We start from the raw sequence: 57,671 nt of genomic DNA on the forward strand, positions 1-57,671 counted from the left end.
GTTCACCACGCAGACATCGATTCGGCCGAATTCATCAACGGCGGCCTGCATCAGCGCCGCCACCTGTGCTTCGTCACCGACGTCCGTTGGGAGGCAGATCACGCGGGCCCCGCGCTCACGGCACTCGTTCCCTACTTCCTGCAGGTTGTCGTTCCCGCGCGCAGCGAGAACCAGGTGGGCGCCCTCTTTCGCGAAACCCCGCGCAGTGGCCCGGCCAATCCCGCTGCTGGCGCCGGTGATGACGACGACGGCGCCACTGAGGTCAGCGGACACGGTCGAAAACGCGCAGAAGGCTGTCGGTCACCACGCCTTGCGCAACATGGGACACGAGGCCCCGCGCGTGTGCCTGCCAAGGGTATTTGTTTGGCCCCGATGCCAGCCCGAGACTCGGCGCCAGAATTTCATCCATTAGCACGAACAGGCCCAATCCGTAGAGGGACCCATTGCCCGCACGCAGCGCCGGGACCCCATGGCGGGCTACACAGTAGAGCGCGGCGGGAAGCACTCCGAGAGCGTAGTGCACCAGCATGCCTGGAGCGCTGGGCTGCTGGGTGGGCAGGTTGGCGCCGGTGAGCTGAGCGATTTTCCTCACCGCTGCATGTGCCACGTCCCTGTTGCCGATCCGTGCGAGGTGCTCGCGTTTGAGCGCCGTCGAATTCTCACGGTTGTACATGAACCAGCCGAGCTTATCCATCACCCATACGCCGGCAGCCCCAGCCACCGCTCCGCGCATCATTTCACCGGACGTGTTTTTCTGTCGCTTCACTTCGAGCCTCCGCGGGTTGATAAGCAGGCTTATCACTCCAGTATGTTGGCCACGAGGATGGAAGGGAAGCTTCCAGGATGGCAGCCGCTACCGCCGTCAGCGTCTGCGAACAGTGAAGAACTCCTTCAACAGGGCAGCACACTCGTCCTCAAGGACGCCGGGGAACACCTCAGTCCAGTGGTTCAGGCGGCGTTCACGCAGAACGTCGAAGACCGACCCGGCTGCGCCGGCCTTCTCATCCCATGCCCCGAAGACAACCCGGGGGATCCGCGCGAGAACGCTGGCTCCCGCACACATCGAGCACGGCTCCAGAGTCACCACGAGCGTGCAGCCGTCCAGCCGCCATGCCCCGAGGACAGCGGCTGCCCGGCGAATCGCGAGTACCTCGGCGTGGGCGGTGGGATCACCGGTCGCCTCGCGTTCGTTCCAGCCGGTGGCCAGTACCGTGCCGTCCGGACCAACGACGACGGCGCCAATCGGCACATCCGCCGTCTCACCTGTGCGCCGGGCCGCCTGCAGCGCCAACTCCATCCACGCGGCGTGATCCCGCTGTGCGGGGGCAGAATGGGCGGGCATGTGCCAATGATACTTTTGAGCAATGCGCGTTCTGGTTGTCGACCATCCCCTGGTGTCCCACAAACTGACGGTCCTTAGGGACAAGAACACTTCGTCACCGGTTTTCCGGCTGCTTACGGAGGAGCTGGTGACCCTGCTCGCCTATGAGGCAACCCGGGATGTGCGTGTTGAACCGGTGCAGATCGAGACACCGGTGACTACCGCCGTCGGAACCGGTCTGGTCAAACCTACGCCGCTCGTGGTTCCGATTCTGCGCGCCGGACTGGGCATGCTCGAGGGGATGACGCGCCTGGTGCCCACCGCGGAAGTGGGCTTCCTTGGTATGGCCCGCAACGAGGAAACCCTCGAAGCTATCACCTACGCCGAGCGGCTGCCGGATGACCTGACCGGCCGTCAGGTGTTCGTTCTTGACCCGATGCTTGCCACGGGAGGCACCCTCCGTGAAGCAATCAAGTTCCTGTTCCGTCGCGGCGCAGCCGATGTAACCTGCATCTGCCTTCTTGCTGCGCCCGAGGGACTGGAGGCCCTCAAGCAGGAACTGGAGGGCGCCAACGTCACCATAGTTCTGGCATCGATTGACGAGAAGCTGAACGAGAACGCCTACATCGTCCCCGGCCTGGGGGATGCGGGGGACCGCCTGTACGGCGTCGTGGGCTAGGCCACCCCTGTCCACCATTCGGGCAACGGGGTGAGACCCTGCAATGCAACCGGTTCACTTCTTGGACCATTTGTTTCCTGCGTGAGGAAGTGAACCCGATTCGTCCACGAATGTGGGGTGTCGGCGCGCCGCCGTTGACGAATTGTCTACTTCAGCCGCGGTCCAGAATGCGGACGCTTTACCATTGTTACTTGTGCGTAGCGGATTGTTACGTGCAATAATTCGGATTGTGAACACCAACTCAGCAGCATCTGCAGCCGCAGCATATTCCTCGGGCATCATGTCCGCGCAGGGATCGCGCTGTTGTCGAATGTGCGCGTAACCGCTTACCCCACACTGTTACGCATTTTCTAGCCCAACGGCGGGCTCCACAGAAGCTCCATCTCGACCGGGCACACCCCTGCATTCGAGCCGTGATGACGGCGATTCACCATGAGGTTGTTTAGACATGACCCTTTCTTCCGGATACGTCCACATTTCCCTCCGCAACGCCCAGAACCGGGCCAGCGCTCAACGGCAGGCCTACGGTCAGCGCCCAGGTCTTCCGGCCTACAGTCAGCCGGCTGCTGCCGCATATGCTCCGGCTTACGGACAGCTGCAGCCCGTACCATCATCTGCTGACAATGCGCAGCCCATCACCGCACCTCTCCCGGTGGTCGCTCCCAACGGGATTCCCGGACCGCAGCCGGTTACCGGTGACACAACCGCACGCGGATTCGTGCTCTACGTTGCGCTGGATGAGGATACCGCCGCTGAGCATGACACCACGCTGAGCAAGCTTGCGCAGGACGTGAGGGCATATGTCCGCACCCTTGTCCCCGGCGCACAGAGCCACGCCGCTGTCGCCCTCGCTCCGGCAGACGCTGTCGGCACTGATATCGACGTTGTCCGGCAGGCGCTGGGAGACCCGACGGTGAATCGCCGTCCACGCACCGACCAGCAGCCCACGCCGCCGCCGGCCCCACGCCCCACCGGCGTACTGATCGACCTTTCGCGGCGCGAAGTGCACCTGGACGGGGACATCCTGAACCTGACGTTCAAGGAATTCGAACTCCTCAACTACCTGGTCGAGAATGCGTCGCGGACTGTTGGGCGCGAGGAACTCCTCTGCGGACTGTGGCGCAATGCCGACGAGGTACCGAATGAGCGCACCATCGATGTGCATATCCGCCGCCTGCGCTCGAAGCTCGGTCGGCTGGCCAACACCGTACGCACAGTTCGGGGACAGGGTTACCGCTTCTACGAGCACCCCGAGGTTGTTGTCTGGGCCGCTCCGGAGTACTCGATCTAATCTGCCGCTTCGCACGAAGTAGGGTGAGGGGATGTCCTCGCACCATCTGAAGCGCCTGATGCTCATGCGCCATGCCAAGTCTGACTGGCATGGCGATGTGGCCGACCATGAGCGTCCCCTGAGTGCCCGCGGGCATCGGGATGCGCCCCTGATCGGGCGCTGGATGGTGGATAACGACGCCCTTCCTGACCTCATCATCACGTCAACGGCACTGCGCGCGCGCCAGACCTGCATCTGGATATGCCAGGAACTGGGGGAGAAGGCACCGACACCCAGGCTCGAGCCGAAACTCTATGCGGCGAGCGCTACCGAAATGCTGGCCGTCATCAACCACGTACCGGAAACGGCGACAAGCGTCCTGGTTATTGCGCACCTGCCCGGCATCCAGAACCTCGCCATGCGGCTCGCGTCAGTCGACTCGGACGAGGACTCCGTCGTCGACCTTGCCACCCACTACCCGACGGCGGGACTCACCGTCCTTGACCATGCCGGCCACTGGGCGGAGCTGGACGGTCGTGATGCCGACGTGACCGATTTCGTAGTCCGCCGCGCCTAAAGCCCGTACTTCTCCAGCAGGCGCAGCCACACCTCACTGATCGTTGGATAGGCGGGCACCGCGTGCCAGAGGCGGTCCAGCGGCACCTCCCCGGTGATTGCGATGGTCGCAGCATGCAGCAGCTCGGCGACGTCGGATCCGGCGAAGGTCATGCCCACCAGTACGTTCCGGTCCTCGTCGACGACCATCTGCGCCCAGCCCTCATACCCGTCGGCGTGGAGCGAGGATCCGGCGACCGCAAGATCCAGCGACGTCTCGCTGACGTTCAGCCCGTCCGTCCTCGCAGCCTCAAGGGTTCTGCCGACCATGGCTATTTCCGGATCGGTGAAGACGACCTGGGGAACTGCGTAGGCGTCCGCGGTTGCTGCGAAGGGGCTCCATGGTTCCGGCTCTCGCTTCAGTGAGCCGTTGGCCCGCGCGACGATGGCGTCGCCGGTCATCCGCGCCTCGTACTTCCCCTGATGCGTGAGGAGAACCTTCCCGGCGGCATCGCCGACAGCGTAAAGCCACGGATGGCTCCTGACCTGCCCGGAATCGTCCGTATCGATCCCCTTGGGCTCCAGCCCGATTTGCTCGATGCCCAGATCTGCCAGTGCCGGATGGCGGCCCGTGGAAACCAGCAGCTTCTCCGACTTCACAACGGCACCGCCCGCCAGGCTCACCCGGAACCGGGCAGCATCGTAGGCAACGGAGTCAGTGCCGGTGTGCAGATGGAGGGTGACGCCGTCGCGCTCCAGTCCCTGCTGCACCAGGCGTGTTGCAGGTTCCGGATAATTACCGAGCAGCCCGCTCCGCGCCACCAGGGTGACCGTTGAACCGAGCCGGGCGTACGCCTGCGCCAGCTCGGTTCCCGCGACGCCGCCTCCCAATACGGTGAGGCTCTCCGGAATCTCCTTGGCGGACGTGGCTTCACGTGTGCCCCAGTAGTTCAGGCCGTTAAGCCCGTCGATGGGTGGGATGAACTGGGTGGATCCGGTCGCGAGCACGACGGCGTGGCGGGCAACCAGGGTGGTGGCGCCGTCGTCGGTGGTTACCTCGACCTGACGCTCGCCGGTCAGGCGCGCACGTCCGCGGATCAGCATGATGCCGGTGTTGTTGATCCAGTCGGCCTGCGATGAATCGTCCCAGTGGGACGTGAACTCGTTGCGTCGGGAGAGCACTTGTTGTGCGTCGAGCGTGCCGGTGACGGCCTCGCGTGAACCGGCCACAGCACGTGCAGCCTGCAGGGCGGATCCGGGCCGCAGCAGTGCCTTGGACGGCATGCACGCCCAGTAGGAACACTCTCCGCCCACAAGTTCGGCCTCCACGAGCACGGCGGAGAGCCCACCCCGGACTATGCGGGCGGCAGCGTTTTCGCCGACCGCGCCTGCTCCAATAACGACGACGTCGGTGGTTCGCTCAGCGCTCATGGTCCTGAGCTTTCCACCCGACCCGCGGCTGGGCAAGCAGTTGGCTTGAGTCTGTTCAGGAAGGTTAACGCAGAACCGCCCCGGTTGCCCGGGGCGGTTGGTCTGGTGCGCGCGAAGGGATTCGAACCCCCAACCTTCTGATCCGTAGTCAGATGCTCTATCCGTTGAGCTACGCACGCAATTCAAAAGCCGATTTTAGTGACTTCTTCATGGCCGTTTGGCCGTAGATAACTTTACAGCCATTCTGAACCTAATGCTAATTGGCGTTGATGGGCGTTTTCTACCCGCAGGTAGTATAGACCGGTCTATGTGACCTTCGTCACACCAGGTGTTACGGTGCTCCATCAAATTCCGCAGAAACTCGCGGATCACCACGAATCCGGGCGGAAGTAAAAGCGAGCGGTCGCGGAAGTTGCCCGGGACCCCACCCCTAGCATCAATACACACCATCCACCCAACGAAGGGAAGAGAAATGGGCGATTTTGCGCGACAGCCGCTGCTCGCGGACCGAGCGACTGACCGGGATGCAGCAACATCCGCACCGACAACCCACCAGGGACTGCTGGCCTGGGTTGAGGAAACTGCCGCGCTGACCCAGCCGGATCGGGTGTATTGGGTCAACGGATCCGAAGAGGAGAACAACCAACTCACCGACGAGCTGGTCTCCGCAGGTACGTTCACACGCCTCAACCCTGAGATCTTCCCCAATTCTTTTGCGGCGTTCTCCGACCCGGCCGATGTTGCCCGCGTCGAAGAGCAGACGTTCATCTGCTCCCGTGACGAGCGTGCCGCAGGGTTCACCAACAACTGGATGGACCCGGACGCGATGAAGGAGAAGCTTCGCGGCCTGTTCGCCGGTTCCATGCGCGGCCGGACCATGTACGTGATCCCGTTCGTCATGGGCCACCTTGACGCCTCGAGCCCTAAATTCGGCGTGGAGATCACTGACAGCGCGTACGTCGTCACGTCCATGCGCATCATGGCAACCATCGGCACAAGGGTCCTCGACCGGTTGACGGAGCTCGACGCCGAATTCGTTCCAGCCTTGCATTCCCTCGGTGCGCCGCTCGAACCCGGGCAGCAGGACGTCCCGTGGCCGTGCAACGACGAGAAGTGGATCGTGCACTTCCCTGAGGAACGCTCCATCTGGTCCTTCGGCTCCGGATACGGCGGAAACGCGCTGCTCGGCAAGAAATGCTACGCGCTGCGCATCGCCTCCGTGATGGCCCGCGACGAGGGCTGGCTGGCGGAGCACATGCTCATCCTGAAGCTCACCTCGCCGCAGAACAAGACCTACTACGTCTCCGCAGCTTTCCCTTCCGCTTGCGGCAAGACGAACCTAGCCCTCCTTGACCCGACCATTGAGGGGTGGAAAGTCGAAACACTCGGCGACGACATCACCTGGATGCGCTTCGGTGAAGAAGGCGAACTCCGCGCGATCAATCCCGAAGCAGGTCTGTTCGGCGTAGCGCCCGGCACCGGTTGGGGAACCAACCCCAATGCCATGCGCGCTATCGCCAAGGGGAACTCAATCTTCACCAATGTGGCACTGACCGACGACGGCGGTGTCTGGTGGGAGGGCATGACCGAGGAAGTGCCTGCGCACCTGACGGACTGGAAGGGTGAGGAGTGGACGCCTTCCTCGGGCGCAACTGCCGCGCACCCCAACGCCCGGTTCTGCACGCCGATTGACCAGATTGACATGCTCGCCGAGGAGTTCAATGATCCGGAGGGTGTTGAGCTGTCGGCCATCCTGTTCGGCGGCCGGCGCAAGACCACGGTCCCGCTGGTCACCGAGTCGCGAGACTGGACCAACGGAATCTTCATGGGCTCCACACTGTCGTCGGAGACTACGGCCGCCGCTGCCGGCGCGGTCGGCAGGGTCCGCCGCGACCCGATGGCTATGCTTCCCTTTATCGGGTACGACGCCGGTGATTACCTGAGCCACTGGCTGAAGGTCAGCGGGAAGGCGAACCAGGCCCGATTGCCGAAGATCTTCCTGGTGAACTGGTTCCGCCGCACGGCGGACGGCGGTTTCGCGTGGCCGGGCTTCGGCGACAACTCCCGCGTACTCAAGTGGATCATTGAGCGGCTCGAAGGCGAAGCCGATGCAGTCGAAACGCCGATCGGGTACGTGCCCGCGCCGGATTCCCTCGACCTGACCGGTCTGGACCTCAGGCCTGCTGACGTCGAGCAGGCGGTTCGCGTCGACAGGGAGGAATGGGCAGCGGAACTCGAAGGAATCGAGCAGTGGTACCAGCAGTTCGGCGATTCGCTGCCGGACGAGCTTTCCAGTGAGCTGCAGCGGCTCAAGGCGCGATTCGCCGTTTAGCGGACGCGTGCTGAGTGACTTGTGTGGCCGGTTCTGCGATGAACGCGGAGCCGGCCACACTGCATTCTCCGGACCGGCTGCTACTGGCGGATCTGCTCGAGTACAGCGGCAGTGAGGGTTTCGAGGGTCTGGGGGTCTTCGGCTTCGGCGTTCAGCCTCAGGAACGGTTCGGTGTTGGATGCACGGAGGTTGAACCACCAGGAGCCGTCCTCGGCAGTGAACGTGAGACCGTCCAATTCATCCACCGTGACGCCGTCGTTTTCGAATTCCTGCCGCACCCGCGCGGTGGCGGAACCGACGTCATCGAGCCGGCTATTGATCTCACCGGACGCGAAGTAGGGCTCGTATTCCCGGCCGAGTTCTGACAGCGGCTGATCCTGCTCGCCGAGCGCGGCGAGTACATGCATTGCCGCCAGCATTCCAGTGTCAGCATTCCAGAATTCACGGAAGTAGTAGTGGGCCGAGTGCTCTCCGCCGAAGACTGCGCCTTCCTCTGCCATGACGGCCTTGATGAATGAGTGGCCAACCCGGGTGCGCACCGGCTGCGCGCCCTCGGCCCGGACGAGTTCAGGCACGGCGCGCGAGGTGATGAGGTTGTGGATGATGACCGGTTTCCGCTCCCCGGCCGCCTGCGCCCGGCGGATCTCCCGCCTCGCGACCATGCCGGTGATGGCGCTGGGCGATACCGGGTTGCCCTGCTCGTCGATGACGAAGCACCGGTCGGCGTCGCCGTCGAACGCCAGGCCTATGTCCGCCCCGTTGCTGACTACAGCCCGCTGCAGGTCGCGCAGGTTCTCCGGCTCGAGCGGGTTCGCGGGGTGGTTGGGGAAGGTGCCATCAAGCTCGAAGTAGAGCGGAACGATGTCCAGCGGAAGCGCGTCCAGGTACTCGGCGCCCAGTACTGCGGGAGTGGTGAGCCCGGCCATGCCGTTGCCTGCATCCACGACCACCTTCAACGGACGGCTCCCAGAGAGGTCCACGAGTGAACGCAGGTACTCGGCGTAGTCCTTCAGGACGTCCCGCGAGGACGTGGAGCCTCGCCGGTCGGCCACGGGAATGGTGCCTTCCGCCAGATACCGTTCGGCCAGTTCCTGCACTTCGGCGAGGCCCGTCTCCGAAGACACCGGAACCGCGCCGGGACGGGACATCTTCATGCCGTTGTACTGAGCAGGATTGTGGCTGGCGGTGAAGGTGACGCCCGCTGCGTTATAGGTTCCGCTGGCGTAGTAGAGCTCGTCGGTAGAAATCAGGCCAAGGAACACGACATCCGCACCGCGGGTGGTCGCTCCCTCAGCGAACGCCTCGGAGAACTCGGGGGAGGAGGGGCGCATGTCTCCACCCACCAGAACCGTTTTCCCGGAGAGCTGCAGCACATCGACGAAAGCCGCGCCGACCGCCCGGACGGACTCCACGGTGATGGTCTCACCAACGATCCCTCGTACGTCGTAGGCCTTGAACGATGCGGAAAGGTCGATGGTTGTGTTCACGCTGGAAAGTCTAACTGCTCAGGCCGGTCCTTCCATGGGCGGGGGAGTAATGGATGACGGCGGATCTCCACACTGCGCAAACGGGCGGCGAATGCGTCAGGAGCAACTGCCATACTGGGGCGCATGGCTGAAACAACCACCCTCCACCAGCAGGCACTTTCGATTCTTGAAACGCTCGTGGGGCGTAAGGACGCCGCCTTCCACGAGGGACAGTTCGAGGCTATCGAGGCGCTGGTCAACGGCGGCCGCCGCGCCCTGGTGGTCCAGCGCACAGGGTGGGGAAAGTCAGCGGTGTACTTCGTTGCGAGCCTTCTGCTGCGTGCTGCAGGCGCTGGGCCAACCCTCATCGTGTCCCCGTTGCTCGCCCTCATGCGGGACCAGGTTGCGGCGGCTGAACGGGCGGGCGTGCGAGCCGCGGCTATCAATTCGGCGAACCAGACGGAGTGGCAGGAGATCACTGCCCTGCTTGACGCCGACCAGCTCGATGTTCTGCTTGTATCCCCCGAACGGCTCAACAACCCGGCCTTCCGGGAGAATCAGCTGCCCGAACTTGTCCGACGCACAGGGCTGCTGGTGATCGACGAGGCCCACTGCATCTCTGACTGGGGCCACGATTTCCGGCCCGATTACCGCCGCCTCCGCGATCTCATTACTACGTTGCCGCAGGGCGTCCCTGTGCTCGCGACAACGGCTACCGCGAACTCGCGGGTGGTGAAGGACGTTGAGGATCAACTCGGCACAGACGGCACTGCCGTCTATACGCTGCGCGGCGAGCTTGCCCGCAAGTCGCTGCGGCTCGGTGTGCTCCGCCTTCCCAGCCCACGTTCCAGGCTCGCATGGTTGCTGACTCACCTCGGAGATCTTCCCGGGAGCGGAATCATCTATACCCTCACAGTCTCCGCGGCGGAAGACACGGCACGCCTTCTGCGTGAAAGCGGGCACGCGGTGCTGGCCTATACAGGGCGTACCGACCCGGCAGACCGGGAATCGGCAGAGAAGGCCCTGAAGAACAACGAGGTCAAGGCACTGGTCGCCACCAGCGCGCTCGGTATGGGCTTCGACAAGCCGGACCTCGGCTTCGTGGTTCACCTCGGCGCGCCATCTTCCCCGGTTGCCTACTACCAGCAGGTGGGAAGGGCCGGCCGTGGGACCCCTAATGCTGATGTGCTTCTGCTTCCCGGGAACGAGGACCGGGAGATCTGGGAATACTTCGCCACGTCGTCGATGCCCGCTGAAGACAAAGCCCAGCGCATCCTCGAAGAGCTGGCCGGTGGCGCGGTTCTTTCCACACCGGCATTGGAAACCCGGGTGGACGTGAGGCGCTCGCCGCTCGAACTCCTTCTGAAGGTGCTTGATGTGGACGGCGCCGTGCAAAAGGTCACAGGAGGCTGGCAGGCCACCGGAAAACCCTGGACCTATGATCGCGAGCGCTACGCGCGGATATCCAAGGCCCGTGTACAGGAACAGAACTCAATGCTCGATTACGAGAACACCGGCGGCTGCCGCATGGAGTTCCTCGCCGCAGCACTGGATGATCCTGCTGCGGCGCCGTGCGGCAGATGCGACAACTGCGCAGGGCCGTGGTACTCGGATGAGGTGTCCCACGACGCGTCCGAAAGCGCCGGCAGCGCACTCGGGCGGGTCGGCGTTCTCGTTGAACCCAGAGGGCAGTGGCCTTCCGGGATGGACAAGCTCAGCGTCCCGGTCAAGGGGCGCATCGCTGGAGACCGGCAGGTTTCCGCCGGGCGCGCGCTCGCACGTATGACGGACCTCGGCTGGGGAAACCGGGTGCGTGAACTCCTCGCGGACTCATCCCAGGACGCACCCCTGGATCCGGCTACCCTGCAGGCCTGTGTTCGTGTGTTGTCCGAGTGGCAATGGGACGCCCGGCCGGTCGGGGTCGTCGGCATGCCATCACGACGGCGGCCCCTTCTCATCCGTTCGCTCGCCGAGGGACTGGCTGGTGTCGGCCGCATTCCGTACCTCGGGACCCTGCAGTTGCCCCAGGGGTGGCCGAGCGGGAGCTCCGGCGGCAACAGTGCGTTCCGTCTTGCCTCGGTGTGGGACAGGTTCGCGGTGCCTGAAGAAGGCCGTGCCTGGTTCGGGGCAAACCCGGGGCCGGTACTGCTCGTCGATGACTTCGCAGACAGCCGCTGGAGCCTCACGGTAGCCGGACGGGCGCTCCGCCAGGCCGGTGCCAAGGAAGTACTTCCCTTTGTGCTGGCGCTGAAGGCCTGACGTGCAGGCCTGGTGGAGCCTGAACCGGCCGTAGACATCCGGCTGACGACAAAAGGAAAGGCGCCCCGGTAACCAAACCGGGGCGCCTTTTCACAACGCGGAGACGGGGGGATTTGAACCCCCGGTAGGCTTTAGGCCCACACTTCATTAGCAGTGAAGCCCATTCGGCCGCTCTGGCACGTCTCCAGCAGCTATTACTAGCCACCCAAGACTACCCAGAACCTCCGGGCAAGAGCAAAATAAGCCCGCCCTACAGCTGGCCGGTGAGTGCCTTCCACAGGAATTCGTAGGACATGGCGTGCATGCGCGCCGCCTGGCGGTTATCCGATGCACCGGCATGGCCACCTTCAAGCGCTTCGTGGAACCACACGTTGTCGACCCCAAGCGCCTTCATCCGCGCCGCCATCTTGCGTGCCTGGACGGGGCCGACACGGTCGTCACTGGTCGCGGTCCAGATCAGCGTCTTCGGATAGGCCACACCTTCCTGCAACCGGTGGTACGGCGAGAACGTCCGGACGTATTCCCACTGCTCCGGCTTGTCCGGATCACCGTACTCGGCGATCCACGAATACCCGGCGGAGAGCTTGGTGTACCGCTTCATATCCAGCAGCGGTACGCCGCACGAGATTGCCCCGAACAGATGAGGATACTGCGTCAGCATGTTGCCTACCAGCAGCCCGCCGTTGCTCCTGCCCGTGCAGCCAAGCAGCTCCGGGCGCGTAATGTCGCGGTCCACCAGATCCTGCGCTATGGCCGCGAAATCCTCGTACGCCCGATGCCGGTTGGCATGCAGCGCTGCCTGATGCCAGGCAGGTCCGTATTCGCCACCACCCCGGATATTGGCGAGCACATACACTCCGGGGCGGCCATCAGCGGTCCGGCGCTCCAGCCAGCCCCTGCCGGTGACCCCGCTGTACACCGGCGTCATTGCGTGCTCGAATCCGCCGTACCCGGAGAGCAGGGTCGGGTTGCCGCCGTCGAGCACCAGCTCTTTCGACGCCACCTGGAAGTAGGGCACCCGGGTGCCGTCACTGGAGACCGCAAAGTGCTGTTCGACGGTGAAGGACGACTCGTCAAAGTACGACGGCGACGCCTTCACTTCCTCATGCACCCCACCAATGGTGCCCCGCACCACCGTGGTCGGTGTGAGGAAGCCGGTCGCGATGAGCCAGTAGTCGTTGCCAGCGTCATCGTCCTCGTCATCCACCGCGTAAGCATCCACTGAGTGCAGGGGCGGGCAGGCGTCCAGCAGCTCAGCCGACCAGGAGTCGGCCGGGTTGAGCACGCGGATCTCCGAGGAGACGTCCTTGAGAAGGTTGAGCAGAAGGTAATCGCGCGTCCAGCTCCAGGACTGCAGGGCGGTGTGCGCATCCGGCTCGAACAGTGGAGTCAGCGCGCGGTTTCCGGCGAGGAAATCCTCCAACAGCGCAGCCTGGAGCGAACCGCCGCGGTAGGTCACGCCATCGAGTTCGAAATCGGTTCGGGGACGGAGCAACAGCCATTCCCTGTGCAGCGACACGTTGACGTCGTCGGGGACGTCGATGCGCACCCACTCGTTCTCGCGGCGCAGATAGGTTCGGCTGGAGTAGAAGTCGACAATGTGCGAAGCGACGTCGCGTTCGAAACCCGGCGTCTGGTCATGCATGACGGCAGCCATCATCGAGTTTTCGGGAATCTCGAAGTACAGCTGCGCAACTTCCAGCGGCTCACCGCGGCGCAGGGTCCGCACCGTCCGCGGATAGGAGCTCGTGGTCATGGACCCCGGCCCGAAGTCGGTGCCGACATGCAGTGCATCCGGCCCGGCCCAACTGATTCTGCTCTTCGCCACCGGGATGTCGAAGCCGCCCTCCGCAAAGGAGCGGTCAACGACGTCGTACTCGCGGTAGCGCTGTGCGTCGCCGCCATCGGGGGAGAGGGCGATCAGCGCACGCCGATATGGCTCGCCGGCAGGTGGGCGAAGGAGGAGCGCGCCGCCCCATACCCACTCCTGGCCCTCCGCTGCCGCCAGGGCATCGACGTCGAGAAGGACGTCCCACTCCGGGGCATCGGTCAGGTAGCTGTCCCAGGTGGTCCGCCGCCACAGCCCTTTGGGGTGATCCTTGTCGCGCCAGAAGTTGTAGTAGTGCTCGCCGCGCTTGCCCACCATGGGAATGCGATCCGTGGAGTCGAGCACCTCAAGCAGACGCTGTTCCCCGGCCAGGAACGCCTCGTTGACGAGGACCCCCTCAGTGACCGCGTTCTGGTCGCGCACCCACTCCAGGGGTTTGTCCCCGTGTATGTCCTCAAGCCAAAGGAACTCGTCGTCGATTATCGGGTCATGCCGCTGTGTGGTGGACGTCATACCGTTATCTTAGGCAACCTGCCGGCCGGGCGTCTTTCTTGCCCCCTACACAAGGGTCTGCCCATCGAAGGGACAAACTGATTAGATGAGGCTATGCATCTTGCGGATACCCACGACCTGATCCGTGTGCAGGGCGCCCGGGAAAACAACCTGAAGGACATCAGCGTCGAGATTCCAAAGCGGCGCTTGACTGTGTTCACCGGGGTTTCAGGTTCGGGCAAAAGTTCCCTCGTCTTCGCCACAATCGCAGCGGAATCCCAGCGGATGATCAATGAAACGTACAGTGCCTTCGTACAGGGGTTCATGCCGACGCTCGCGCGGCCCGACGTCGACCTGCTTGAAGGGATCACCACGGCGATCATCGTTGACCAGGAGCGAATGGGCGCCAACCCGCGCTCCACCGTTGGTACGGCCACCGATGCCAACGCGATGCTCCGCATCCTCTTCAGCCGGCTCGGATCGCCCTACGTCGGTCCACCCACCGCGTACTCCTTCAACGTCCCGACCCGCAAGGCCAGCGGCGTCATGTCCACTGACAAGGGCGGCCGCGTGGAGAAGAGCGTGGTCAGCGAGGCTGTCTATCTGGGGGGTATGTGTCCGAGGTGCGAGGGTATGGGCAACGTCAGCGACATCGACCGCTCCGCCCTGTACGACGAGACCAAATCACTCTCCGACGGCGCACTGACTGTGCCCGGATATTCGATGGACGGGTGGTACGGCAGGCTGTTCGAGGGCATGAGCCTGCCGATGGACAGACCCATCGCGAAGTTCACCAAGAAGCAGCTCGACACGATGCTCTATGCGGAGCCGACGAAGATCAAGGTCGAGGGCATAAACCTCACGTTCGAAGGCATCATCCCCAAGATCCAGAAGTCGATGCTGTCCAAGGACCCGGAAGCCATGCAACCGCATGTGCGGCGATTCGTGGAGCGCGCGGTGACCTTCCAGACCTGCCCGGACTGTAAGGGGACAAGGCTCACGAAGGAGTCGCTGTCCTCGAAGATCGCGGGAAAGAACATCGCCGAGGTCTGCGCCATGCAGATCAGCGACCTCGCGTACTGGCTGCGGGACCTCAAGGAGCCGTCGGTGGCTCCGCTGCTCAAGGGCCTGCAGCACCTCCTGGACTCCTTCGCGGAAATCGGTTTGGGTTACCTTTCACTTGACCGGCCCGCAGGTACGCTTTCCGGCGGTGAGGCGCAGCGAACCAAGATGATCCGGCATCTCGGCTCCTCTCTTACCGACGTGACGTATGTCTTCGACGAACCCAGCATCGGTCTCCATCCCCACGATATCGAGCGCATGAATAAACTGCTGCTGCAGTTGCGGGACAAGGGCAACACCGTGCTCGTCGTGGAACACAAACCTGAAACGATCACCATCGCCGACCACGTCATCGACCTCGGACCGGGAGCCGGCACCGGAGGCGGAACGGTCTGCTTCGAGGGAACCGTGGAAGGGCTGCGGAAGAGCGACACTATCACCGGCCGTCACCTCGACGACCGTGCGAAGCTCAAGGAGGCTGTACGTCCTTCCCGGAAGTCTCTGGAAGTGCGGGGAGCATCGATGCACAATCTCCAGAACGTCGACGTCGACATCCCGCTCGGGGTGCTGTGCGTCGTCACCGGTGTGGCCGGGTCCGGCAAGAGCTCACTTATCCACGGATCCGTTGCACAGCGCGACGGCGTTGTGGTCATCGACCAGGCTGCCATCCGCGGCTCACGGCGAAGCAACCCTGCCACCTATACCGGGCTGCTCGAGCCGATCCGCAAGGCCTTCGCCAAGGAAAACGGCGTCAAACCCGCCCTCTTCAGTTCCAACTCCGAGGGCGCTTGTCCCACCTGCAACGGTGCCGGTGTCATGTACACGGACCTTGGTGTCATGGCAACCATGGAATCCACCTGTGAGGACTGTGAAGGCAAGCGGTTCCAGGCCGCCGTGCTCGAGTACACGCTCAGCGGGAAGAACATCTCCGAGGTTCTCGCCATGCCGGTGTCCGAAGCGACGGCGTTCTTCGGTGACGGTGATGCGCGCACCCCGGCCGCCTACAAGATTCTGGAGCGTATGGCCGACGTAGGTCTGGGTTACCTCAGCCTCGGCCAGCCGCTCACCACACTGTCGGGAGGCGAGCGGCAACGCCTCAAGCTCGCCACGCAGATGGGGGAGAAGGGTGACATCTACGTCCTCGACGAGCCGACCACCGGCCTGCACCTCGCCGACGTGGAGCAGTTGCTCGGACTGCTGGACCGACTGGTGGACTCCGGTAAATCGGTTCTGGTTATTGAGCACCACCAGGCAGTGATGGCCCACGCTGACTGGATCATCGACCTCGGTCCGGGGGCCGGGCACGACGGCGGCAGTATCGTTTTCGAGGGAACGCCGGTAGAGCTCGTGGACGGGCACAAGCGTGACCGTCCCACCCTGACGGGTGAGCATCTGGCAGCTTATGTGGGCGGCAGCTGAGCGCGCTCCGCTGTGCGGACTTCGCTGAACGGGACCGCCCTGCGCGGCCGATAACCTAGATGGATGGAAGCGACGCGGACAGTACAGGTAGCCATCATCGGCGCTGGTCCGCGCGGCACTTCCGTCCTTGAACGCCTCGCTGCGAACTGGGCTGCCCGCCCCAAGGCACACCGGCCACGTACCACGGTGCACTTGATCGACCCCTATAACCCCGGTTCGGGGCACGTGTGGCGTACTGACCAGTCGCGGCATTTCCTCATGAACACCCCGGCGCTCTTTCCCACCGTGGTTCCCGTCGGAGAGGCTGCCGCGGAGCGCGCGCAGTCGCTTGTTCCCTGGTCCTTTGACGACTGGCGGCAGATGATGACCGCGGTACCGGATGACCGGCTCGGTGATGAGGACTGGAAAGAGCTTGAGTCGCTCAGCTCCGCGGACTTCGCCAGCCGGCCGCTGTACGGCCGCTACCTCGAATGGGTTTACGCGTCGCTCACCGAGCGCTTTGGTGACGGTTTTTCCGTCGTCGAGCACCGCGCCGAGGCACAGCACGTCGAGTCATTGTCAGAGGGCTTCCGGGTCGAGCTCGGCGACGGGGGCATGGTGATGAGTGACGCCGTCGTGCTTGCACTGGGCCATCTCCCCGCGCAACTGAATCCGGAGCAGGAAGCGCTGCGTGACGGCGCAGCCCGCTTCGGGCTGCAGTACTGGCCGCCGAATGTGCCGGCTGACGCTGACTGGAACCGGCTTCCGGCGCGCAAGCCCGTGTTGGTGCGCGGGCTTGGCCTGAACTTCTTCGACATCATCACCCACCTAACCGAAGGTCGGGGCGGGACGTTTGTTCCCAGCGGCGAACCGGCCGGCCGGGCGCTGACATACCGGCCTTCGGGGAGGGAGCCGCTGGTCATCGCGGGGTCCCGGCGGGGTACGCCGTACCGGGCGAAGGCCAAACTGGACAGTTACGTTCCGCGTAGCGTCCGCCTCCGCTACTGCACTCTGGAGCGGGCCTGCAGTTTCGCGGCGAACGGGATCCAGCCCGGTTTCGACCACGACCTCTGGCCGCTGCTGCACCGTGACGCCATCTGGGCCTACTACAGCACGCTCGCCAGCACATCGGGATTGGCGGATACCTTCCTTACATCGCTCCAGGACGTGCTCGAGGACTCAGACACTGCATGGCCCGGCCGGCTGGAGCAACTCCTCGACGCGGCGGTACCCGTCGCCGATCGGCTGGATCTCGAAGCGCTCGCCCGGCCGTTCGGACGGCACCGGTTTGCCTCAGCGGAGGAATACAACCGGGCCGTGCTGCACTATCTCGAAGAGGATGCCGCCGGGTCCGACCGCGGCGAAGATGATCCCCTCAAGATGGCTATCGGTGCCATGAACGCGGGACGTACAGTGATCAAACAGGTCGTCTCCGACGGTGGTATCACGCAGGCGTCATGGACCGCGGAACTACGGGGCTGGTTCGAGCCGCTCGTCGAGGGCCTTGCGAGTGGTCCGCCCGCCCTGCGGATTGAGCAGCTTGCCGCACTGGCACGCGCCGGCGTCGTGCGTTTCGCCGGTCCGGCGCCGCGGTACGAGCTGAACAAGGAGCTCGGAAGGTTCGCTGTGTCCTCCCCATGGGTGGTGGGAACCAAGTACGACGCCGGCGTGCTCGTCGAGGCGATGATGCCGGCCAACCGGGTGGATCAGAACCGTTCGGTCCTGCTCCGCCGGCTGCTCGAGGATGGGCTGGTGCGTGCGCGAACCACAATGTCCGAGGGTGGCGTGCCGGAGGTTTCCCCCGGCCTCGACGTTACCAAGCCGCCGTACCGGGCGGTGGGTGCGAACGGTTTGGCGCACGAAAATCTCTTCGTCCTGGGTTTGCAGCTCACCTCTGTCCAGTGGGGGACCGCGATCGCCGCCGAGGCGGGCGCCTCCCTTGACGCAGGAAGCCGGACCCTACGCGACGCTGACGACATCGCACGGGCGATCCTCTCCTGACGTTCCGCTGGTCACCCTGGCGACTTGGCCGGCGGGCTGGCCCGCAACCGGCGCACGAGAAAAGAAAAGCGCCCCTTCCGCTGATTGGGGAGGAGCGCTTTTCTCTGTTCGAGAGTTTTTACATAAGCCGCCGTTGCGTTCTAGCCGCGGCGAGCGTCCGCGAGGCACTTTCGGTACTCGGCCATTGCCTGCCCGAAGCTGTTCGGCTTCTCGGCATTGGATCCACGCTCGGGCTTGACCGGGGCGACGCACTCGGTTCCGGCGGCCGCTTCTACGGTGACTGGAACATTCACCGTAGTGCCGGATTCCTTCGCAACCAGGACGATCTTTCCCGCCCCCGGCGTTGCCTCGGGAACTGCAACGGTGACCTCAGCTGCGCCGTCGGTGACGGACATGGTGCCTAGTTCGGTGACGTTTCCGGCGCCGTCAATGAAACTCGCCGACAAGCTGGTGTTTGCCGGGCTGCCCAGCGAGGACAGGTTCAGGTTTGCAACACTGAAGGTGACGGAGTCGCCCGCCTTGACTGTGGTCGGTGCATCCTTCACGATCACTCCCCGACGGTCGAAGCTCGGCGACAGGGGGCTGTTCTGCCCGATGTAGCTGATCCAGGCGTCGCGGTCCACGAGCCCTGAGTCGCGGACGTCGGTGCCCTGCTGGAAGACAGTGAAGTTGTCACCGCCCTGAGCCAGGAAGCTGACCGTCCCGACCCGGTACTCCTTGGCAGGGTCCAGGGGCGCGCCGTCGATGGTGACCGACGTGATGCGGGAGCCCGCTGCGAGATCCGGGTTGTAGGTGTAGGAAACGTTGTCCGACAGCCCGAGGGCCAGGAAGGATCTGGAAGCACTTTCGGGCTGCCACTGCTGCTCCAGCATGGTCTTGAACTGCCCGCCGGTCAGTGTGACAGTCCAAAGATTGTTGACGAACGGCAGGACCGCGTTCGCTTCCGCGTAGGTGATGACGCCGTCCTCGCCGTAGTAGAGCTCGTTGCGGAGCCCACCCGGATTGATGACGCCGATGTCCGCTCCACCCCGCTCATCAGATGAAAGCGATGCACGCAGAGAATCGGCGACCAGGTTACCGAGCGTCGACTCGGAACTGCGGTCGTCTCGGGCGCCGTCGGCGAAAGCGGTGGTGATGTCGGCGGTCACGGAGCCAACCGGGCGGCTGCCGATAACCTTCGCTTCAGCGAGCGCGGCATCCACTATCGACTTCACTTCGGCGATCCGGGGGTACGTGGCTACCAGAGTTGCCGGATCGGTGGCCGTGCGCGCGATGTTCTGCGCGGTATACGACTCAACATCGCCCGTGGCGTTGTCCACGGTGAGCGTGATCTGACCGATGAACTCACCGTAGGAGCCGGTCTGGACGATCGGACGGGTTTCACCCTCAACGCCTGGTACCGGGGCATCCCACGCGTACTGCTTGTGCGTGTGACCCGTGTAGATGGCATCCACCAGCGGCGAGGTGCCGGTGACAATGTTCGCGAACGCTCCGCCGGCGGCGATTTCCTCTTCGATCGAGGAACCGCTGGCGCCGTCTCCGGCTCCTTCGTGGTATCCGGCGATGATGACGTCAGCGAGTTCCTGGTCCTCGATCCTCTGGGCAATACGGTTCACGGCCTCGACCGGATCACCGAAATCAAGATCCGAGATCCCACCCGGGCTCACCAGTGACGGTGTTTCCTGGGTGACGGCACCGATGACAGCGACATCGATCCCACCCACGTTGACGATCTCGTACTCCTGAAGGGCGGGAGTTGTGGTGCCTTTCTGATACACGTTGGCGCCAAGGTAGGGGAACTCTGCGGCGTCGGCTACACGGCCGATCAGATCAGCGAAACCACCGTCGAACTCGTGGTTGCCTACAGCCGAAGCCCTGAGGTCGAGCGCGTTGAGGACGTCGATCGTAGGCTGATCGTTCGCGACTGAGGAGGCGAAGAGCGAAGCTCCGATGTTGTCTCCGGCGGAGAGGAACAGGGAGTTCTCCTCGCCGTACTGGGCGCGCAGTTCCTCGATGGTTCCAGCGAACTTCACGGTGTTCGAATCGATTCGGCCGTGGAAGTCATTGATGCCCATGAGGTTGAGCTCAGTTGTGCTGTCAGCGGGCGCAAGATTCAAGCCGACAATCACGGGATCGTGATCACTCGCCCGGAACTGGTTGGGCTCGTAGAAGTTGGTTGCGTTGTAGTTGTAGCGGCTGTACTCCAGCGCGACGGACTCCACCGCGTTCATGTTCCACACGTCCACACCGGAGACCGTCGCGTCAGCTGCGGGAGAGGCAAGAATGTGGTCCAGGGACCCGACGAGTCCCGAGAAGACGTAGGAGTATCCGTCGGTCTTGGTGCCCTGGTTGATGTAGCCGGCGTCGTACAGGACCTGCATGGGATCCTCAGCCGAGTAGGAGTTGAAGTCACCGGCAAGGAAGACCTTGTCGGTTCCGGCGTCCGTCTTCAGCTGATCAGCGAAGGCCACGAGAGCCGTTGCCTGCTCAACACGATCAGCGTTGGATGCACCCTGACCGTCACCCTGATCGGCGTTCTCCCCGGAGCCCGACCCCTTGGACTTGAAGTGGTTCGCGATCACGAGGAACTTGGTGGAATCCTCGCCGGCGACGACGTTGAAGGACTGGGCCAGCGGCTTGCGGGCGTTCGAGAACGCCACATTGTCATCGAGAATGATCGACTCGCCTACCGGCTCGACGACTGCCTTCTTATAGATGAAGGCGGTGCGTATGACGTCCTCATTCTCGATAGCGGGCAGCTGGGCCGGTGAACGAACGTAGTCCCAGACGCCCGGAGTAGCCTCATTCAATGCGGCGGTTAGCGTGGCGAGGGCACCGTCCCGGTCTTTGCCGAATTTCGCCGAGTTCTCAATTTCTTCGAGGGACACGACGTCGGCTCCGAGGCTGTTGATTGCCGCAACAATCTTCGCTTCCTGGCGCTCAAGGTTTTCCGCGTTTGCTGCACCGCGGGCATCACACCCGCCGCGGACCGTGATGGGGTTGCCGGCGCGGTCCTCGTAATAGGTGCACCCGTTGAGCTGGTCACCGGTGGTGGTGAAGTAGTTCAGCACGTTGAAGGATGCGATCTTGACGTTGCCGCCCACGTTCTCCGGCGCGTCCGGACGCGCTCCCTCAAACGCGACGGGCTGTACTTCCGCCGCGTTTGAGGCGGTGAGGGCGGTCAGCGGCTGGAACTTCCAGGAGCTGTTGCGGAAATCCAGTACGACCGGCGCCGTGAAGGTTGCCGACGAATTGACCCGCACCGGTTGCTCCGGTGTGAGGTAGGGCAGCGGCTGATCCATGGCGCCGCGGAGGAAATTGGTGGTGGCGCCGTCGTCGAGCTTGACGCGGCGTGCGGCGTTGTCAGCAGCAACGGCAGCGTTCTCGGCGGTTCCCGGCGGTGCAACTTCCGTCGGCTGGACAAGGGGAGTTTCTCCTGCGGCGAGAGTGACCTCACCGTACTGGTTTAGCGCATAGTTGTCGGTGACGGTGAAGCCGGTGGCCGGTTGGACAAGCATTCCCTCCAGCGCTTCCCGCCCGGCGTCATCGGCCGGGTAGGCGACAGAGGCTGCCTTGACCGCTTCGGCGGTCTCGGCCGGCTTGGTCATTCCGCCGGCGAGCACCGTGATCTGCGAGAGACTGAAGAACTCGCCTGCTGTGCCCGTTACCTCAACGAAGTCGCCGACAGCGACGTCAGCAACCGTCGCAGGGGAGTAGATGAAGATACCGTCCGATGCTGCATGATCGGGCCCGAGGTCTCCGCCGGTTCCCGCAGTCTGGATGTAGTAGCCGTCGAATCCGCCGGAAGGGTAGGCGGCGGTCACAACGCCGCGGGTGGTCATAACCTGGCCCGCGTAGGGGGTTGTGTCACCGGTTCCCTGAATCTGGTCGATCGGAATGACCTGACCGGGAGCCGGCGGTTCAGGTTCGGGCTGTGGCTCGGGTTCGCTTCCGGCCGTCTCACCAGCGGTGTTGGTGGGCGTTACGGCGTCGAGAGCGGTGAAGTCCACTTGATTGTTGTCGGTGTCCACGCCATTCGCGCGGTTCATTGAAAGGGTCGCCGTACCGGCTGGACCTTCCTCACGCGCTGCCTCGTAAGAGTTGGATGTGCCATAGCCCAGCAGGTCTATGACGCCCGGCGCTCCCACAACGGAGCCCATCGCCAGCTCATTGAGCGCGGTGGCCTGGTTGGACAGCACGATCGTTCCGCTGGAACCACTCGGGTTGAGTGCACCGCTGGATACGTCCGGCGTCGGCAGCGCTACGCCGTTGCTGCTGTTGCTGCCGCCCTGCACAAGGAAGTGCCCGTTCGCCGGGATGGTCCCCTTCAACGGCGCGACACCGGTCGGTGCTGCAGCCCCCGACGCTGAGCGATACTGCAGCGACCAGCCATCGAGGCTCACTGGCGCGACAGTGGTGTTGATCAGCTCAACGAACTTGTGGGTGAACGGTGCGTTGGCACTGCCCCCGTTGACGTATGCCTCATTGATAACGACGCCGGCACCGGCTTGCGCGTCGACGATTTTCTCTGCGCTGGCTGGCGAAAACGCCATCGGCGAGGCAAGCAGCCCCACCGAAAGCGCTGAACACAGCGCGCCCCTCCACGAATTTTTCATTCGTTCTGTTTCTCCTTGGCTTTGGCCGGGTTACGGCCGCGAGTGATGCCCGCTTTCGGCGCTGAGCTTCGGCGGAGCTGGCCACGAAAGTGACTATAGGAACTGCCGCTGACATTCCGGCCGCGGCAAGCCAATCACGCCGCAGTGAACGCGCGGTTACCTCGCGGGGAACATATCTCACCGACGCAGCCCCCATAACGCAGAAGCACCCCGGCCCTGAAGGACCGGGGTGCAACTGGTGAGCTCGGCTCAGCTCGATGCGGAAGGTAAGGGATTCGAACCCTTGAGACGGGGTTACCGTCCACTGGTTTTCAAGACCAGCTCCTTCGGCCGCTCGGACAACCTTCCTCAAGGCAATAGTGTTTCATGCAGAGCAGGCTGTACAAAACTCCTGACCAGCTGGGTAGATCCGGAAGGGCAACGATGAAAGCCGTAGTGCTGCGCGAGTTCGGTGAACCGAGCGTCCTTGAAGTGTCGGCTGTAGAACCACCTCGCCCGCAAGCCGATGAAGTGCTGATCGACGTAGTTGCGGCCGGGCTGAACCGGGCGGACGTACAGCAACGCAGGGGCTTATACCCGCCGCCCTCCGGGGCGTCCGAGTACCCCGGCCTGGAGGTGTCGGGGCGAATTGCCGACGCAGGTTCCTCGGATCTTCAACCCGGCGACGCGGTCGTCGCGCTTCTCGCCGGCGGTGGCTATGCCGAGCAGGTTGCGGTCCCCGCCGGGCAGGTTCTTCCCGTGCCCGACGGCGTGGACCTGGTGTCCGCCGCAGGGCTGCCCGAGGTTTCGGCGACGGTGTACTCCAACCTGGTCCTGACTGCAGGACTATGCAGTGGGGAGACGGTCCTCATTCACGGCGCGTCCGGTGGAATCGGCACAATGGCCATCCAGCTTGCACGCGCGCTGGGCGCCCGGACCATCGTGACTGCGGGAACCCCGGAAAAGCTTGACTTCGCGCGTTCCCTGGGTGCGGAGGTCTGCGTTAACTACCGGGAACAGGACTTCGTCGCGGAGGTGGACTCGGCCACAGCCGGCCGCGGTGCGGACGTGATTCTCGACGTCGTGGGAGCCAAATATCTCGGCCGCAACGTTGAGGCGCTGGCGACCGGGGGCCGGCTCGTGGTCATCGGGTTGCAGGGCGGCGCGAAGGCTGAGCTGAACCTGGGCACCCTCATGGCCAAGCGCGCGTCCGTGACCGGGACAACGCTGCGTGCGCGGCCTGTGGAGGAAAAGTCGGCCATCATGGCCGGCGTGTACAAGCACATCTGGCCCCTTATCGCCGACGGGTCGATTTCCGTGCTCGTCGACCGGACGTTTCCCCTCGTCGACGTGGCGCAGGCGCACGAGTACTTCGACTCGGGTGAGCACACGGGCAAGATACTTCTGACGCTTCAGTGACACTAAGGCTGCTTTGTAGATTCCGGACGATATGACAAGCTAGCACCCACCGGAATTCCAAGGAGGAACCATGGCAAAGCACAGGGCAGAAGGCGAACCGGACCGCGCACCTGACGGCAAGGACGAAGAGTCGGGCCTGGAACGCGCCGCCGAGGGTTGGGCGGAAAATTTCGCCGACCAGGTGAATGACGGCGTCGAGAGCAGCCCCCGTGACACCGCCGAAGAAGGGCCCGATCCACGGACGGAAACCCATGCCAGCCTCAGCGAGGGTTCCAACTCCCGTGACGGTCGGGATGACCCCTCTCACTGACGGCACGCCGCTCACCTCATAGTTAGCGCCGTTCGGCGCTTCCCCGATCTGACGCGTCAACAAGCTGTGACGTAGACCTCACCCCGCTGCTACCTTCGAGAAGTTAATCCACTCGACTTCAAGGGAGCACCATGAGTGAGAGCAAGTTTGGTCGCGGGCAGGCGGGGGCGAGCCGCGTCCAACGGAGCGGGGACACAGAGGTCCTCGTCCAGGATCCGACCCTACCGCCTACCGCGGTAGACCCGGATAAGGAAGATCGCGGCTGGACGCCGTTGAAAATCGCCATTTGGGTAGGCATCGCCCTACTCGGTGGCGTGAGCTGGACAATGCTGGCCATCGTCCGTGGTGAGACGGTCAACGCGATCTGGTTCGTGTTCGCGGCGGTCTGCACCTACCTCATCGCCTACCGTTTCTACTCCAAGTTCATCGAGCGAAAGCTCCTGCAACCCAACGACCGCCGCGCCACCCCCGCCGAGTACAAGGCGGACGGCAAGGACTACGCGGCCACTGACCGCCGGGTGCTCTACGGTCACCACTTCGCCGCAATCGCAGGTGCCGGCCCGCTGGTCGGCCCCGTACTCGCCGCGCAGATGGGTTACCTGCCCGGCACCATGTGGATCATCCTTGGAGTGATTTTCGCCGGCGCAGTCCAGGACTACCTGGTCATGTTCTTCTCAATGCGCCGCGGCGGACGTTCGCTGGGGCAGATGGCACGCGAGGAACTCGGCCTGATCGGCGGCACCGCAGCCCTGATCGCAACCCTCACCATCATGATCATCATCGTCGCGATTCTGGCGCTCGTCGTCGTCAATGCGCTCGGTGAAAGCCCGTGGGGAGTGTTCTCCGTATCGATGACCATCCCCATCGCGCTGTTCATGGGCGTTTACCTGCGCTATATCCGGCCAGGCAAGGTGTCCGAAGTATCCCTTATCGGGTTCGCGTTGCTGATGCTGGCGATCATCTCCGGTGGTTGGATTGCCGAGACCGAGTGGGGCGTCGCCCTCTTCACGCTCGATCGCGTCACCATTGCCTGGGGCATCATCATCTACGGCTTCATCGCGGCTGTCCTGCCGGTATGGCTGCTGCTCGCTCCCCGGGATTACCTTTCCACCTTCATGAAGATCGGCACGATCGTCATGCTGGCTGTGGCGATCGTGATCATCCGTCCGGAGATCAACGTCCCGGCAGTGAGCGAGTTCGCCACCCGTGCAGACGGCCCCGTTGTGCCGGGAACGCTGTTCCCCTTCCTGTTCGTGACCATCGCCTGTGGTGCGCTTTCCGGATTCCACGCATTGATTGCGTCCGGAACCACCCCGAAGATGATCGAGAAGGAACGCCAGACCCGTTTCATCGGCTACGGCGGAATGCTCATGGAGTCCTTCGTGGCGATCATGGCCCTCGTTGCGGCGCTGTCGATCGACCGCGGCATCTACTTCGCGATGAACTCGTCCGCCGCAGCAACCGGGGGCACCATTGAGGGCGCCGTGGCGTTCGTCAACGGACTGGGACTGACCGGTGTGAACCTCACCCCTGAGGCGCTGAGCACCCTTGCCACCAACGTCGGCGAGGAATCGGTCGTGTCCCGCACCGGCGGTGCGCCGACCCTGGCCGTCGGCATCGCACAGATCATGCAGGGACTCATCGGCGGCGCAGGCATGATGGCGTTCTGGTACCACTTCGCAATCATGTTCGAGGCACTGTTCATCCTGACAGCGGTCGACGCCGGCACCCGGGTTGCACGGTTCATGCTGCAGGACAGCATCGGCAACTTCGTCCCGAAGTTCAAGGACACCTCGTGGCGGGTGGGCGCCTGGGTCTGTACGGCCATCATGGTGGCCGGTTGGGGCGCGATTCTGATCATGGGAGTTACGGACCCGTTGGGCGGTATCAATACCCTGTTCCCGCTCTTCGGTATCGCGAACCAACTCCTTGCGGCCATTGCCTTGGCCGTCTGCATGGCGATCTGTGCGAAGAAGGGCGCCTTCAAGTACCTGTGGATCCCGGCGCTGCCGCTGACCTTTGCGGCAGTGGTGACCATTTCGGCGTCATTCCTCAAGATCTTCTCGCCGGTTCCAGCCGTGGGCTACTGGGCCAACCACATGGCGTTCCGGAACGCCCTGGCCGCAGGAGAGGAGAGCTTCGGCAATGCGCCTACGGTCGAGGCGATGGAAAAGGTCGTCCGCAACACCTTCATCCAGGGGACACTGTCCATCTTCTTCGTGACCCTGGCGATCATCGTCATCGTTACGGCGGTTATGGCCACCATCAGGGCGTACCGCGCGGGCGGAGGGCCGAGCGCCGAGGATCCTGCGGTCCCCTCGCGCATCTTCGCTCCGGCGAGCCTGATTGCGACGCCAGCGGAGAAGGAACTCGAAGCGCAGTGGGCAAGGCTGCCGGAGGACAAGAAACCGGCACGGGCAGGTCACTGATGAGCGTCAAGGAGCTGATCTGGCTTTTCAAGGGTGTGATGGGAGAGAACGCGTACCAGCAGTATCTCGACCACCACGCGGCCACCCACAGCGGCGAGCCCCCTATGACGGAGCGTCAGTTCTGGCGTGACAAGACTGATCGCCAGGACGCCAATCCGGAGGGCCGCTGCTGCTAGGGCCGAAACACGGAAGATAAGGCGGGTTCGACTGCGGTCGGACCCGCCTTGTCTGCGCTCAATGTCCCTAGCGCCCCGAACGCCGGCGTGGTTTGCTGGAGGAATGACTGAGAATCTGCCAGAACATCTCCGCGAAGACGTCAGCGTTCCCGCCCCGGCGGACACATCCGACGACGAACATCTCCGTGAGGACGTCAATGTACCCACCGAAGAGAACGACGGCGGCCCCGAGTTCTCCGAGGACCACTTCACGTCCGGGCAGCTCAACGCCGGGCAGCAGGTCCCGGGCCTGAGCCCGGCCGGTGAGTACGCAGACCGCCGCGCGGAGGAGCTCGAGGAGGGCTGACGCTGAGGTCGCTCCGCTCGAAGCGTCAGTCCGGCGTGAGAGCATAAACCTATGACCGAACAGCAGCCCGAGCACTTCACCGTCACGCCCGAGCAAGCGGCAAAGGAACACCAGGAGAGCCCAGTCCTCCTCGGAAAACTGGATGCAGGGCGCGGGCTCCCGGAACAGAAGGACGACGGCGGCTCCCAGAGTGAAAAAAGCCAGCCCACGAAGCTGACCGAACTGGTGGACGAGCCCGCCAAGGTCATGCGCATCGGCACCATGCTCAAGCAGTTGCTTGAGGAAGTGCGCAGCGCCCCGCTGGATGACGCCGGGCGAAGCCGTCTCGCCGAGATCCACGAGCGGTCCGTGCAGGAACTCGAGGATGGACTTGCCCCTGAGCTGGTCCAGGAACTGCACCGGATCAACCTGCCGTTCACCGACGACTCCGTTCCCACCGACGCCGAATTACGCGTTGCCCAGGCGCAGCTGGTTGGATGGCTCGAGGGACTTTTCCACGGTATTCAGACCGCCCTGGCAGCACAGCAGATGGCCAACCAGCAGCTCGCAGCGCAGCTTCAGTTGCGGCAGTTGCCGGCGGGCACGGTCATTGCTCCAGGCATCGTCGTGGGCGAAGACGGTGAACCGAAACGTGCCCCCGGGGCACGGCCTGGTCCGGCCCAGAAACCGGACACCCACGGCCCGGGCCAATACCTGTAGGCGCAGGTAGGGCAGGTGGCTCTTTTTGCGGCGGCCCGGCAGGGCCGCAAGGATGATGCCGAGCTCGGCACAGGGGTATGGCGCCGCGCCCACGACCGTTTCCGGCGCGGTCTTGACCGCTACCACCAGATCCTCGAAGGTGTGGAGGACGACGCCGTCTACAACGAGCTGGCCGGTCTCGCCAACGAGCTGGCCCAGTTGCTGCCACGTGTGCGCGAGTGCTGTGTGGCAGCACAAGCACAGCACCCGAGCGAGGGACTGGATATCCCGGGTGCCCTTCTCGCGGTGCACCGGGCGCTGTCCCGCGCCGGCAATGCGCTTGCAACCACAGCAGAAGCTGCGGCCATGGCCCGCCTCGACGGTGAACGGTGGGGCATCGCTTCGGCAGGGCTGGACAACGTCCGACGGCGGGCGGAAGTAGTCGCCGAGGACGTGACCGAAGCTGAACGTTTGCTCTCAGGATCCGGTCAGTAGGAATACTTGGGACCGGGCATGAGTTGGCATTGTTCGACGAAGCAATCAGTCATCGAAAGGGATACATGAGCACCTCACCCAACCTGACGTTCAACGACGGCCAAACCATTCCCCAGCTGGGCTACGGCGTGTGGCAGGTCGACGACGCTACCGCAGAGGATGTCGTCGGGCGCGCCTTCAAGGCCGGTTACCGCCACATCGACACGGCGAAGATCTACGGCAACGAGGCTGGTGTAGGCCGCGCAATTGACGCCTCCGGCCTGAGTCCCGAAGAGCTGTTCATCACGACCAAGCTGTGGAATGCCGATCAAGGCTATGAGAGCACGCTCGAGGCCTTTGAGGAGTCCATGCAGCGGCTCGGTCTCGAAACCCTCGACCTCTACCTCATCCACTGGCTTCAGCCGAAGCAGGGCAAGTACGTGGACACGTGGAAGGCACTGGTTGAACTCCAGAAGCGCGGACGTGTCCACTCCATCGGCGTCTCGAACTTCACGGTCGAAGCGCTGCAGGAAATCATCAACGAGACCGGCGTCGTGCCCGCGATCAACCAGGTCGAGACCCACCCGTACTTCAACCAGGCTGAATTGCGTGCCTTTGAAGCGGACAAGGGGATCCTCCACGAGTCGTGGTCGCCGCTTGGATCGGGCAAGGGCCTGCTCGAAGACCCGGTTCTCGCCAGGATCGCTGAGGAGCGCAACGCCACTCCCGCACAGGTTGTGCTGGCGTGGCACCTCGCGCTCGGTTCTGTCGTCATCCCCAAGTCGGTGACTGAGTCCCGCATCATCGAGAACTGGGGTGCGCTTGAGGTCTCACTGACTGAGGCTGACATCGAAGCGATCAACGGGCTCGACAAGGGAGAGGCCGGCCGTATTGGCGCCAACCCTGCGACCGCGGATTTCGCCTGATCGTCGGTAGCGTGCGCATAGCCGCACGGTAGCTCTTTCCCCAAAGGCGCAGGCGCCGCATTCGTTGTACTCAACGTATGCGGTGTCTGCGCTTTTTTGTGTGAACAATGGTTCCCATGGACAACGACACCGTACAGCTCATGATCGGCACCTACCCCGTCGACGGCGCAGAGCCCGGTTCCGGGGAGGGTATCTGGCGGGTGAACCTGGACCGCCGCAGCGGTGCGCTCAGCGGCGAGGAGCTCGCTATCACGACGACGGCGCCCTCCTTCCTGGCGATCCACCCTTCCGGCCGTGTGCTGTACGCGGTGGGGGAGACGGAGCAGGGAGAAGTGAGCGCCTTCAGCGTCGACGGCCACGATCTGACCCGCCTGCGCTCAGTGCCTACCGGCGGCGCCTTCCCCTGCCACCTTCTGGCTTCGCAGGAAGCGCTCTGGGTCGCGAACTATGGCGACGGTGTCGTCACCCGGCTGGAACTCAGCGACGACGGCGAGCCCGCCGAAGCGCCGGCGGTGTACGGCAATGTCGGCACGGGTCCCAATACTGAGCGGCAGGAGGGTCCGCATGCGCATTACATTCATGACGCCGGGAACGGCGAGGTGTGGGTAAGCGACCTCGGCACTGACGAGTTGCGCAGGTTCACCTATTCCGGTCCTGACGGCCTTGTGGCGGTGCTGCCGCCGGGCACAGGGCCGCGGCACGTGGCAGCGCTGGGAGGTGCCGCCGTCGTTATCGGCGAACTGGACTCGCGCCTACACGTGGTCACCGCTGACGGAAGCGGGGCGATCCTCTCAAGCCAGCCCGCGCTCGGCACTTCCGTGCCGGACGGGCAGCCGAGCCAACCGTCCCACATCGACGTGGGCGCGTCTGCGGCAACGCGCCACCTGCTCTACGCCGCAACCCGGGGCCCGGACGTCCTCGCCGTCTTCGCCGTGGAGGACGGGCAGACGCTGACTCACCTGTCGGACACACCGGTCGGAGGAGCCTGGCCGCGGCATTTCGCGGTCGTGCCCGCGAGTGATGACGCCGCGGACTTGGTGATCTTAGCGAACCAGTACTCGTCCACTCTCGATGTGCTGCGTGTCGACGGCGCCGGTCACGCCGAGAAGGTCCACTCACTCCCGCTGCCGGTTCCGGCCTGCGTCATCCTGAGCAGCTAAGGGGTCTCGTCTGACAGGATGGAGCGCACAGTTGCCCGCGGCTGGAGGAGCATTCATGGATGATCAGGATCTGTATGGCGCGTTTACCCATATACGGGAGGTTGTGCGCTCGGATGCCGAGTCCGATGAGCAGAACTGGCTGGACTTCAACCGGCGGTTCGACGCCCACTTCCCGAGACTGTACCGGCTCTTCGAGTCCCTCTACGGAAACCGAAGCGACTGGCTGGACCAGCTCACCCAACTGGTCCTGTCGGCCGCCCGCTCCTGGGCTACCCGTCCGCCCGAACTGAAACTGCTTGACCGCGAGGAGGAACAGGACACCGCCTCGTTCCTGTCCAACACAAGGCTGGGTGGGGTTTGCTACGTCGCCAGATACGCGGAGAACCTCGACGGCGTGCGGAACCGCATCCCGTACTTCAAGGAGCTCGGACTCACGTACCTGCACCTGATGCCGCTGTTCCTGGCCCCGGAGCCGAACTCCGACGGCGGCTATGCCGTGTCGAGCTACCGCGAGGTGAACCCGCAACTGGGAACCATGGAGGAGCTCCGTGAACTCGCCGCGGAGCTTCGCGGTGAAGGCATCAAGCTGGTTGTCGACTTCATCTTCAATCACACCTCGAACGAGCACAGCTGGGCCCGCAAGGCGGCGGAGGGGGATCCCCGCTACAGCGACTACTACTGGATTTTCCCCGACCGCACCATGCCGGACGCGTTCGAGGCCCACACCCGGGAGATCTTCCCCGATGATCACCCGGGGTCCTTCGTCCAGCTCGACGACGGCCGCTGGATCTGGGCCACCTTCCACAGCTTCCAGTGGGACCTGAACTATTCGAACCCCGAGGTCTTCCGGGCGATGGCGGAGGAAATGCTCTTCCTGGCAAACCAGGGGATCAGCATTCTGCGCATGGATGCGGTTGCTTTCGTCTGGAAACAGCTGGGTACCTCCTGTGAGAACCTGCCTGAGGCGCACCTGCTCCTGCAGGCCTTCAACGCGGTATGCCGGCTGGCCGCGCCGTCGCTGCTTTTCAAGTCCGAGGCGATCGTGCATCCGGACCAGGTGGCGGAGTACATCGACCCGGGGGAATGCCAGCTCTCCTACAACCCGCTCCAGATGGCGTTGATCTGGGACGCCCTGGCCACGCGGGACGCCTCGCTCCTGTCGCAGGCGCTCGAACGCCGGCATGACCTTCCCGAGGGCACAACCTGGGTGAACTATGTGCGCAGCCATGACGACATCGGCTGGACCTTCGCCGATGAAGACGCCGCCGAGCTGGGGATCGACGGGTTTGAACACCGCCGGTTCCTGAACTCCTTTTACGTCAACCGCTTCCCGGGCAGTTTTGCGCACGGCGTTCCGTTCCAGGACAGCCCCAAGACGGGCGACTGCCGCATCTCTGGGACAACGGCGTCGCTCCTGGGGGTGGAGCAGGAACCAGCCGCTGCTGTCGAGCGGATCCTCCTCGCGCATTCCATCATCCTGAGCACGGGCGGCCTGCCGCTGATCTACCTCGGTGATGAAGTGGCCCAGGAAAACGACTACGCATATACCGCGGAAGCCGGGCATGAGGCGGACAGTCGCTGGGTTCACCGGCCGCAGTATCCGTCGGAGGATTATGCGAAGCGAACGGATGCGGACACGCCGCAGGGTGCGGTGTACTCGGGATTGAAGGAGCTCATCGCTGTCCGGTCAACCACACCGGAGTTCACGGGCACACGGTTGGTGGACTTCCACACCGGAAACCGGCATGTGCTCGGGTACCAGCGGCCGGGTGCCGGCACAGTGATCCTTGTGCTCGCCAACTTCGCGGATGATCCCCAGACGGTCTCGGCAGAGACGCTGTCAGGGTTCCATGGCACAGCCGCGAACCTGCTCGCCGGTGTCCAGGTCCACCTTGATGCCGGCCTTGAACTAGCTGCCCGCAGTTTCCTTTGGCTGAGGGCTTCCCGGGCGAGCTGAACCTGCGCTTACGGCATCCGGTGCTACCGGCCTCACTCAATCGACAGTATGCTTACTATTCCGATGAGCAGCCCACAGTGAGGCGACTATGCGAGCGATGGTTTACCGCGGTCCTTACAAAATCCGCGTCGAGGAAAAAGACATGCCTGCAATCGAGCACCCGAACGATGCCATCATTCGGGTTACCAGAGCCGCGATCTGCGGTTCGGATCTGCATCTGTACCACGGCATGATCCCGGACACCCGTGTCGGGACAACGTTCGGTCACGAGTTCATCGGCGTCGTTGAGAAGGTGGGCAGTTCGGTGCAGAGCCTCAGCCCGGGTGACCGGGTAATGGTTCCGTTCAATGTCTACTGCGGATCCTGCTACTTCTGTGCCCGTGGCCTCTTCTCGAACTGCCACAACGTCAATCCCAATGCGACGGCGGTGGGAGGCATCTACGGTTACTCGCACACCAGCGGCGGTTACGACGGCGGCCAGGCCGAGTATGTCCGCGTCCCCTTCGCCGACGTGGGACCCTCGCTCATTCCGGAGTGGCTGGATGATGAGGACGCCCTCCTCATGACCGACGCCCTCGCCACCGGCTATTTCGGTGCCCAACTGGGCGACATCGTGGAAGGGGACACCGTCGTCGTCTTCGGTGCGGGGCCGGTGGGACTCTACGCAGCGAAGTCCGCGTGGCTGATGGGAGCGGGCAGGGTGATCGTCATCGATCAATTGGAGTACCGCCTGGAAAAGGCGCGGACGTTCGCGCACGCCGAGACGTTCAACTACAACGAATATGACGACATTGTTGTCGAGATGAAGAAGACTACCGACTATCTGGGTGCAGATGTTGTCATCGACGCCGTTGGCGCCGAGGCGGACGGCAACTTCCTGCAGCACGTGACCGCGTCAAAGCTCAAGCTCCAAGGCGGGTCTCCCATCGCGCTCAACTGGGCCATCGATTCGGCACGCAAGGGCGGCAACGTCTCCGTAGTCGGCGCCTATGGGCCCGTCTTCAGTGCTGTGAAGTTCGGCGACGCCGTCAACAAGGGGCTCACGCTGCGGATGAACCAGTGCCCGGTCAAACGGCAGTGGCCCAGGCTTCTGGAGCATATTCGTAACGGCTACCTGAAGCCGAACGACATAGTCACCCATCGCATACCGCTTGAGCACATCGCGGAGGGGTATCACATCTTCTCAGCCAAGCTGGATAACTGCATCAAGCCGCTGATCGTTCCGAACGCAAGCTAGGAGAGTTCCGTGCACTCAACGCCTTACGTCGCCAACAAGCCCAAGGACCGTGAGACCCGCGAGGAACTGAGGGCGCGCATTCCTGGGTGGGGCGCAGACCTGGACCCGGCGGACCGGCCGTCCTATCCGAAGGAGCGGTTGGACCCGTTCTCCACTGGGGCGCACTGGGACTTCCCCGAACAACAATCCGGCGGGGATGGCCGTGAGCGCTCGATTGAACATGAGATCGTTCCGCCGGTCTTCGGCACGTCCGTCCCGCTCACGGGTCTCTCGGGGATGATTCGACGCCATGCGTATGCGTCCTACGGTGAGGGGCGTGCTGCCCACTGGCTGCTCCTGATCCTCGGCGACCGCGTCGACGCGTGGGAGAGCCATCTCCGCTCCTTCGCCTCAGCGCGGCCGGACAACCCCGTAACCCAGACGGGAATCCTCTCGGAGAAGCGCCGGCACGGCATCGCATCGCGTTTCGGGGTGAAACGGTCGGACATCAACCACCAGTGGATGGATCCGTTGATCGTAGGGGGCCCGTGGGTAGCGGCGGGCGGCGCGGCCGTTCTCGTTGCGAGGAAGCTGGCGCGGCGCCGATAGGCGAAGGACCCTTAGCGGCCGGGAGCAGGGCACAAAAAGAGCCTCCTGCCAGAGTCGAACTGGCGACCTTCTCATTACGAGTGAGACGCTCTACCGACTGAGCTAAGGAGGCTGGTTGCGGAAAAGTCTTCAAAACCCAAAGGCTCATTCCACAAGGAACAACTCTATAAGAGCATGCGCTCACCGGTCAAAATCAGCAGCGGACGCCGTCGGCGGGCACGGTGCCGTTGATCAGGAAGTCATCGACGAGCGATTCGATGCATTCGCCGGCGCGACCGTAGGCGGTATGACCCTGCCCTTCCCACGTGACGTGGACTGCCGATTCCAGTTGGTCGGCGAGGGAGAGCGACCACTCGTATGGCGTCGCGGGATCACCGGTGGTTCCGATGACGACCATGGGTGGCGCGCCGGGTGCACTGGCGGGGGAGGGCTCGAGCACCGGCTCGTATGCCCAGTCCTTGCAGGCCAGGGCGCCGTAGCTGAGGTACTCACCGAACACGGCCGACGACGCCTCGAGCGCTTTCGCCTCTTCCTCCATCACCACCGGGTCTGCTGACAGCGGGTAGTCGAGGCACGTCACCGCCGTGAACGCGGCAGACGCATTGGTGAGGTATTCGCCGTCGGGCTGGCGTTCCGCGCTGAGGTCGGCGAACCGGAGGAATTCAGACGGATCGCCCTGCAGCGCCTTGTCAATCGCGGCTGTGAGAGCGGGCCAACTCGCGCTGTCGTACATCGGAAGCACAAAGCCCTGGAAGAAGGTTCCGATCGTGACCATCCGGCCGTCGGCCGCGGTCATCGGGCTCTCCTCAACCGACTCGAAGAGGCCGTCGATGACCGCCAGGCCCTCCTCCACATCGCCGGGAAGCGGGCAGTCACTCTTCGACTGGCAATCGGCGACGTAATTCCGTAGCGCCTCGTCGAACGCGGCAACCTGGCCCGCGGTGATCTCGGCTGAACTCAACGAGGGGTCCACGGCTCCGTCGAGGACAAAGCGCCCCACATTTTCAGGAAACAGTCCGGCGTAGGCCGCGCCCAGCTGCGTCCCGTAGGAAAAGCCCAGGTAGTTCAGCTGCTCGTCGCCCACCACGGCGCGCAGGATGTCCATGTCTTTCGCCGCGCTGATTGTGTCGACGTAGCCCAGCAGTTCACCGGTTCGCTCGGCGCACAGGTCCGCGTACTCCGCCGAGTCCGCCTCGAGTATCTCCAGCGCCTCCGCGTCGGTGGCCTCGGGAGGAATCGTCTCAGTGCGCGCTTCGTCGCGTTCCTCGTCCGTCAGGCATTCCACGGCGGACGACCGATTGACGCCGCGCGGATCGAAACCCACTACGTCGTAGGACTGGCGCAAGCGGTCGCTGAGAAGAAAGTCCGCCGAATCACGAACCAGGTTGTAACCGGAACCGCCGGGCCCGCCGGGGTTCACCAGCAGGGAGCCCTGTGCGTCACCGGAGGCATCGAGCCGGATCGCGGCGATGTCAATGGATGCCCGGTCGGGATCGCTGTAGTCCAGGGGAACCTTCACGGTGGCGCACGCCAGTTCGTCCTCGCATTCAGCCCAGCTCACTTCCTGGGAGTAGAACTCCTGAAGATCCTCGGGGACGTCGCCGATCACTTCAGGGGGCGCGGTCACTGCGCCGGTCTCCGGACCCGCCGTACAGCCTGAAAGCACCAAGCCGACAACGACGGCGGCAGCACCTGCCAGCGCGCGCAGGGGTGAGCGGCGCACGGGATGGAAGTGAGTCACGCGGAGAGGTCCTTCTCTGGCAGGAGACTGACAGCCATTGCTTCGATGGCCAGCAGCGGGGCGATATTCGTTCCAACGATCCGGGTACGCACTTTGTTGATGGCCTCGATCCGGCCTAGAGTCTGTTCCGGTGTGCCGTGCTGTGCATAGCGCTCGAGCTCAGGCCGCAACGGCTCGTTCACCAGATAACCGCCCGTGCCGAGCTGGAGCATGAGGACATCCCGGTAGAACGAGGTGAGGTCGGTGAGCGCCCGGTCGAAGTAATCGTTCTTGGAACGCTTGGCCCGCCGGTTCTGGTCCTCCTCCAGCCGCTTGACCTGTGCACGGATGGCCGGGGGGAGTGTTCCGGTTTCCGGGGCACCGAGGGAGGTCAGCAGCGCGGCTTTCTCCTGCGCGTCCCGCTGCTCGAAGGAGCTCTGCGCTTCGGCCTCGGCAAGCTTCACCAGATCCGCGGCAGCCTTCATGGCGCCGGCTATGTTGCGCAGGTTCAGTGGCAGCCGCACGATCTGGTTGCGCCGTTCTCGGGCGTCAACATCGGTGGCGAGCCTCTTCGCCACGCCGATGTGGCTCTGGGCGGCACGGGCGGCCGCTTCGGCAATGACCGGGTCGATTCCGTCCCGCTGCACCAGCAGGTCCGTCACAGCCTCGACCGGTGGAACGCGGAGGCTGACGGAGCGGCACCGGGAACGGATGGTCACCAGTACGTCGCCGGGACTCGGCGCACAGAGCAGCCAGATGGTGCGCGGAGGAGGCTCCTCGATCGCTTTTAGGAGAACGTTGGTGCTGCGTTCCTGCATGCGGTCGGCGTCTTCGACGATGATGACCCGCCAGCGGCCGGTCGACGGCTTGTCCTGTGCCTTTCGTACCAGCTCGCGGGCCTCGTCGATGCTAATGGTGACCTTCTCGGTGGTCACGTTGGTGACGTCCGCGTGCGAGCCCGCCAACGCCGTCCTGCAGGCCTTGCACTCACCACAGCCGCGCTCCTCCAGCAGCGGACGGTCGCAAAGCAGTGCGGCGGCGAAGGCACGCGCGGCGTTCGAACGTCCCGAGCCGGGAGGCCCGGTGAACAACCAGGCATGGTTGGGCTGCTCAGCTGCTGCGGCGCGGCGCAGCTGTTCCACGGCCGCGGCCTGGCCGGTCAGGAATGTCCAGACGCTCATGTGAGGCGTTCCCGTGCAGCGCTTGCGATAGTCTGTGCCAGCTCATCGCGGGGATCGGAGGCGTTCAGCACCAGGTACTGATCGGGGCTCGACGACGCCTGCTCCCGGAACGCGGCCCGAATCTGCTCATGGAAGGAGTCGGGTTCCGATTCCATGCGGTCTTCCGGCGCGGCAGTTGAATTTCGACGTCCTCGCCCTTCTACGTGGTCAACGTCCAGCAGCACGGTGAGATCGGGGCGCAGCCCCTCAACGGCCCAGATGTTGATGTCCAGCACGCTGTCCGTACCCAGGCCCCTGCCCACGCCCTGGTAGGCCACGGACGAGTCAATGTAGCGGTCGCAGATCACGACGTCGCCGCGCACCAGCGCAGGCAGAATCACCTGGTGCACATGGGCGGCACGGTCGGCGGCGAAGATCAGGGCCTCTGTGCGGGCGTCGATGTGGCCGTGCCCGTGCTCAAGCACGAGGGAGCGCAACTTCTCGCCGATCTCGGTGCCGCCGGGTTCGCGGGTGCGCACCACCCTGTGGCCGTCGGCCTCAAGCGCCTCAGCGAGCCGCGCAGCCTGTGTGGACTTGCCGGCGCTGTCTCCGCCTTCAAAGGCAATGAACATGCCAGCAGTGCGGCGGGGGCTCTGAGATGTCACTGAATCAGCCTACCGACTTGAATTGCCTACCCGTTCCCCAAAGCTCATGCCTGTGGACCACCCCGCATTCGAGAGGACCACAAGAGGCCGTTTTTCGTTCAGGAGTCTGTAATAACTGTCCGCACGATGTGAAAGACCTCCACCCGGACCAACTAACCTGATCGAATGACCCAGCACGCGCACCTTGCCCCGGATACGCTCACTGTGGCCGCAGGCCGCCCGTCCCGTGAGCACGACTCACCGGTCAATGCGCCGATTGTGCTGTCATCCACCTTCCACGAGACCGCACCGCCCACCGGGAGCGACCGCATCTATGCGCGTATGTCGAACCCCACGTGGGATCCCTTCGAGGAAGCACTTGCCCAACTTGAGGGTGCCGCGCTGCCGGCGCTCGCTTTCGCCTCCGGACTCGGAGCAGCGGCCGCAGCCCTGTCGCTGGTACCGACCGGGGGAGCGGTGGTCATCCCCCGCCACGCATACGGTGGGTCGGTTTCGCTGGCGCTCGCCGAGGAGGCCCGCGGCCGCCTGACGGTCAGACAGGTGGATATCGCCGACACTGACCAGGTTTTGGAACAGCTCGACGGTGCCGACATGCTCTGGCTGGAAAGTCCCACCAACCCCATGCTTGAAGTCGCCGAGACAGCGGTCCTCACGGACGCTGCCCACGCAGCGGGCGCCGTCGTCGTGGTCGACAGCACCTTCAACACACCGCTGGTGTGTCGGCCGCTGGACTACGGCGCCGACGTCGTCCTGCACTCCGTCACCAAGTATCTCGCCGGTCATTCCGACGTCGTCCTCGGCGCGCTGGTCACCTCCAACACCGAACTGCGCGACCAGTTGGCCTCCTACAGAACCCTGCACGGCGCGATCGCCGGACCGTTCGAAGTGTGGCTCGCGCTCCGCGGACTGCGTACCCTCGCGCTGAGGATGGAACGCAGCCAGGCCAACGCGCTGGAGCTTGCGCGGCGACTTGAGGCGCATCCGTCTGTCGCCCGCGTCCGGTACCCCGGGCTGCCCGCAGATCCCGGCCACGAGCGCGCCACCGCACAGCTCAAGGGTTACGGCGGCATCATCAGCATCGAGCCGACCGGCGGGCGGGACGCCGCCGACGCACTCGTTGAAGCCGTCCGCCTGTGGCTTCCAGCCACTTCCCTGGGCGGCGTCGAGTCTCTGATCGAACGACGACGGCGCCAGCCCGGCGAGCCCAAGACGGTTCCGGAGGCGCTGGTCCGGCTGTCCGTCGGCATCGAAAACGTTGAGGATCTCTGGGCTGATCTCGAAGCGGCACTCTCATCCACGCCGGATAACGGTTAGGCTGATTCCGTGGAAATTGTGCTGTGGACCGAGTTTTGGCTGTTCAAGGGCCTCGCTTTTCTCGCGCTCGGTATTGAACTGTGGGCGCTGGCTGACTGCGTGCAGCGCAAGCCCGCGTCCTTCGAAGCAACGTTCAAGCGCACCAAGGGTTTCTGGCTGGGCATGACCGCTGGGGCTGCCGGTATCGGCGCTCTCACCGCCCTGGTGGGTGCTGCGGGATTGTTCGGCCTGCTGCAGCTCGCGGCCGTCATCGCGGCCTGCGTCTACCTCGCGGACGTGAAGCCCGCGGTCAGCGAAGTGCAGGGCAGCGGACCTTACGGCTCCTGGTAATCAAAAGAGCCTGGTTACTCATACGGGCCGTTCAAATCACCCGGGAGAAACTGCCTCCCAGCCGACGGTGATTTCGCCGAGACGCCACCGGGAAGGGCCGTCGAGGAGCGGCCACCCGGCGTCGGCCATTGAAGAACACATGCGAATCCAGCGCTGCCGGTTACCGAAGGAGCCGAGCGGTGCCGCGTCAAGCCAGGCCCGGTCGAGCGCCTGCAGGTAATTGAACACCCGCTCACCGGGAACATTGCGGTGGATCAGCGCCTTCGGCAACCGCTCGGCCACATCCGAGGGCACCTCGAACCCTCCGAAGCGCAGCGAGATACTCAGCGACAGCGGCCCCGCCACGGTGATTGCCGCCCAGGTAGAGCGCCGCCCGATCTCGTCACAGGTCCCGTCAATGAACAGCCCGTTCTTCGACAGCCCGCCGCGCACACGATCCCAGTGCGCCAGATATTCGTCCTCACCGTACTGCCGCAGCACATTGAATGCGCGCACCACGACGGGCCGTCGCCCGTTCAGCGGCAACTCGAAGCCGCCCTGCACGAAGCTCAGGCCAGGCCGTTCAAGCGCACGGGCCGCGCGGACGCGCTCGGGGTCGATCTCTATGCCTACAACCTCAACGTCGTTACGCACTGCACCCAGGCGAGTGGAGAGTTCAACGGCGGTGACCGGCGTCGCGCCGTAACCCAGATCCACAACGAGGGGGTCATCAGCTCCCCGGATACGCCATGCCTGCGGGCCGGCCAACCAACGGTCCATGCGCCGCAGCCTGTTCGGATTGGTGGTGCCACGGGTGATGGCTCCCACCGGCTTTCCGGGCTTTCGTAATGGCACCGTTCAAGGTTACGGGTAATGAAACCGCCTTCCGGAGCCGGCTACGTGCCCCTCATGGCCAAATACGGCAGACTTGGGCCATGACTTCTTACAAAGTGATCCTGCTGCGCCATGGCCAGAGTGAGTGGAATGAAAAGAACCTTTTCACAGGCTGGGTGGACGTGGCACTGACGGAGCTGGGCCGAAAGGAAGCCGTACGCGGCGGCGAACTTCTGGTGGAGCATGACATCCTGCCGGACATCGTCTACACCTCACGGCAGAAGCGGGCCATCATCACCGCAAACCTTGCGCTGGAAGCGGCTGACCGGAGCTGGATCGACGTGAAGCGCGACTGGCGCCTCAACGAGCGGCATTACGGTGCGCTGCAGGGCAAGGACAAGGCCCAGACGCTTGCCGAGTTCGGTGAGGAACAGTTCATGGAGTGGCGTCGCTCGTATGACACGCCCCCGCCCCCCCTCGATGATTCCAGCGAGTACTCCCAGGCCAATGACCCGCGCTACGCGGACCTCGGCGACAAACTGCCGCGCACCGAGTGCCTGAAGGACGTGCTTGACCGGTTCCTGCCGTACTGGGAATCCGACATCAGCGCGGACATCAAGTCCGGCAAGACGGTGCTCATTGCTGCGCACGGTAACTCCCTCCGCGCGCTCGTCAAGCACCTTGACGGCATCAGCGACGCTGACATCGCCTCACTCAACATTCCTACCGGCATCCCGCTCGTGTACGAACTGGACGAGGACCTCAAGCCCGTCAAGGCCGGTGGTACCTACCTCGACGCCGACGCCGCTGCTGCCGCCATCGAAGCGGTCGCCAACCAGGGCAAAGCCAAGCACTAACAGCCAGGCAGACATCCGTACGACGACGGCCCGCCTCCTGGGAAGGAGGCGGGCCGTCGTCGTAGGTGATCAGTTGTGTCAGTTGAGTGGGGCGCTGGGCTGCCATTCCCCGGTCACAAGGTAGGTGACCTTCCGGGCAACGGAAACGCCGTGGTCCGCGAAACGCTCGAAGTAGCGGCTGGCAAGCGTGACGTCGACGGTGGTCGGGGCGGACGCATTCCAATCGGCGGCGGCAACAGCCTTGAATACTCCTGCGTGCAGCTCATTGATCCGCGAGTTGTGCGCGTAAATCTCATTGCTCAGCTCAAGATTGCGGGTTTCGAGCAGTTCGGTGACCTTGTTTGCAATCGCGATGTCCAGTTGAGCCATCTCATTGAACGTGGGCCGGATGCTCTCGGGGATCACATTCTCCGGGAAACGAAGACGGGCGAGCTGGGCGATGTGTCGGGCGAGGTCGCCCATCCGCTCGAGTGACGCGCTCATCCGCAGGGCGCCGACGATCATGCGCAGATCACTGGCAACCGGTCCCTGGAGGGCGAGCACGTCGATGGCACGCTCGTCGAGGTCGTTCTGAAGGAAGTCGATGCGTGCATCCGCGGCGATGACTTCCTGCGCCAGCTCGGTATCCGCTCCCTCAATCGCTGTAGTGGCCTTCTGCATGGCCTCTGAAACCAGCTTCGAGATCTCGATGAGTTCTTCGCCGATATGGTGAAGCTCCGCCTGAAAAACCTTACGCACGTGGCGTCCTTTCCCTTTGAGGTGCTGAACGGGCGCAAATGCGCAGTCCTGTCCAGCACGTTTTCAGCTCCCGCTTAACTGTTACGCGCCTTTAGGTGAACGTTAGTTGAACCACTGGTCCAAAGCCACCGGATCAGCAAGGGGCGTCACAACCACGGCCTAAGCTAGATTCGTGGATCCTGTACTGCTGAGTCTCGTTGCCGGGCTGGTCGGCCTCGCCATCGGCGTGGCGGGCATCCTCGCGTTCCGGGCCAGCGAGGTGCAGCGCCGCGCGCGTCTCGACTCCGATGAACCCGTCCTCCCCAAAGGGGCGGCGGATGTCCTCTCCGTTGTCGGACGCGCCTACGTCATCGTGGATGCGATCGACGGCGTGGTCCGCGCCAGTCCTGCCGCCTACGCTTTCGGGCTCGTTCGGGGCCACACAATAGTGCATAGTGAACTCCTCGAACTGACCGCGCGCGTTCGCCGTGACGGAGTCATCGAGGAGCGTCAGCTGGAACTGCCGCGCGGTCCGTTGGGGCAGGGCACCATCATCGTGCAGGCCCGCGTTGCCGCGCTCGGTGAGGAATATATTCTCATCCTGGCGGACGACCGTACGGAGATCACCCGCACCGAGGAGATTCGCAACGATTTCGTCGCCAACGTGTCCCATGAACTCAAAACTCCCGTCGGTGCCATCTCCCTGCTCGCCGAGGCGCTGGATGACGCCGCGTCAGACGAGGTGGCGGTGCGCAGATTCGCCCAGCGGATGCACAAGGAATCGGGCCGTCTCTCGGCGCTGGTCCAGGACATCATTGAACTTTCCCGGCTGCAGGGGACGGACGTCGTACGCCGGGGGAAGCCGGTCAATATCAATGCCGTGCTCGCCGAGGCAGTGGACCGCAACAAACTCCCCGCCGAAAGCAAACACATCGACATCGTGGTCGGCGGCAAGGTTGACGCGCCCGTGTACGGGGACCCCGATCTGCTGATGACTGCCTTTCGAAACCTCATCGACAACGCCATCCGGTACTCGCCGGAAGGAACCAGGGTGGGCGTCGGCCTGCGCTCACGCGACGGCCTGGCGCAGATTTCCGTCACGGACCAGGGCCTTGGCATCACACCCGAAGAACAGGAACGAATCTTTGAGCGCTTCTACCGCATCGATGCGGCACGCTCACGTCAGACCGGCGGCACAGGGCTCGGCCTCAGCATCGTCAAGCATGTGGTCTCGAACCACGGCGGCGAAGTGACAGTGTGGTCGCAGCAGGGCCAGGGCAGCACCTTCACGGTGCGCCTGCCCGAGATGGAACCCACAGAGGACAACCACGACGACGCCGACACCGGACCGGCCGCCGGCATCACCGGAAGCGCGTCGCCGGTTGGCAAGAAGCACGAGAGTGCGCAGAGCGACAAGGGCAGCAGTGCCCAGAATCAAGGAGTGAAAGCGTGAGCCGCATCCTGATCGTTGAGGACGAGGAGTCTTTCAGCGACCCCCTGTCCTACCTGCTGGGCAAGGAGGGCTTTGACGCCGTCGTCGTCGATAACGGACTTGATGCGCTCACTGAGTTCGACCGCGCCGGAGCGGACCTGGTTCTGCTCGACCTTCAGCTTCCGGGCCTGTCCGGCACGGAAGTGTGCCGCCAGCTGCGGCAGCGCTCAAGCGTCCCGGTCATCATGCTTACGGCCAAGGACTCGGAAATCGACAAGGTGGTGGGTCTGGAACTGGGGGCCGACGATTACGTCACCAAGCCCTACTCTTCACGGGAACTGGTCGCACGGGTCCGCGCGGTCCTGCGCAGGCAGGCCGAGCCGGAAGAGCTGATCTCCAGCACTGTCGCTGCCGGCCCGGTGCGCATGGACGTGGAGAGGCACGTGGTGAGCGTCAACGGCGCGCAGGTTTCGTTGCCGCTGAAGGAGTTTGAGCTGCTCGAGATGCTGCTGCGCAATTCCGGCAGGGTGCTCACCCGAGGCCAGCTCATTGACCGGGTGTGGGGATCTGACTACGTCGGTGATACCAAAACTCTCGATGTTCACGTCAAGCGGCTTCGAGGGAAGATCGAACCCGACCCCTCGGTTCCACGCCACCTCGTTACTGTGCGGGGTCTGGGTTACAAGTACGAGCCGTAAATAACGTGGAAGTGCAGTAGAAACGCGAAAGGCACCGGTCCCTGACCGGCGCCTTTCGTTGTAGTTCTAGTGGTCTGCTTGAGCGCCCTCTTCTTCAGGGGCTTCCGTAGCGGGCGAAGGCTCCGGGGTGAAACCACCGGGGACAAATTCGCGGTACTCCTCAAGCGTTCCGTCCAGGACCGGCACGCGGAAGGTCTCGCTCTCCGAGTCCACAGTGATTTCGAGGTCAACCAGTGCACCGGGGATTTCACTGACGTCTCGAAGGGTTCCGTCATCATCCACCTCGTCTTCGAAGACGTACTTGCCGTTGGCCTCGATGGTGATCTGTGAGCTCTCGTTCCCAGCGTCGATGGTGACCTGGACCGGGGAATCGGATTCATTGAACATGGTGCCCAGTAATGTGCCCGGTTCGCCCTCACCGGAGGTGATGATGAGGATGTTGCGCAGCTGGACCGGCCCCACGTTTTCCACAATTCCGTCCGAGGCAGCGTACTCGAGGGTGGTGGCCTGCAGGCTGGTGGCGGAACACCCGGTTGCTCCAAGGAGAGCCAGTACAGCGCTTCCGGCAGCTACTGCCAGCTGTACTCGTTTCTTCGGGGCACTCTTCACGGCACTTACTCCTGGGGTAGCTGGTCACACGGACCGACGGACAACGCTACGGAACAGCCTATCGGCAATGACGGCGATTATTGGACTTGGTGGCGCGGTGATGACCGTGCGCAGCGCACCTGCATACACCAAATCTGCTCTGCGTCAAGAGCGGAATGATAGCTAATTGATCGCCATTCGCCCCGCTGACCTGCGAAAACGCGTAATCGGCGTGTCGTTTCCGTGATAAACTGATCTGCGGGAAAGGGGATTATCCACATGGTTTTTGAGGTCGGCGAAACAGTTGTTTACCCTCACCACGGCGCAGCGAAGATCGAAGAGATCAAGATGCGCGTCATCAAGGGCGAAGAGAAGATGTATCTCAAGCTCAAGGTGGCGCAGGGTGATCTGACCATTGAAGTTCCAGCAGAAAACGTTGACCTCGTAGGGGTGCGCGATGTTGTGGGCAAGGAAGGCCTTGAGCACGTTTTTGACGTACTCCGGGCTGAATTCACCGAGGAGCCTACCAACTGGTCACGCCGGTACAAGGCCAACCTGGAGAAGCTCGCATCGGGAGACGTCATCAAGGTTGCCGAAGTAGTTCGGGACCTCTGGCGTCGTGATCACGATCGGGGTCTGTCTGCCGGTGAGAAGCGGATGTTGGCGAAAGCTCGCCAGATCCTGATCTCTGAACTCGCTCTGGCAGAGAAGACTGACGAAGAGAAGGCAGCCACGGTACTCGACGAAGTACTGGCTTCCTAGGAAGAAAAAGGACCGCGTTATTGCGGTCCTTTTCCTTTTTGGGCCTGCTCACGAGAGCCGGTCACGAGCACGCACTCAGCTGCACGCTTCGCGTAGGGTGAAGCTGTGTCTGAAGATCCATCATGTGTTGGCGTAGTAGTGGTCGCCGCAGGTGCCGGGGAGCGTCTCGGCCGCGGTATGCCCAAGGCCCTCGTTCAGTGTGCCGGCCGCACGTTGCTTGAGCACGCGCTGGACGGCGTCCTTGCCTCGGCAGCTGCCGGCCACGTCAGGGTGGTTGTCCCCCGCGGCGACATGAACCTCCGTTCAATTGTCGAGGCGCGGGTTCACCCGAACGTCACCCTCAGCGCCGTTGATGGCGGAGCAAGCCGCCCGGAATCCGTACGCGCCGGACTGAGCGCTCTCCCCGACAGTGTGAACATCGTTCTCGTTCATGATGCTGCCCGCGCCCTCACCCCGCCGCACGTCTTTCATGCGGTGGTGAAGGCCGTGCGCCAAGGGGCTGCCGCCGTAGTACCGGGAATTCCGGTGTCCGACACCATCAAGGTGGTGGAAGGAAACACGGTGACAGCTACTCCGGACAGGATGTCGCTGCGTGCCATCCAGACCCCCCAGGGCTTCGACGCGGCAACTCTGCGGGCGGCGCATGCGGCCTCGCGGGACGACACTTCCGTCACCGACGACGCAATGCTGGTCGAGGCCCTCGGCATACCGGTGACAATTGCCCCGGGTCATCCACTGGCCTTCAAAGTGACCACACCCAATGACCTGATGCTCGCTGAAGCCCTCGTTCTTCAGACACGCGAACACGTACAGGAGCTACAGTGACCACCAATCTCCCGCGCACCGGCATCGGTATAGACGTTCACGCGTTTGCGCCTGAGGACCAGCCGCGAACCCTTTGGCTCGCCGGCCTGGAATGGCCGCAGGAACGCGGCCTTGCCGGCCATTCCGACGGCGACGCCGTAGCCCACGCCGCAGCGGACGCCCTGTTCTCGGCCTCCGGGACAGGCGATCTCGGCAGCAACTTCGGCACGGACAGGCCCGAATACGAGGGCGCTTCCGGCATCACCCTCCTGGCCGAGGCCGCTCGCATCGTGCGTGCGGCAGGCTTCGAGGTCGGCAATGTCGCCGTCCAGCTCGTGGGGAACCGTCCGAGGTTCACCCCGCGTCGCGTCGAAGCGGAAGCCGTACTGTCGGAGGCGGTCGGGGCGCCCGTTACCGTGTCGGCGACCACCAGCGACGGACTGGGTTTCACCGGGCGGGGCGAGGGAATCGCGGCGATCGCGACCGCCGTCGTCGTCGTTGCCTAAGCCTCCGGTAACGGCTGCTGGTTCGCGAACCCGGATTGGGTAGTCTGGGTCGGTGAGCCTGAGATTCTATGACACCGCAACCGCAGAAGTCCGTGAGTTCACGCCCCTCACGCCCGGGGCAGCGCGGGTGTACTACTGCGGGGCAACCGTGCAGGGAATGCCGCACGTGGGCCATGTGCGCTCGGCCATCGCCTTCGATCAGCTCACCCGCTGGCTGCGGGTACGCGGTTACGCCGTCACGGTTGTCCGCAACGTGACGGATATCGACGACAAAATTCTTGCCAAGTCCAAGGCGTCCTTCGAGGAAGCGCCGGCGGATCCGGATGTCGTGCCCAACGAGGAGTGGTGGGCTTTGGCCTACCGCTACGAGCAGGAATTCCTCAAGGCCTATGACACCCTGGGCGTGCAGCGGCCTACCTATGAGCCGCGCGCTACCGGCCACATTCCCGAGATGCACCAGCTCATTGCGCAGCTCATCGACCGCGGACACGCCTACCCGGCGGCGGACGGTTCCGGGGACGTCTACTTCGACGTACGCTCCTGGCCTGCCTATGGAAGCCTGACCCGCCAAAGCGTTGATGACATGCAGGCGGCGCCGGATGTCGAAGCGCAGTTCAGCAACCGTAAGCGGGACCCCCGGGACTTCGCTCTCTGGAAAGGCTGGAAGGAAGGGGAGCCGACGACGGCGGCCTGGCCCAGCCCGTGGGGCGCCGGCCGGCCCGGATGGCATCTCGAGTGCTCCGCAATGGTCACCAAGTACCTCGGTGCCGAGTTTGACATCCACGGCGGCGGACTTGACCTGCGCTTTCCTCACCACGAGAACGAGATGGCGCAGTCCCAGGCTGCCGGTCACCCGTTCGCCAGGTTCTGGATGCACAACGGGATGGTGACCTACGAGGGCGAGAAGATGTCCAAATCGGTGGGCAACACGGTCAGCCCCGCCGAGATGCTGCAGCTCGCAAGTGCCCGGGTAGTCCGCTACTACCTTGGGCAGGCACACTATCGATCAGTTCTGGACTATCGGCCGACGTCTCTCCAGGAGGCGGCCGCCGCCGTCGAACGCATTGACGGGTTCCTCGCCAAGTCCGGCTACGCCGGCGGCGCAGCTGACTGGCAGAATCTTCCCACCGCTTTCGTCGAGGCCATGGATGATGACCTGAACGTCCCACGGGCGCTCGCAGCGCTCCACGAGACGGTGCGTGCCGGCAACTCCGCACTGGCTAACAAGGACGACGACGGCGCGGCCGCCGCAGCCGCCGCAGTGACCGCCATGACCGGCGCGCTGGGACTGGACGACACCCGTTCGGCTCAGGGTGGCGGGGAAAGCCCCGAATATGCTGCCCTCGATGCACTGATCCGGTCCCAGCTGGCTGAGCGTGCGGCTGCCCGCTCGGGAAAGGACTGGGCCCGCGCGGATGCCATCCGTGACGCGCTGACGGGAGCCGGCGTCGTCGTTGAAGACTCCGCGGACGGCGCGCGCTGGAGTCTGTCGCGCGACTGACGGCTTGGGAAAGCGGCAGCGGGAAGGACAGGGCGTTTGCCCGCGTAAACTGGACTCACGCAAGTCCTCTATCTAAAGGTGTTTCCCCATGGCCAACCCCCACGGACGTCCTGGTGCTATCCGCAAGACCAAGAAGGGTCCCACCATCGGCACGGGCGGACACGGACGGAAGTCGCTCGAGGGCAAGGGGCCAACGCCGAAGGCTGAAGATCGCCCCTATCACAAGGCGCACAAGAGCAAGCAACTGGCGGAACGGTCCGCTGCAAAGCGGCTCGCGGGCAAGGCTGCATCAGGCCGGTCCAAGCCCAAGTCCGGCGAGGAATATGTGACCGGGCGCAACGCCGTCGTTGAGGCTCTCCGGGCGGGTATCCCCGCGAAGGCGCTGCACGTTGCCATCCGCATCGACGTGGATGACCGTGTCCGCGAATCCCTCAAGCTCGCCACGGAGCGGGGCATCCCGCTCATGGAGACCGGCAAACCGGAACTCGACCGCCTGGCTGACGGATCTGTCCACCAGGGACTGATGCTGCAGATCCCACCCTACGAGTATTCGGACGGCCTGGACCTCGCCCGCGAGGCGATAGACAAATGGAAGAAGGGGTACATTTCTCAGGCGCCGCTCTTCGTAGCACTGGACGGCATCACGGATCCGCGCAACCTGGGTGCTATTATCCGGTCCGTTTCAGCCTTCAGCGGCCACGGCGTCATCGTGCCTGAGCGACGCTCGGTCGGCGTCACCGCGTCCGCATGGAAGACCAGCGCGGGAGCAGCTGTGCGCGTTCCCGTAGCACGTGTGGGCAACCTGAACTCAACCCTGAAGTCCTTCAAGGACCTCGGCATCTTCGTGCTCGGGCTCGACGGCGACGGCGACGTTTCCCTGCCCGAGATCACCCTCGGCGTCGAACCGGTGTGCCTGGTGGTCGGCTCGGAGGGCAAGGGCCTGTCGCGGCTGGTACGGGAGAACTGCGACCAAATTGTGTCTATCCCGATCGATTCCGCGATGGAATCGCTGAACGCGTCGATGGCTGTGGGAATCAGCCTGTATGAGATTTCGCGTCAGCGGGCAGCCGAAGCCCGTTAGGAAGCGAACCCCCTTCATGAGCCTCACCACCGAGATCGCCCAACGTTCCCAGGCCTTTCCGCTGGGGGTCAGTCGGTGTACCGGCAACCAGCCGGACCTCTTCAACGTTGCCGTCTACGCCCCCGATCTGGATGCAGTAACCCTCCACTACCAGGACGCCCACGGCGACTGGAACTCCGCCGTGCTGCCCGACTTCACGGACGGCGTTCACCACGGCCTGATAGGTGGGATGCACGAGTCGTCGCGGTACGCGTTCTGGCCTGCGGACAGGCCGCTATCCGGTGGGCCCGGTACGTCTCAGCTGTTTCTGGATCCCTACGGACGCGCCATCGACACCTTGCAGTCCGGCGAAAAGCCGCTCTACTTCTCCGTCGTCGTAGACCCGGCGTTCGACTGGGGTTCGTCCCGCCGGCCGGATACACGATGGCGCGACACCGTCATCTACGAGGCGCACGTCAAGGGACTCACGAAGCTGCACCCGGACGTGCCGGAGGAGCTGCGCGGTACCTACGCAGGGCTTGCCCACCCGGCGATGATCAGACACCTCACGGAGTTGGGGGTCACCGCCGTCGAGCTCCTGCCTATCCATTTTCATATTGACGAGCCGCATCTGGCACCTCTCGGGCTGAGCAACTACTGGGGCTACAACACCCTCGGGTTCTTCGCACCCCACCCCGAGTACGCCACCGAGTCCGCCCGCGAGGCCGGTCCGAAGGCCGTGCAGGACGAGCTGAAGGGCATGGTGCGGCTCCTGCATGATGCGGGGATCGAGGTCATTCTCGACGTGGTCTACAACCACACCGCCGAAGGCCCGCAGGGCGGACCCGCGCTCTGCTGGCGCGGCCTGAGTGAAATGAAGTACTACCGCCATAACGACGACGGCCGGTACCTTGACACCACCGGCTGCGGAAACACGGTCAACTTCACAGAACCGCGCGTCATCCAGTTCGCACTGGATTCCCTGCGCTACTGGGTGGACGAGTTCGGGATCGACGGATTCCGCTTCGATCTGGCCGTCGCGCTGTGCCGGGACGAGAGCCATCAGTTCACCCCGCGGCACCCCTTGCTGATCGCGATCGCCGCAGACACCGTCCTGAGCGGCGTGAAACTTATAGCCGAACCGTGGGATGTGGGCTATAACGGCTGGCAGACGGGCAATTTCCCGCAGGGCTGGGCGGACTGGAACGACCGTTTCCGGGATACGGCCCGTGACTTCTGGCTGTGCGACCAAGCCGCCCTGGCCGAAGGGCATCGCGCCGGTACAGTGGCACGGCTCGCAAGTTCCCTCGCCGGCTCGGCAGACGTATTTGCCCGTTCCGGACGCACGGCGATTTCTTCGATCAACTTCGTCACGGCCCACGACGGGTTCACGCTTGCAGATCTCACGGCATATAACCGAAAACACAACGAGGACAACGGCGAAGCCAACCGTGACGGTCACAATGACAACCGCAGCTATAACCACGGTGTGGAAGGCCCGACCGAGCAGGAAAAGATTCTCGCAGCCCGCTCCCTGACCGCCCGCAACCTGATGGCCACGCAGCTCCTTGCGCTCGGTGTCCCGATGATCACTGCCGGTGATGAGTTCGGGCGCACCCAGCATGGCAACAACAACGCCTACTGCCAGGACAACGAGCTGGCCTGGGTGCATTGGAACCACGACAATGAGGCCCGCACCATGCTCACGGCCACAGGTGAGCTGCTGCGGATTCGGCGGGAGTTCCTGAGCGAGCAACCGGCCGGCTATCCTGCGCGGGAGGAGACCTCCTATCTGCTGTGGTTCAACGCGGACGGCGAACCGATGTCGCAGGATCAGTGGTCGGACCCGGAGAGCCGGACTGTTCAGCTGCTGCTTGGGTCGCCGAACGGTGCCATCGACGGACTGATCGTCGTCAACGGCCATCTGGAGGACCGTCGCGTGGTCCTCCCCACCGCGTCAGCACTCCAGGGATTCGGCGCGACGGACAGCCAGAACCAGATGTTCGAGCTGCGCTTCAGTACCGCGGTCGCCAATGGGAAACGCCGCGGTGCCCGTCTCCGTGCAGGAGAAACGGACACCGCGGCGTCGAACTCGATTTCTGTCTACCGCGCCTAGGCGTTCACCACGAGGCCAAGTTCGGCCTTGGACGCGAGGCTCTCGTGCTGCGGAAGAACGCGAACGGTGTATCCGAAAGATCCGGAGTGGTCGATGACGATCTCACCGCCGAAGAGGAACCGGCCCCGGCCGAGGTCTTCCTCCACCTTCAACTCGGCTACCGCTACCTCGCTGAGGTCGTCGTTCTCTGACGCGCGGCCGTGAACCACTTCCACGGTCACGTCGTTCGGACTCAGGCTCCCCAGCGAGACATACGCGTTGACGGTGAGCGAGTCACCGATCTGCGGCTCTTCCGAGACCCCGACCGAGTCGACGTGCTCAACCTGCACAGCGGACCAGCCGTCCTTGATCTTCGAACGCCATGACGCCACCTGCCGGGCGGAGCTGTAGCCGTCCCGGATCGCCAGCCGTGCCGAGCGGGCCGCTGGCTGGTACAGCTGACCCACGTAGTCCTGCAGCATGCGTTCGGCGGAGACCGCCGGTCCAAGCTTGGCCATGGTGTGTTTGATCATCGCCACCCACTGGTGGGGGACGCCGTCGTTCGATGTGGTGGACGGACCGGCCGCTCCGGCTCCGGTGGGGCGCACGGTGCTGTAGAAACGGGGTGCTACCTGCTCCTCAATGAGGTCGTACAGCGCCGCCGCCTCGATATCATCGCGCTCATCAGCTGAGGCGCCGTTGTTGGCTGTCGGGATCGCCCAACCGTTGTCGCCGTCGTACATCTCGTCCCACCAGCCGTCCAGGACGGACAAGTTGAGCCCGCCGTTGATGGCCGACTTCATGCCGGAGGTGCCACACGCCTCGAGCGGCCTGAGCGGATTGTTGAGCCACACATCGCAGCCCGGGAAAAGAGTGCGAGCCATCGCAATGTCATAGTTCGGCAGGAAGACGATCCGGTGGCGAACTTCGGGGTCGTCGGTGAACCGGACCAGGTCCTGGATCATGCGCTTTCCCTGCTCATCGGCGGGGTGCGACTTTCCGGCGATGACAAGCTGGATGGGATTCGTGGGGTGGAGCAGAAGCGCCTTGAGCCGGTCGGGGTCGCGGAGCATCAGTGTGAGCCGCTTGTAGGTGGGCACGCGGCGCGCAAACCCGATGGTCAATACGTCCGGGTCCAGCACGTGATCTGTCCACGCCAGCTCGGCGTCGGCTGCACCACGCTGCTTCCAGGAGGACCTCAACCGGGCGCGGACGTCGTCGATGAGGTTCGATCGCATGATCCGCCGCAGCCGCCAGATGTCGGCGTCCTCGACGTCATACACACGGGCCCACTGCGGGTCGAGTACCGACTCCGCTCCGAAGCTTTCCCGGGCGAAGTCTGCGATGAGCGGGTCCACCCAGGTGGGAACGTGGACACCGTTCGTGACCGAGGTGATGGGCACCTCGCGGGCATCGAATCCGGGCCACAGTCCGGAGAACATTTCGCGTGAGACCTCGCCATGCAGCTTCGCGACGCCGTTGGCCCGTTGCGCGAGTCGCAGCCCCATGACCGCCATATTGAATTTCGATGCGTCACCGCCCTCGTAATTCTCCGCGCCGAGTTCCAGAACCCGCTCTGTAGGAACGGACGGCGCGAGGCCGGCGTCGAAGAAGTGCTGGATCTGTACGCGCTCGAAGCGGTCGATCCCGGCAGGAACCGGCGTGTGAGTGGTGAAAACGGTGGACGCGCGTCCTGCGGTGAGGGCTTCCTCCCAGGACATCGGCTGGTCCCTGGAGGAGTCCATGAGCTCACGGATGCGCTCGATGCCCAGGAAGCCGGCGTGTCCCTCGTTGGTGTGGAACACCTCGGGGGCGGGCATCCCGGTAAGTCGCTGGAAGATGCGCAGTGCCTTCACGCCGCCCATGCCGAGCAGGAGTTCCTGCTGCAGCCGCTGGTCACCGCCGCCGCCGTACAGGCGGTCAGTGACGTTCCGCGCCGCCTCATCATTGCCCGGGACATTGGAGTCCAGCAGCAGCAGCGGAACGCGTCCGACGTCGGCCCGCCATATGTGGGCGCGAAGCTCACGGCCGTTGGGTAGCGGCAACACTACGGTTGCGGCGGTTCCGTCATCTTCGCGCAGGAGGGTGAGCGGAAGCCCGTCGGGGTCAAGGACGGGGTACGTTTCCTGCTGCCAGGCGTCCCGGGACAGCGACTGCTTGAAGTACCCGGCCTGGTAAAGCAGGCCGACGCCGACCAGCGGCACTCCGAGGTCGGATGCCGCCTTGAGATGATCGCCGGCCAGGATGCCGAGGCCGCCGGAGTACTGGGGCAGTACGGCGCTGATGCCGTACTCGGGGGAGAAGTAAGCGATGGACTGCGGTGCGTCTTCTCCGAGCGTCTGGTACCAGCGGGGTGCGGAGAGATATCTCTCAAGGTCATCACCGAGATCCTGGATGCGCGTCACCAACTCTTGGTTGGCCGCGATGCGCTGCAGCTGCTCCCGGGTCACGGAACCGAGAAACTGTACAGGGTCGTGGCCGCTGGCTTCCCAGGCTTCCGGATTGATGTCATGGAAGAGCCGGGCAGTGGGCAGGTGCCACGACCAGCGCAGGTTGCCGGCCAATCTGCCTAGGGGAGCGATGCTCGGCGGAAGAACGGTACGGACAGTAAACCTACGGATTGCCTTCACGTTGGGTAGGTTAGCGTACATTTTAGCGCCGGAGTATGTCTGGTGCTCATATCGCCGTAAACGCTTGCATTGTGAAGCGCAACACTCCTGCGCTTTAGGAAGTCGCCTTAGCAATCTGGGCGAATAATGGATAACGTCTAACCCGTGACCACTTCAAGCGAGGCGACACGTACAAGGGCAGGCGCATCCATGGATGAAGATTTGCGGTTCGGACGGATTCCCATCACCAAGGTTTCGCCTGTGGTTGAGGGCGGAACCTTTCCCGCGAAAGCAATTCCAGGGTCGGACATCGTGGTGGGGGCCACGGTATTCCGGGAGGGACACGACCAACTCGGCGTATCAGCCGTGCTGCTCGATCCCGAAGGGGAGGAAGTACAGCGCGTTCGGCTCACTCCGCTGGGAATGGGAACAGACCGCTACGAGGGCACTCTCCGACCTCCCGGCGTCGGCCTTCACTCCTTCCTGATCGAGGGGTGGGGTGACCTGTATGAGACCTGGCACCACAATGCGACCGTGAAAATCGACGCCGGAGTCGATGTCGAGCTGATGCTCGAAGAGGGCGCGGAGCTCTTCGCGAACCAGTCCTCTTCGCGGCCGCCTGAAGAGCGGGATCTGTTCCTCGCCACCGCGGAGCGTCTGCGCAACCGGGAACTGCCGATTGACGAGCGCCTCGCCGCCGGGCACTCGGCCGGCATCCGCGCAGCCATCGAGCGTGAGCCCATGCGGGCGTTGGTGACGCCTTCGCGCCCGTACCCCATCCTTGTGGAGCGTGAGGCAGCGGGCCGCGGCTCCTGGTACGAATTCTTTCCGCGGTCGGAAGGTGCCACCTACAACCCCGCCAACGGGCAATGGACCTCGGGCAACTTCACCACCGCAGCCAAGAGGCTGCCCGCAGTCGCACGGATGGGTTTCGACGTCGTCTACTTCCCGCCGATCCATCCCATCGGTACGGCGCACCGCAAAGGTCCCAACAACACGCTGAACGCCGGCCCGGGAGATCCCGGTTCGCCTTGGGCGATTGGTGCACCCGAGGGCGGCCACGATGCAATCCACCCGGACCTCGGCACATTCGAGGATTTTGATGCCTTCGTGCAACGGGCGCAGGAACTGGATCTCGAGGTAGCACTGGACCTTGCACTGCAGGCTTCCCCGGACCATCCATGGGTCACGGAGCACCCGGAGTGGTTCACTACGCGGGTAGACGGTTCAATCGCGTATGCCGAAAACCCGCCGAAAAAGTACCAGGACATCTATCCGATCAACTTCGACAATGATCCTGAGGGCATCTACAACGAAGTCCTTCGGATTGTCCTGCTGTGGGTGAGCCACGGCGTACGCATCTTCCGGGTGGACAACCCGCACACCAAACCCATCCAGTTCTGGGAATGGCTCATTGGACAGGTTAACAAGCAGCACCCCGATGTCGTCTTCCTGGCAGAGGCGTTTACGCGCCCTGCCATGATGCACGCCCTCGGCCGCGCCGGATTCCAGCAGTCCTACACCTACTTCACCTGGCGGAACACCAAGAAGGAGTTGGAGGAGTACTTCACAGAGGTCAGCCGGGAAACTGCCGCGTTCTTCCGTCCCAACTTCTTCGTGAACACTCCGGACATCCTGACTGAGTACCTCCAGTACGGCGGACCTGCGGCGTTCAAGGTGAGGGCAGTCCTGGCCTCCATGGCGAGCCCGCTGTGGGGCGTTTACTCCGGGTACGAGCTGTACGAGCACGTGGCCCGGCCCGGCGCCGAGGAGTACATCGACAACGAGAAGTTTGAGTACCGCCCGCGCGACTACGAGGGCGCTGAGGCCCAGGGGCGGAGCCTCGCCCCCTTTATCACCCGGCTGAACGAGATTCGTCGCTCCCATCCGGCACTCGGCGACCTCGAGAACCTCACGGTCCACCACAGCACCGATGAAGCCACTGTGGTCTTCTCCAAGCACAAGGAATGCCTCGGCGAGGACGGACGGGGGAAGGACACGTTGATCGTCGTCGTCAATGTCGATCCCCATAGCGCGCGGGAGTGCACCGTATCCCTCAATCTCGAGGCTCTTGGCCTTGGTGAGGGCGACTGGAATGAGGACGGCACCTTCTGGGTGGATGACCTCATCACCGGTCAAGGTTGGCAGTGGGGAGCCCACAACTATGTCAGGCTGGATGCCCATGTGGAACCGGCACACATCCTTTCCGTCAGGAGGACGCGTTAGTGGCGAACCCGTTTCAGCTGCATGCCCCGGGCCTTGCCCATGACCCGCACTGGTACCGCAAGGCAGTGTTCTACGAAGTGTTGGTGCGCGGTTTCGCGGACGCCAACGGTGACGGCTCCGGCGACTTCACGGGACTGATCGACAAGCTCGACTACCTGCAGTGGCTTGGGGTCGACTGCCTGTGGCTTCCTCCGTTCTTCAAGTCCCCCCTGCGTGACGGCGGCTATGACATCGCCGATTACTACGATGTGCTGGACGAGTTCGGCAGCCTGAGCGACTTCAAGCGCCTGGTCGCCGAAGCGCATGCGCGCGGCGTGCGGGTCATCATCGACCTCCCGCTGAACCACACCTCGGACAAGCATCAGTGGTTCGAGGAATCGCGCACTGATCCGGACGGACCGTACGGCGACTTCTACGTCTGGAGCGATACTGACGAAAAGTACCAGGACGCCCGGATCATCTTCGTTGATACTGAAGAGTCCAACTGGACATTCGATCCGGTTCGCCGCCAGTTCTTCTGGCACCGGTTCTTCAGCCACCAGCCGGACCTGAACTTCGAGAACCCGAAGGTGATCGAGGCTCTGTTCGACGTCGTGCGATTCTGGCTGGACCAGGGAATCGACGGCTTCCGGGCAGACGCCATCCCGTACCTCTTCGAGGAAGAGGGCACCAACTGCGAGAACCTGCCCGCTACGCACACGTTCCTCAAGGACCTGCGGGCGATGGTTGACGAAAACTACCCCGGACGCGTCATCATCGCCGAAGCGAACCAGATGCCGGACCAAGTGGTGGAGTACTTCGGCGATGAGGACGGCGCCGAGTGCCACATGTGCTTCCACTTCCCGATCATGCCGCGGCTCTTCTACGCGCTGCGTGACCAGAAGGCTGCACCGATTATCGAAACCATGGCAGAGACGCCGGACATCCCATCCGGTGCCCAGTGGGGGACCTTCCTCCGTAACCACGACGAACTCACCCTCGAGATGGTTACCAACGAGGAGCGCGAGGCCATGCTGGGGTGGTACGCGCCCGACTCGAGGATGCGCGCCAATATCGGTATCCGGCGAAGGCTTTCACCGCTGCTGGATAACTCCCGGGCGGAGGTGGAACTGATCCATGCCCTGCTCCTGTCGCTGCCTGGAAGCCCGTTCCTGTACTACGGCGACGAAATCGGCATGGGTGACAACATCTGGCTTGAGGATCGTGATGCCTCACGTACTCCGATGCAGTGGAACCCCGACAGGAATGCCGGGTTCTCCACGGCTGATCCCGGAAAGCTGTATCTGCCCGTGGTTCAGTCGCTCGTGTATCACTACAACCACGTCAACGTTGAAGCGCAGCTTGCAAGTTCGAGCTCGCTGTTGCACTGGATGCGGCAGATGCTTGCGGTACGCCGATCGCACCCTGCTTTCGGTCTTGGCTCCT

The 57,671-nt window shown here is 63.8% G+C and carries 46 protein-coding genes and 4 tRNA genes (2 of these 50 cut by a window edge); 32 read left to right on the forward strand and 18 right to left on the reverse strand.

From position 1 onward, the window contains the following. From AC4D2M_RS14410 to tadA, 3 genes are all read right to left on the reverse strand, one after another. Positions 1-273 carry the start of an SDR family NAD(P)-dependent oxidoreductase gene (locus AC4D2M_RS14410; protein WP_490892578.1) on the reverse strand. The gene continues 1,194 nt to the left of window position 1, outside the view, so 273 of the gene's 1,467 nt are visible here — the first part of the coding sequence; the start codon lies at positions 271-273; its stop codon lies beyond the left edge, outside the window. Beyond that, complete coding sequence (locus AC4D2M_RS14415; protein WP_490892579.1) at positions 263-766, reverse strand: DUF1440 domain-containing protein; 504 nt, start codon at positions 764-766, stop codon at positions 263-265. The genes AC4D2M_RS14410 and AC4D2M_RS14415 overlap by 11 nt, the downstream gene beginning before the upstream one ends. A gap of 96 nt (positions 767-862) precedes the next feature. Next, positions 863-1,342 carry a tRNA adenosine(34) deaminase TadA gene (gene tadA, locus AC4D2M_RS14420; RefSeq protein WP_490892580.1) on the reverse strand — a complete coding sequence of 160 codons (480 nt, stop codon included), beginning with the start codon at positions 1,340-1,342 and terminating at the stop codon, positions 863-865. A gap of 22 nt (positions 1,343-1,364) precedes the next feature. On the opposite strand from tadA, the gene upp reads away from it, so the two are divergent. The 3 genes from upp to AC4D2M_RS14435 all read left to right on the forward strand — a co-directional run bounded on the left by upp (position 1,365) and on the right by AC4D2M_RS14435 (position 3,847). After that, positions 1,365-2,000, forward strand: a complete 636-nt coding sequence (gene upp, locus AC4D2M_RS14425; protein WP_490892581.1) for a uracil phosphoribosyltransferase — start codon at positions 1,365-1,367, stop codon at positions 1,998-2,000. Between the two features lie 448 nt (positions 2,001-2,448). Further along, complete coding sequence (locus tag AC4D2M_RS14430) at positions 2,449-3,291, forward strand: winged helix-turn-helix domain-containing protein (protein ID WP_490892582.1); 843 nt, start codon at positions 2,449-2,451, stop codon at positions 3,289-3,291. A 31-nt stretch (positions 3,292-3,322) separates the two neighbouring features. Further along, the gene (locus AC4D2M_RS14435; protein WP_490892583.1) at positions 3,323-3,847 is read left to right on the forward strand and encodes a SixA phosphatase family protein; all 525 of its coding nucleotides are present in this window, start codon (positions 3,323-3,325) and stop codon (positions 3,845-3,847) included. On the opposite strand, the gene AC4D2M_RS14440 is transcribed toward AC4D2M_RS14435, so the two are convergent. Further along, positions 3,844-5,256 (reverse strand): dihydrolipoyl dehydrogenase family protein, encoded by a 1,413-nt coding sequence (locus AC4D2M_RS14440; RefSeq protein ID WP_490892584.1) that lies wholly within the window; start codon positions 5,254-5,256, stop codon positions 3,844-3,846. The genes AC4D2M_RS14435 and AC4D2M_RS14440 overlap by 4 nt on opposite strands. Positions 5,257-5,359: 103 nt before the next feature. Next, positions 5,360-5,435: transfer RNA gene (locus AC4D2M_RS14445), tRNA-Arg, on the reverse strand. A gap of 293 nt (positions 5,436-5,728) precedes the next feature. On the opposite strand from AC4D2M_RS14445, the gene AC4D2M_RS14450 reads away from it, so the two are divergent. After that, positions 5,729-7,588 (forward strand): phosphoenolpyruvate carboxykinase (GTP), encoded by a 1,860-nt coding sequence (locus AC4D2M_RS14450; protein ID WP_490892585.1) that lies wholly within the window; start codon positions 5,729-5,731, stop codon positions 7,586-7,588. 80 nt (positions 7,589-7,668) lie between these two features. Here AC4D2M_RS14450 and AC4D2M_RS14455 read toward each other — a convergent pair whose 3' ends face one another. Then, positions 7,669-9,075 (reverse strand): phosphomannomutase/phosphoglucomutase, encoded by a 1,407-nt coding sequence (locus tag AC4D2M_RS14455; RefSeq protein ID WP_490892586.1) that lies wholly within the window; start codon positions 9,073-9,075, stop codon positions 7,669-7,671. 123 nt (positions 9,076-9,198) lie between these two features. Between AC4D2M_RS14455 and AC4D2M_RS14460 the strand changes: the two genes are divergently transcribed. Next, positions 9,199-11,313 (forward strand): RecQ family ATP-dependent DNA helicase, encoded by a 2,115-nt coding sequence (locus tag AC4D2M_RS14460; protein ID WP_490892587.1) that lies wholly within the window; start codon positions 9,199-9,201, stop codon positions 11,311-11,313. A 98-nt stretch (positions 11,314-11,411) separates the two neighbouring features. Here AC4D2M_RS14460 and AC4D2M_RS14465 read toward each other — a convergent pair. Next, positions 11,412-11,499: transfer RNA gene (locus tag AC4D2M_RS14465), tRNA-Ser, on the reverse strand. 64 nt (positions 11,500-11,563) lie between these two features. After that, positions 11,564-13,654 (reverse strand): prolyl oligopeptidase family serine peptidase, encoded by a 2,091-nt coding sequence (locus tag AC4D2M_RS14470; RefSeq protein ID WP_490892588.1) that lies wholly within the window; start codon positions 13,652-13,654, stop codon positions 11,564-11,566. Between the two features lie 93 nt (positions 13,655-13,747). Here AC4D2M_RS14470 and AC4D2M_RS14475 point away from each other — a divergent pair, with 93 nt between their 5' ends. Together AC4D2M_RS14475 and AC4D2M_RS14480 are read left to right on the forward strand one after the other, a co-directional pair. Beyond that, on the forward strand, positions 13,748-16,114 hold the full coding sequence (locus tag AC4D2M_RS14475) for an ATP-binding cassette domain-containing protein (protein ID WP_490892589.1): 2,367 nt from the start codon (positions 13,748-13,750) through the stop codon (positions 16,112-16,114). Positions 16,115-16,177: 63 nt separating this feature from the next. Beyond that, positions 16,178-18,094: an FAD/NAD(P)-binding protein gene (locus tag AC4D2M_RS14480; RefSeq protein ID WP_490892590.1), complete on the forward strand. Its 1,917-nt coding sequence runs from the start codon at positions 16,178-16,180 to the stop codon at positions 18,092-18,094. 140 nt (positions 18,095-18,234) lie between these two features. On the opposite strand, the gene AC4D2M_RS14485 is transcribed toward AC4D2M_RS14480, so the two are convergent. Both AC4D2M_RS14485 and AC4D2M_RS14490 read right to left on the reverse strand, forming a co-directional pair. Then, complete coding sequence (locus AC4D2M_RS14485; protein ID WP_490892591.1) at positions 18,235-22,710, reverse strand: ExeM/NucH family extracellular endonuclease; 4,476 nt, start codon at positions 22,708-22,710, stop codon at positions 18,235-18,237. 260 nt (positions 22,711-22,970) lie between these two features. Further along, positions 22,971-23,058 (reverse strand) — tRNA-Ser (locus AC4D2M_RS14490). Between the two features lie 75 nt (positions 23,059-23,133). Here AC4D2M_RS14490 and AC4D2M_RS14495 point away from each other — a divergent pair. From AC4D2M_RS14495 to AC4D2M_RS14550, 12 genes are all read left to right on the forward strand, one after another. Then, positions 23,134-24,108, forward strand: a complete 975-nt coding sequence (locus AC4D2M_RS14495) for an NAD(P)H-quinone oxidoreductase (RefSeq protein ID WP_490892592.1) — start codon at positions 23,134-23,136, stop codon at positions 24,106-24,108. 70 nt (positions 24,109-24,178) lie between these two features. Further along, a complete protein-coding gene (locus AC4D2M_RS14500) occupies positions 24,179-24,418 on the forward strand; it encodes a hypothetical protein (protein WP_490892593.1) in 240 nt (79 codons plus the stop codon). A gap of 131 nt (positions 24,419-24,549) precedes the next feature. Then, positions 24,550-26,847 (forward strand): carbon starvation CstA family protein, encoded by a 2,298-nt coding sequence (locus tag AC4D2M_RS14505; RefSeq protein WP_490892594.1) that lies wholly within the window; start codon positions 24,550-24,552, stop codon positions 26,845-26,847. Then, positions 26,847-27,023 (forward strand): YbdD/YjiX family protein, encoded by a 177-nt coding sequence (locus AC4D2M_RS14510; protein ID WP_490892595.1) that lies wholly within the window; start codon positions 26,847-26,849, stop codon positions 27,021-27,023. The genes AC4D2M_RS14505 and AC4D2M_RS14510 overlap by 1 nt, the downstream gene beginning before the upstream one ends. A 103-nt stretch (positions 27,024-27,126) precedes the next feature. After that, the gene (locus tag AC4D2M_RS14515; protein ID WP_490892596.1) at positions 27,127-27,369 is read left to right on the forward strand and encodes a hypothetical protein; all 243 of its coding nucleotides are present in this window, start codon (positions 27,127-27,129) and stop codon (positions 27,367-27,369) included. Between the two features lie 51 nt (positions 27,370-27,420). After that, complete coding sequence (locus AC4D2M_RS14520; protein ID WP_490892597.1) at positions 27,421-28,068, forward strand: bacterial proteasome activator family protein; 648 nt, start codon at positions 27,421-27,423, stop codon at positions 28,066-28,068. A 15-nt stretch (positions 28,069-28,083) separates the two neighbouring features. After that, positions 28,084-28,542, forward strand: coding sequence for a hypothetical protein (locus AC4D2M_RS14525; RefSeq protein ID WP_490892598.1), 459 nt, complete (start codon positions 28,084-28,086; stop codon positions 28,540-28,542). A 65-nt stretch (positions 28,543-28,607) separates the two neighbouring features. After that, a complete protein-coding gene (locus AC4D2M_RS14530; RefSeq protein ID WP_490892599.1) occupies positions 28,608-29,447 on the forward strand; it encodes an aldo/keto reductase in 840 nt (279 codons plus the stop codon). Positions 29,448-29,563: 116 nt separating this feature from the next. Then, complete coding sequence (locus AC4D2M_RS14535; protein ID WP_490892600.1) at positions 29,564-30,607, forward strand: lactonase family protein; 1,044 nt, start codon at positions 29,564-29,566, stop codon at positions 30,605-30,607. Positions 30,608-30,662: 55 nt separating this feature from the next. Then, positions 30,663-32,564, forward strand: coding sequence for an amylosucrase (locus AC4D2M_RS14540; RefSeq protein ID WP_490892601.1), 1,902 nt, complete (start codon positions 30,663-30,665; stop codon positions 32,562-32,564). 88 nt (positions 32,565-32,652) lie between these two features. Beyond that, complete coding sequence (locus tag AC4D2M_RS14545) at positions 32,653-33,801, forward strand: zinc-dependent alcohol dehydrogenase (RefSeq protein ID WP_490892602.1); 1,149 nt, start codon at positions 32,653-32,655, stop codon at positions 33,799-33,801. Between the two features lie 9 nt (positions 33,802-33,810). Continuing rightward, positions 33,811-34,389 carry a hypothetical protein gene (locus tag AC4D2M_RS14550; protein WP_490892603.1) on the forward strand — a complete coding sequence of 193 codons (579 nt, stop codon included), beginning with the start codon at positions 33,811-33,813 and terminating at the stop codon, positions 34,387-34,389. Positions 34,390-34,428: 39 nt separating this feature from the next. On the opposite strand, the gene AC4D2M_RS14555 is transcribed toward AC4D2M_RS14550, so the two are convergent. The 4 genes from AC4D2M_RS14555 to tmk form a co-directional block, all read right to left on the reverse strand. Next, positions 34,429-34,501: transfer RNA gene (locus AC4D2M_RS14555), tRNA-Thr, on the reverse strand. A gap of 81 nt (positions 34,502-34,582) precedes the next feature. After that, positions 34,583-36,130, reverse strand: a complete 1,548-nt coding sequence (locus tag AC4D2M_RS14560; RefSeq protein ID WP_490892604.1) for an alpha/beta hydrolase — start codon at positions 36,128-36,130, stop codon at positions 34,583-34,585. Then, positions 36,127-37,290 carry a DNA polymerase III subunit delta' gene (locus AC4D2M_RS14565; protein WP_490892605.1) on the reverse strand — a complete coding sequence of 388 codons (1,164 nt, stop codon included), beginning with the start codon at positions 37,288-37,290 and terminating at the stop codon, positions 36,127-36,129. The genes AC4D2M_RS14560 and AC4D2M_RS14565 overlap by 4 nt, the downstream gene beginning before the upstream one ends. Next, complete coding sequence (gene tmk, locus AC4D2M_RS14570) at positions 37,287-37,901, reverse strand: dTMP kinase (protein ID WP_490892628.1); 615 nt, start codon at positions 37,899-37,901, stop codon at positions 37,287-37,289. The genes AC4D2M_RS14565 and tmk overlap by 4 nt, the downstream gene beginning before the upstream one ends. Before the next feature lie 198 nt (positions 37,902-38,099). On the opposite strand from tmk, the gene AC4D2M_RS14575 reads away from it, so the two are divergent. Continuing rightward, positions 38,100-39,248, forward strand: a complete 1,149-nt coding sequence (locus AC4D2M_RS14575; protein ID WP_490892606.1) for a trans-sulfuration enzyme family protein — start codon at positions 38,100-38,102, stop codon at positions 39,246-39,248. A gap of 9 nt (positions 39,249-39,257) precedes the next feature. Then, entirely contained in the window at positions 39,258-39,578 is a 321-nt protein-coding gene (locus tag AC4D2M_RS14580; RefSeq protein WP_490892607.1) for a DUF2516 family protein, read from the forward strand. 36 nt (positions 39,579-39,614) lie between these two features. Here the strand turns inward: AC4D2M_RS14580 and AC4D2M_RS14585 are convergent, their stop codons facing one another. After that, positions 39,615-40,412 (reverse strand): class I SAM-dependent methyltransferase, encoded by a 798-nt coding sequence (locus tag AC4D2M_RS14585; RefSeq protein ID WP_490892608.1) that lies wholly within the window; start codon positions 40,410-40,412, stop codon positions 39,615-39,617. Between the two features lie 80 nt (positions 40,413-40,492). Here AC4D2M_RS14585 and AC4D2M_RS14590 point away from each other — a divergent pair, with 80 nt between their 5' ends. Then, on the forward strand, positions 40,493-41,248 hold the full coding sequence (locus AC4D2M_RS14590) for a phosphoglyceromutase (RefSeq protein WP_490892609.1): 756 nt from the start codon (positions 40,493-40,495) through the stop codon (positions 41,246-41,248). A gap of 78 nt (positions 41,249-41,326) precedes the next feature. On the opposite strand, the gene phoU is transcribed toward AC4D2M_RS14590, so the two are convergent. Next, the gene (phoU, locus tag AC4D2M_RS14595) at positions 41,327-41,986 is read right to left on the reverse strand and encodes a phosphate signaling complex protein PhoU (protein ID WP_490892610.1); all 660 of its coding nucleotides are present in this window, start codon (positions 41,984-41,986) and stop codon (positions 41,327-41,329) included. Positions 41,987-42,158: 172 nt separating this feature from the next. Here phoU and AC4D2M_RS14600 point away from each other — a divergent pair, with 172 nt between their 5' ends. Both AC4D2M_RS14600 and AC4D2M_RS14605 read left to right on the forward strand, forming a co-directional pair. Further along, entirely contained in the window at positions 42,159-43,418 is a 1,260-nt protein-coding gene (locus AC4D2M_RS14600; RefSeq protein WP_490892611.1) for a sensor histidine kinase, read from the forward strand. After that, positions 43,415-44,095, forward strand: a complete 681-nt coding sequence (locus AC4D2M_RS14605; protein WP_490892612.1) for a response regulator — start codon at positions 43,415-43,417, stop codon at positions 44,093-44,095. Before AC4D2M_RS14600 ends, AC4D2M_RS14605 begins: the two co-directional genes overlap by 4 nt. A gap of 66 nt (positions 44,096-44,161) precedes the next feature. Here the strand turns inward: AC4D2M_RS14605 and AC4D2M_RS14610 are convergent, their stop codons facing one another. Next, a complete protein-coding gene (locus tag AC4D2M_RS14610) occupies positions 44,162-44,704 on the reverse strand; it encodes a hypothetical protein (protein ID WP_490892613.1) in 543 nt (180 codons plus the stop codon). A 258-nt stretch (positions 44,705-44,962) separates the two neighbouring features. On the opposite strand from AC4D2M_RS14610, the gene AC4D2M_RS14615 reads away from it, so the two are divergent. From AC4D2M_RS14615 to glgX, 6 genes are all read left to right on the forward strand, one after another. Further along, a complete protein-coding gene (locus AC4D2M_RS14615) occupies positions 44,963-45,445 on the forward strand; it encodes a CarD family transcriptional regulator (protein WP_056546372.1) in 483 nt (160 codons plus the stop codon). A gap of 105 nt (positions 45,446-45,550) precedes the next feature. Further along, the gene (ispD, locus tag AC4D2M_RS14620; protein ID WP_490892614.1) at positions 45,551-46,270 is read left to right on the forward strand and encodes a 2-C-methyl-D-erythritol 4-phosphate cytidylyltransferase; all 720 of its coding nucleotides are present in this window, start codon (positions 45,551-45,553) and stop codon (positions 46,268-46,270) included. Further along, positions 46,267-46,755 (forward strand): 2-C-methyl-D-erythritol 2,4-cyclodiphosphate synthase, encoded by a 489-nt coding sequence (gene ispF / locus AC4D2M_RS14625; RefSeq protein WP_490892615.1) that lies wholly within the window; start codon positions 46,267-46,269, stop codon positions 46,753-46,755. The genes ispD and ispF overlap by 4 nt, the downstream gene beginning before the upstream one ends. Positions 46,756-46,807: 52 nt before the next feature. Continuing rightward, positions 46,808-48,256 (forward strand): cysteine--tRNA ligase, encoded by a 1,449-nt coding sequence (gene cysS, locus AC4D2M_RS14630; protein WP_490892616.1) that lies wholly within the window; start codon positions 46,808-46,810, stop codon positions 48,254-48,256. Between the two features lie 88 nt (positions 48,257-48,344). Further along, on the forward strand, positions 48,345-49,337 hold the full coding sequence (gene rlmB / locus AC4D2M_RS14635; RefSeq protein WP_490892617.1) for a 23S rRNA (guanosine(2251)-2'-O)-methyltransferase RlmB: 993 nt from the start codon (positions 48,345-48,347) through the stop codon (positions 49,335-49,337). A gap of 16 nt (positions 49,338-49,353) precedes the next feature. Then, positions 49,354-51,432 (forward strand): glycogen debranching protein GlgX, encoded by a 2,079-nt coding sequence (gene glgX / locus AC4D2M_RS14640; RefSeq protein WP_490892618.1) that lies wholly within the window; start codon positions 49,354-49,356, stop codon positions 51,430-51,432. Here the strand turns inward: glgX and glgP are convergent. Then, the gene (gene glgP / locus AC4D2M_RS14645) at positions 51,429-54,041 is read right to left on the reverse strand and encodes an alpha-glucan family phosphorylase (RefSeq protein ID WP_490892619.1); all 2,613 of its coding nucleotides are present in this window, start codon (positions 54,039-54,041) and stop codon (positions 51,429-51,431) included. The genes glgX and glgP overlap by 4 nt on opposite strands. Positions 54,042-54,230: 189 nt before the next feature. Between glgP and AC4D2M_RS14650 the strand changes: the two genes are divergently transcribed. Together AC4D2M_RS14650 and treS are read left to right on the forward strand one after the other, a co-directional pair. Further along, positions 54,231-56,246, forward strand: coding sequence for an alpha-1,4-glucan--maltose-1-phosphate maltosyltransferase (locus tag AC4D2M_RS14650; RefSeq protein WP_490892629.1), 2,016 nt, complete (start codon positions 54,231-54,233; stop codon positions 56,244-56,246). Next, positions 56,246-57,671: the 5' portion of a maltose alpha-D-glucosyltransferase gene (gene treS / locus AC4D2M_RS14655; RefSeq protein ID WP_490892620.1), read on the forward strand. The gene runs 341 nt beyond the window's last position; the window shows 1,426 of its 1,767 coding nt (coding positions 1-1,426); its start codon is at positions 56,246-56,248; its stop codon lies beyond the right edge, outside the window. The genes AC4D2M_RS14650 and treS overlap by 1 nt, the downstream gene beginning before the upstream one ends.

This window comes from Arthrobacter sp. TJ-270, assembly GCF_058269075.1.

Bases quoted from the DNA above. Each gene is read 5' to 3' on its own strand.
- tadA (WP_490892580.1), bottom strand. From the start codon at position 1,342: ATGCCCGCCCATTCTGCCCCCGCACAGCGGGATCACGCCGCGTGGATG.
- upp (WP_490892581.1), top strand. From the start codon at position 1,365: ATGCGCGTTCTGGTTGTCGACCATCCCCTGGTGTCCCACAAACTGACG.
- AC4D2M_RS14430 (WP_490892582.1), top strand. From the start codon at position 2,449: ATGACCCTTTCTTCCGGATACGTCCACATTTCCCTCCGCAACGCCCAG.
- AC4D2M_RS14435 (WP_490892583.1), top strand. From the start codon at position 3,323: ATGTCCTCGCACCATCTGAAGCGCCTGATGCTCATGCGCCATGCCAAG.
- AC4D2M_RS14440 (WP_490892584.1), bottom strand. From the start codon at position 5,256: ATGAGCGCTGAGCGAACCACCGACGTCGTCGTTATTGGAGCAGGCGCG.
- AC4D2M_RS14450 (WP_490892585.1), top strand. From the start codon at position 5,729: ATGGGCGATTTTGCGCGACAGCCGCTGCTCGCGGACCGAGCGACTGAC.
- AC4D2M_RS14460 (WP_490892587.1), top strand. From the start codon at position 9,199: ATGGCTGAAACAACCACCCTCCACCAGCAGGCACTTTCGATTCTTGAA.
- AC4D2M_RS14470 (WP_490892588.1), bottom strand. From the start codon at position 13,654: ATGACGTCCACCACACAGCGGCATGACCCGATAATCGACGACGAGTTC.
- AC4D2M_RS14475 (WP_490892589.1), top strand. From the start codon at position 13,748: ATGCATCTTGCGGATACCCACGACCTGATCCGTGTGCAGGGCGCCCGG.
- AC4D2M_RS14480 (WP_490892590.1), top strand. From the start codon at position 16,178: ATGGAAGCGACGCGGACAGTACAGGTAGCCATCATCGGCGCTGGTCCG.
- AC4D2M_RS14485 (WP_490892591.1), bottom strand. From the start codon at position 22,710: ATGAAAAATTCGTGGAGGGGCGCGCTGTGTTCAGCGCTTTCGGTGGGG.
- AC4D2M_RS14495 (WP_490892592.1), top strand. From the start codon at position 23,134: ATGAAAGCCGTAGTGCTGCGCGAGTTCGGTGAACCGAGCGTCCTTGAA.
- AC4D2M_RS14500 (WP_490892593.1), top strand. From the start codon at position 24,179: ATGGCAAAGCACAGGGCAGAAGGCGAACCGGACCGCGCACCTGACGGC.
- AC4D2M_RS14505 (WP_490892594.1), top strand. From the start codon at position 24,550: ATGAGTGAGAGCAAGTTTGGTCGCGGGCAGGCGGGGGCGAGCCGCGTC.
- AC4D2M_RS14510 (WP_490892595.1), top strand. From the start codon at position 26,847: ATGAGCGTCAAGGAGCTGATCTGGCTTTTCAAGGGTGTGATGGGAGAG.
- AC4D2M_RS14515 (WP_490892596.1), top strand. From the start codon at position 27,127: ATGACTGAGAATCTGCCAGAACATCTCCGCGAAGACGTCAGCGTTCCC.
- AC4D2M_RS14520 (WP_490892597.1), top strand. From the start codon at position 27,421: ATGACCGAACAGCAGCCCGAGCACTTCACCGTCACGCCCGAGCAAGCG.
- AC4D2M_RS14530 (WP_490892599.1), top strand. From the start codon at position 28,608: ATGAGCACCTCACCCAACCTGACGTTCAACGACGGCCAAACCATTCCC.
- AC4D2M_RS14535 (WP_490892600.1), top strand. From the start codon at position 29,564: ATGGACAACGACACCGTACAGCTCATGATCGGCACCTACCCCGTCGAC.
- AC4D2M_RS14540 (WP_490892601.1), top strand. From the start codon at position 30,663: ATGGATGATCAGGATCTGTATGGCGCGTTTACCCATATACGGGAGGTT.
- AC4D2M_RS14545 (WP_490892602.1), top strand. From the start codon at position 32,653: ATGCGAGCGATGGTTTACCGCGGTCCTTACAAAATCCGCGTCGAGGAA.
- AC4D2M_RS14565 (WP_490892605.1), bottom strand. From the start codon at position 37,290: ATGAGCGTCTGGACATTCCTGACCGGCCAGGCCGCGGCCGTGGAACAG.
- tmk (WP_490892628.1), bottom strand. From the start codon at position 37,901: ATGTTCATTGCCTTTGAAGGCGGAGACAGCGCCGGCAAGTCCACACAG.
- AC4D2M_RS14575 (WP_490892606.1), top strand. From the start codon at position 38,100: ATGACCCAGCACGCGCACCTTGCCCCGGATACGCTCACTGTGGCCGCA.
- AC4D2M_RS14590 (WP_490892609.1), top strand. From the start codon at position 40,493: ATGACTTCTTACAAAGTGATCCTGCTGCGCCATGGCCAGAGTGAGTGG.
- AC4D2M_RS14615 (WP_056546372.1), top strand. From the start codon at position 44,963: ATGGTTTTTGAGGTCGGCGAAACAGTTGTTTACCCTCACCACGGCGCA.
- rlmB (WP_490892617.1), top strand. From the start codon at position 48,345: ATGGCCAACCCCCACGGACGTCCTGGTGCTATCCGCAAGACCAAGAAG.
- glgX (WP_490892618.1), top strand. From the start codon at position 49,354: ATGAGCCTCACCACCGAGATCGCCCAACGTTCCCAGGCCTTTCCGCTG.
- AC4D2M_RS14650 (WP_490892629.1), top strand. From the start codon at position 54,231: ATGGATGAAGATTTGCGGTTCGGACGGATTCCCATCACCAAGGTTTCG.